The organism is Actinacidiphila sp. bgisy144 (genome assembly GCF_057708105.1).
The window spans coordinates 56,642-114,312 of record NZ_JBYIRM010000026.1 but is presented as its reverse complement, the minus strand read 5'-3'; the positions used below and the strand labels follow the sequence as shown (position 1 = coordinate 114,312).

Below are 57,671 nucleotides of genomic sequence, written 5' to 3'. Positions count from 1 at the left end.
TCACTGGGGAGTGTCACATGGACGAGGCCTCGGCCGCTGTGCGCCGGCTCGCGTCCCCTGCTGTCGGCGAGCTCGGCGAGGTGCTGGAGCTCCTGGAGATCGCGTGGGAGCGGGGCCGCCGCGACTACAGCACCGCGCCGCTGTCGGCCGCCCAGGCCCGGGTGCTGTACGTCGTCGAGCGCGAGCCCGGGATCAACCTCACCGGCCTCGGCCGGGCGCTGTCGGCCGCGGCTCCCTCCGTCACCCGGCTGTGCGACCGCCTCCAGGCGGCCGGGTTCCTGCGCCGGGCCGCGGGCGCGCAGGACCGCCGCGAGGTCGAGCTCGAGCTCACCGAGGCCGGCGCCGCCCACCTCCGGACGATCCGGCACCGCCGCGAGCAGGCCCTCGGCCGGGCGATGGGCCTGATGTCCCCCGAGGCCCGCCAGGCCCTCGTCACCGGCCTCACCGCCCTCAACGACGCCGTCAGCCCGCCGGCCCGCCCCTCCCCCCGCGCCCGCCGCGCCGTCTGACCCGACCATCCGACCCCGCCGTCAAGCCCCGCCGGCCGCGCCCGCACGCAGGCGCGCCTCCGGCCGGGTGGGCCGGGAGGCGCGCGGTGCTGCTGAGTGCTGCTGAGTGCTGCTGCGTGCTGCTGAGGGTCAGGCGTAGTAGCCGAAGAGGTCGGCGACCACGTCGACCGAGCCGGCGCTGGCGTGGAAGTCGACCTTGCCGTCGACCACCGGGACCGTCACGAGGTTGGCGATGGTCTGCCCGGCCGACCAGTTGAGGTTGGACGAGGTGGGCCGGGTCTGCCCGTCGGGCCACACCGTGAGGACGCCGCCCTTGGTCCCGTTGACGACGGTCACGTTGAGGACGACCGCCTTGGCGTTGGCCAGGGCGCCGCCGTCGGCGAGGCTGAGCGACAGCGACCCGGTGGAGGCGAGCTGCCCGGCGCTGGGCGCCCCGGTGCCGTTGCGGGTGTCGAGCAGCCGGACCGGCCCGGCCGGGTGGAAGAGGGCGCCGCCGGTATCGGCCCGGTAGTAGCCGAAGACGTCGGCCACGAAGTGGGTCGTACCGGAACTGGCGTTGTACAGGTCCACCGTGCCGTCCGCGCCGATCGGCACGACCACCAGGTTCGGTACGGACTTGCCCGCGATCCAGTTGAGGTTGGAGGAGTCGGGCCGGGTGGTGCCGCCCGGGTAGGCGATGAGGTGGCCGGAGGACGCCTCGGCGGTGGCCGTCACATTGAGGACGACGGCGGTGGCACCCGTGGCGGGCACCCCGCCCGCGCCGGCGACCTTGAGGGCCACCGTGCCGTTCGCCTTCACCGGCGTCGTCGTACCGACCCCGACCGCGGCGCGGGTGTCCAGCACCCGGGTCGGGCCCGCGGGGTAGTACGTGGCGCCGGACGACGCGGTGGAGAAGTACCCGAAGACGTCGGCGACGAAGTGCACGGTGCCGGACGAGGCGTTGACCAGGTCGACCTTGCCGTCGTCGCCCACCGGCACGATCACCAGGTTCGGGATGTTGCGCCCGGGCGTCCAGTTGAGGTTGGACGAGGTGGGCTGGGTGCCGCCGTCGGGGTACGCGATCAGGTGGCCGCCGGTGGTCTCGGCGGTGGCGGTGACGTTGAGCACGACGGAGGCGACGCCGGAGGACGGCACCGCGCCGCCCGCGCTGCCCGCGACCTGGAGGACGACCTTGGCGTTGGGCGCGACCGGGGTCGTGGTGGTCACGCCGATCTTGGCGCGGGTGTCCAGCACCCGCGCGGGGTTGACCGGGGTGAAGGTGCTCCCGACGGTCGGGGAGACGGCCTGGCACAGCGCGGCGATCGTGGTGCGCGCGTTCTGCGGCGTGCCCAGGCCGGTGGTCAGGTCGTATCCGGGGCCTGCGGTGTAGAGGCCGGCGGGCTGAAGGTTCTGGCCAGGGACGATGTTGGTGCCGTCGGTGATGTCGTGGAAGGCGCTCGACGGGAGCCGGTAGAGCGCGGGGTTGGCGAAGCCGATCGGCCCGTCGGCGGCGCAGCCGAGGTCGAGGTCGGCCTGCGCGGCCAGGGCCGCCCAGGTCGGGGAGGCGCCGCTGGTGCCGCCGATGATGTACCAGCCCGCGTCCGCCGGGTCCTTGGACGCCTCGCCCCAGTCGACGAGGTAGCCCTGGTCCGGGTCGGCCAGCGCGGCCACGTCCGGAACCTGCCGGCAGTCCTTGTCCACGCCGGCGGAGCAGGCGTCGAAGTACCCGGTCCCCCGCCGGTCGGCCTGGTAGCCGCTGGCGGCGTCCATGGCGAAGTACGACGAGACGCCGCCGCCGGTGGCGCCGCCCTCGCTGTTCCAGGCGCTCTGGGTGGCCTTGGAGCCGGTCATGGTGGTGCCGCCGACGCCCAGCACGTAGGGCTGTCCGGCGGGGTCGTCCACGGCGACGCGGCCGCCGTTCGGGTCGTCGTTGGTGCCGTCGCCGTTCCCGTCGTACCAGCAGTCGCCGGAACCGTCGTCGCCGGAGGCGGCCGTCACGGTCTGGCCCTGGGCGGCGGCCTCGGCGAAGATCTGGTTCTCGCCCTGGAGGAACGCGCTGGACTGGTCGGCGGTGCAGGCACCCCAACTGGTCGATATGACCTTGACCTTGTTGTCCGTGACCATCTTCTGGTACACGTCCAGCACGTCCTGGTCGCTCGCGGCCGCCGCGTCGGGGCCCTGGTAGACGACCAGGGACGCCTGCGGGACGAGGCCGATCAGGTCCTCGATGTCCAGGGCCGACTCCACGCCGACCTGCGAGCCGTACGCGTCGACGGTGTCGGCCGGCGCCGTCGGGCCGCCGTCCACCTTCACGGCGCTGACGGAGACCTTCGTGCCGTAGCAGGACTGGTAGGTCGCGATGTCCTTGGTGCCGTAGTTCTCCAGCTCGAAGATGCCGACGGACACGCCCGTGCCGACGTCCGGCTGGTCGGCCATGCCGTAGGCGGTGGCCAGCGAACGGGGGCTCCAGTACGCCTGGGTGTCGACGGCGCCGGCCGCGGTGAGGGCCGACTTCGCCGAGGAGCACAGGGCCGGCGTGCGGCCGGTCACGGCCGGGGCGACCGTACGGGCGCCGGTGCCGGCACTGGCGGTGGCGGTGGACGCGGCGGCCTTCCGCACCTGCGGCGACAGGTGCGGGGTGAGGTGCGCGAGCGTGTCCAGGCCGGTGACCCCGGCCACCGCGGGCGCCGCCTGGGCGGGCAGTTGCGGGGCGGCCGTGTTGACGACGCCCCTGCGGCCGTCGGCGGTACGGAAACCGGTGAAGCCGGTGTGCAGCGCCTTGGCCGCGGTGGCCAGGGTGGTGTGCACCGGCAGCGTCATGCCGTCGGCCGACAGCTTGCCCGCGGTCAGGCCCTGGGCGGCCAGGGCCGCGCGGACCTGCCGCACGGTCGCGGCGCTCGGGCCGAACCTCGGGCCGAACTCGCCGGTGGCCAGGTAGTGGTGGTACAGCGGCGAGCCCGGTGTGGACACGTCCGCGATGAACGTACGCAGCGCGGCCGGGTCCCGCGGGGCGAGCTCGACGCCCAGCTCGATCGCGGTGGCGCCGCTGGGCGCCGCCGTCCGCACGGCGCCCTTCGGCAGGTGCGGCGCCGTGCCGACCCGCTGCGGCGCAGCCGCACCGCCTCCCCCGCTGTCCGCGACGGCCGCGGGCGCGGACGCCCCGACCACCGCGAGTGCCGCCGCGGCCACGACCGGGCCGAGCACCCCCCGGCGCCGACTTACGCGCCTGGCTATCCCCATCAACGCTTCTCCTTCTTCTGCGCCTCGGCCGGCCACGCAGGCGCACTGACCACCACGCACACGGAAGTGCCCCCCGAACGGAACTCCACGCAAAGCCCCCCTTGCATGGCGGCTCGCCCACGGCGAGAGCCGACGTAGCTTTGTATCAGCTGTACGCGGCCTGTTCGTCGTTCAGACGTGCGAGTTTTACCCGCTCTTGGCCTTCTGTCGCCCGCGGGGGCCCGGCTTTGCAACTTCCGCCGGGTGGGGCGCCGTTCGCGCGGCGCCGTCGAGGCGGCGGAACCGGTTCGTTGCCGTGTGGGGGTGCCGTCACCGTCATGTCACAGGGGGCGGACAGCGGAAACCCGGGAGGGGCGGTGGGCGGTCTTGGCGGGTGTCAGTTGATCCACTGGACCGTTCGACCTTTGGGGAACCGCATGAACCGCCTGAACCGCCGCCACGTTGTCGCCGCCACCGTCCTGGGTACCGCCGCCGTGTTCCTCGCCTCGGCGTGCGGGCCGTCCGACGCGGCGTCGGACGCGGCGGGCACGGGCAAGCCGTCGGCGCCGGCCGGCAGCACCGCGTCCTCCTCGACGACGGGGGCGACGCAGCAGCCGGCGGCCTCCGCCACGACCGACGCCCCCGCCCAGCCGGTCGGCAAGGCCGGCGGCTCCACGGGCAGCACCTCCGGCGGCACCACCTCCGGCAGCAGCACCTCCGGCGGCACGGGCACCTCGCAGCGCCCGATCCGCACCCAGACCCTGCCGGACGGCAGCAAGGCCGCGATCTACCAGCTCGGCGACGAGCACTACCGCGCCGACGTCACCGCGAACGGCGAGCCGTTCGTGACGCTGGAGACGCACGGCCACGACGCGGGCATCGACGCGAACGACGAGTTCATCGTGCTGAGCCTGGACGGGCAGCTGCACGCCTGGATGGGCGGCGACAACCAGGGCCCGGGCACGTTCAAGGTGGCCGGCGACTGGACGGTCAAGGTGACGAAGGTCGGCGAGCTGCACTTCCGCGCGCAGGTCATCGGCAACGACGGCGCGGTCGACGCGACGATCGACGCCGACCAGCAGGACGTCGGCCTCGACGCCAACGGCGTCTACATCGTGCTCAGCGACGGCGGCGTGCTCAGCGCCCACGAATAAACTCCGCCGCCGCCCCGCAACGGAGTTGGGGTATTCCGCATTCCGCCGGAAGGGGGGAATCGCGGCGGCCGTTGCGGGGCGGGAATCAAACGGGGGCCGCCGGTGGTTCAAGGGCACGTGAAGAAGATTGGATTCCTCTCGTTCGGGCACTGGTCGCCGAACCCGCACTCCGGGACCCGGTCGGCCGCCGACTTCCTGCACCAGTCCATCGACCTGGCGGTCGCGGCCGAGGAACTGGGCGTGGACGGCGCCTACTTCCGGGTGCACCACTTCGCGCGGCAGGCGGGCAGCCCCTTCCCGCTGCTGTCCGCGATCGGCGCGCGCACCTCGACCATCGAGATCGGCACCGGCGTGATCGACATGCGGTACGAGAACCCGCTGTACATGGCGGAGACCGCGGGCGCGGCGGACCTAATCTCGGGCGGCCGGTTGCAGCTCGGCATCAGCCGCGGGTCACCGGAGCAGGTCATCGACGGGTGGCGGTACTTCGGCTTCGCGCCCGCGGAGGGCGAGACGGAGGCGGACATGGCCCGCCGCCACACGGAGACCTTCCTGAAGGTCATCGAGGGCGGCGGCTTCGCCCAGCCGAACCCGCGGCCGATGTTCCCCAACCCGCCGGGGCTGCTGCGCGTCGAGCCGCACTCCGAGGGCCTGCGGGACCGCGTCTGGTGGGGCTCGGGGTCGAACGCGACCGCGGAGTGGGCGGGCCGGCTGGGGATGAACCTCCAGAGCTCCACGCTGAAGGACGACGAGACGGGCGAGCCGCTGCACGTCCAGCAGCGCAAGCAGATCGAGGCGTACCGGGCGGCGTACCAGGCGGCCGGGCACAGCCGCGAGCCGCGGGTGTCGGTCAGCCGCAGCATCTTCGCGCTCACCGACGACCGGGACCGCGCGTACTTCGGGCAGGACCGCGAATCCCGCGACCAGGTCGGCATGATCGACGAGAACACCCGGGCGATCTTCGGGCGGTCGTACGCCGCGGAGCCCGAGGCGCTGGTGAAGCTGCTCGCCGAGGACGAGGCGATCCAGGCGGCGGACACGCTGCTGCTCACCGTCCCCAACCAGCTCGGCGTCGAGTACAACGCGCACGTGCTGGAGAGCATCCTGACCCACGTGGCGCCGGAGCTGGGCTGGCGCTGAGCCGGCCGGGCAGCCACCGGCGAGGCATCCGAGGACAGAAGGGCGGGCCGTTGCGGCCCGCCCTTCCGCATGCCGCCGCTCAGCAAATTCACAGGAGTGGCATAACCCGCCAAATCGCCCATAGCCCCGGCCGGGCGCACGCCCTTATGTCCGTTTCGACGCCATAAGGCAATTTAAGACCTTTTGCACGTCTAAGACATTATTAAGAATGGAACGCGCCCGCACTTTCCGCGCCCGCGTCCTCACGTCCCGTTCGTGCTTCGGCCGCTCTCACGTGATGCACAGCATAGGACGCACATCACCTACGAAGAAGCTTAGTGCATTCGCCGGCGGGCGGTGCCCGGGAAAAGCCGGGCGGACGACTCGCGGCTCACGCGGAAATCAATGCCGTCTACTAAGCGGCATAGCACTGAGGGCAATTGTGGACCCTTTTATCGGCTGCTAACAATGTGCTCGCCACAGCGCATCAATCGAATGAATTGCCGGTCGGAATGCAGAGGGGGGCCGACCACCGCCGACAAGCAATCGTGGAAGAGGTCCGCAGCCATGCCCAAGCACGCCCAGAACCGCTCGACGAAGCCGACCGACTCGCTGAGGAAGCGCCTGGTCTCCACCCGCGGCGCCGTCGTCGCCGGCACCTTCGCCGCCATCGCCTGCGCCGCGCTCGCCGGCACCGCCCAGGCCGCGGAGCCGTCCGCCGCGAAGAGCGCGCCGCAGACCGCGGACGCCACCCACTCCGGGCGCGCCGTACACAAGGTCGTCGACTACACCGTGAAGCGCGGTGACTGGCTGGCCGCGATCGCCCGTGCGCACCACACCCCGGGCGGCTGGCCCACCCTCGCGCACCTCAACAAGATCAGCAGCCCGTACGTCATCCAGCCCGGCCAGGTCCTGAAGGTCCCGACCGGCACCGGCTACACGGCGACGACCTCGTCCGGCTCGACCGCGTCCTCCAGCTCCACGAGCAGCAGCGCCGCGTCCAGCAGCACGTCGAGCAGCAGCTCCACCGCGTCCTCGACCACCGCGTCCGACGCCGCCTCGACCACCACCACCGCCACCACGACCTACCCGGACAACCTGAACGGGTGGATCAACGAGGCGCTGGCGATCATGAAGCAGAACGGCATCCCGGGCACCTACAACGGCATCTACCGCAACATCATGCGGGAGTCGTCCGGCAACCCGAACGCCATCAACAACTGGGACTCCAACGCCGCCGCGGGCACCCCGTCGAAGGGCCTGCTCCAGACCATCCAGCCGACGTTCGACGCCTACCACGTGGCCGGCACCTCGACGAACATCTACGACCCGGTCGCCAACATCGTCGCCGCGTGCAACTACGCGTACCACGTGTACGGCTCGATCGACAACGTCAACGGCCCCTACTAAGCCGCTGACCGGAGCCGTCCCCACCGCTCCTCCCGCCCCGGCCCGCCGCCCCTCACCGGGCGGCGGGCCGGGGCGTCCACGCGCCCGCGCTACCCTGCTGCCTTGACCCGCCGGACCCCGGCGGGCGGAGGGGGGACGTGTGATGGGTACGCAGCGGGCCGCGACGTTCCTGGCCGCCACCGCGCTCCTCGCCGGGGGCGCGCTCGCCGCGGGCGCCGCCCCGGCCGCCGCCGCGACCCCGCGGTTCGAGGGCACCGACACCATCCCCGTCGACGGGTGCGCCGTCGTGCAGGAGATCGAGCTCCAGGGCTCCCCCGCCCACGACTACATGCGCTGGGAGACCGTGGGCGACTCCACGGGCTGCTCCGTCTGGATACAGGACGACGCGGACGCGAGCGCCGACGTGATCGAGTCCCAGCAGATCGCCACCGCCGGCTACCACCACAGCGCCTGGTACTACGACGGGCCCGGCCACCTGATGGCGGTCTGCGTCCGCCTCGGCTCCACCTCCGCCTGCGGCCCGACGAACTAGCCGGGCCCCGACGCCCGGGCGCGGGCCCGGCCGCAGGCTCAGTGGCTGTGGACGCTCGGCGGCCAGGCCGGCGGGTGGGGGCGCCGGCGGGCGAGGGCGATGAGGTCCTCCACGGTGATCATCCCGACGACGTGCCGGTCCGCCATGACCAGGATCGGGCGGCCCGCGGTGGTGACCGCGTGGTCCAGGACGTCGGTGACCTGCTCGTCGGGCCCGGCCAGGGTGCAGGTGTCCAGGGGCGCGGCGATGTCGCGGACCTTGACCTCCTCGCGCCGGGCCGGCGGCACCGAGCGCAGCGCGGCAAGCGTGACCACGCCGCTGGAGCGGCCGTCGAAGTCGGTGACCGGCACCACGGGCTGGCCCGCGGCGCGCGGCACCGTCTCGGCGACGAAGCGGTCCACGGTCTGCCAGTCCTGGCCGGTGGCCGCCGGCCGCATCGCGTCGGACGCCCGCAGCCCGCGCACCGCCTCGAACAGCATGCTCCTGCGCACTTCGGAGAAGGCGGCCAGCAGCACGAACAGGCCGACCAGCGCGAGCCACAGCCCCGCGGTGCCGCCGGTCAGGAACTCCAGCCAGCCGCCCGCCACCATCAGCGCACCGGCCACCTGGCCGCAGCGCGCGGCGATCCGGGCGGCCTGCTCGCGGTCGCCGCGCAGCCGCCAGACCACGGCCTGGAGCACCCGGCCGCCGTCCAGCGGCGCGGCCGGGATCAGGTTGAACCCGGCGAGCAGGACGTTCGCCCAGCCGGTCCAGGCCAGCAGCGCGGCCGGCAGCGTCCAGTGCAGCACGCCGCCGGTCAGCGCCGCCGCGCCCAGGCCGACCGCGCCCAGCAGCAGGCTCGTCAGGGGGCCCGCCGCGGCGATGCGGCCGGCGTCGCGCGCCTTGCCGGCCGTCCCCATCCGGGTCACCCCGCCGAGCGCGAAGACCGTGACGTCCTCCACCTCGACCCCGGCCCGGCGGGCGACCAGCGCGTGCGCCGCCTCATGGGCGACCAGGCTCACCGTCAGCAGCAGCGCGCCGACCACGGCCAGCGCGTCGTAGATCCCGTGGGAGTGGCCGGGCGCCCAGGCCGGCAGCACACCGGAGGCGAGTTCGACGCTCAGGATGACGATCAGCAGCGGCGCGCTCCAGTGCACCCTAAGCGGCACACCCGCGACCCGGCCCAGCGGTGGCGATCCGTTCATCGCACCTCCCACACCCGTGCCCGGCAGGCGTACCCGCCACCGGGCGGGCTCCGCCTCACCCTCCAGTCTGCTCCCGTACGGGCGCGGCCGGGATACCGCTGCTACGACCCCTCGTCCGCGGCGGGCCGCGGGGTCTCCCGGGCGGCGGGCAGGAAGGTGAACACCCAGGTCCGGTACGCCCAGAAGCGGAACGCGGTGGCCAGCGCGATGCCCACGACCTTGCCGGTGCTGCTGCGCAGCGGGCTGCTCCAGCCGAGCCCGCGGGTCTCGCCGTAGAAGACACCGTTCTCGATGGCGGCGCCGACCACGCTGAAGGCGAGGAAGAGGGTGATCCGGCGCAGCCGGCGGCGCGGGTCGCAGTCGCGGTAGGTGAAGAAGCGCAGGCCCACGTAGTTGAACGCGATGGCGGCCAGCGTGGCGATCGCCCCGGCCTGCACCACCAGCAGGGAGGTGTAGTGCCGCAGCAGGTTGTACACGCCGAGGTTGACCAGGACGCCGGCCGCGCCCACCGCGCAGAACCGGACCGCCTCCCGGGCCAGCCCGCCGCGCGGCGCCCCAGCCGGTTCGGTGCGTGCCCCGCGGCCGAAGCCCGGCCGCTTCAGCCGCGCCACCGACCAGCCCGGCGTCACGGCCGCGGCGGTGGCGAGGAAGGCGACCCCGGCCAGCGGGTAGAGCGCGGCGACCAGTATCTGCGCCGCGTTCTCCCGGAGCTCGGGGCTGCCCGGGCCGTGCGGCAGCATCCACATGGCGGCGCAGCAGAACGCCACCACGCAGGCCGCCGCGCCCGCGTACCAGCCGGGCGTGCGCCGCTGGAGCGCCTCGTAGCAGACCAGGACCACCAGCGGCACGTCCCACACCCAGTGGTGGGTCCAGCTGATCGGGCTGACCAGGAGTGAGGTGACGCCGGCGGCCACCACGGCCCAGGCGGTGCCGCGGGGCAGGCGCGGACCCGCCGCCAGGGCCGCGACGGCGACGGCGGTGCCGAGGGCGGCGACCAGCACCGCGAGAACGAGCCAGACGGCAGTGGGGTGCGGGGTGTGCTGGGCGCGGGCGACGATGCCGCGGACGGACTGGTTGGCGACGTTCACCGCGGACCCGGACCGGCCGGGGGCGAAGGCGCAGTCGGTCCAGTAGCGCAGCGAGTCGTGCGGCAGCGCCGCGGCGGCCAGCAGCGTGGCGCTGCCGAAGGTGCCGGCGGCGGTGAGGAGGCGGCGCAGCCAGCAGGTGCCCTGCCCGCGGGTGGCGACGGCCGCCCCGGCGAGCACCACCAGGAACAGCAGCGGGGTGACCTTGATCGCCGCCGCCAGTCCGGTGCCGGCCCCGGCGAGGCGGTTTTCGGGGCGGCGGGTGAAATCCCACAGCACCAGGCAGACCAGCAGGATGTTGACCTGGCCGTAGCGGAGGGTGGACCAGACCGGTTCGCTCCACACCGCCCCCGCGGCCGTGCCCAGCACCGCGGCCGCACCCGGGCGGCGGCGCAGCACCAGCCGCAGCGACAGCGCGGCGAGCACCACCGTCAGCAGCAGGTTCCCCGCGGTGACGGCGGTGCGCATGGGGGCGACGCCGAGCCAGGTCAGCGGCACGAACAGCATCCCGGCGAAGGGCGGGTAGGTCATCGGCAGCATCGCGGGGGTGGCGCGCATCGCGTACAGGTCGCCGCCGGCCCGTACGGTCTGGCCCGCCGCGCGGTAGACCATGACGTCGATGAGCGAGACGTGTGCCGCGCGCTGGGCGACCCAGACGGCGGCGAACGACAGGGCGCACAGGGCGGCCGCCCACCTCACCCGCAGCGGAAGGACCATGAACGCGATGCCCGCCTCTCGACGCCTCCCGCCAGCCCGGCTGCTGACGCTCCCTCAGCATGGGATACGGAACCGGCCGCGCCGCGCGGACGCCCCCGCCGGCCGGTGCGCGACACACGGGCAGGCGCCGCCCGGACGGGTTGCGCGGCCGCGCCGGGCCCTCGGTGCGTGGGTGCTGGGACGCACCGTGCCGCTTCGGCGCCCAGCACAGGGGCGATGACCTGCTGGTTTCCTCCCGTCGGGGGCTGCGGCGGAGCACACTGGAATGGGCGGGGGGCGAGTGGAGAGGCGGTGACCGGTCGTGCGTTCCCGGTTCGCGCCCGACTGGCGGCTCACGGTCCGGATGGTGACCGTGCTCTTCCTGCTGGGCCTGGTGTTCGTGGCGTTCGTCGCGGTGCTCGTCGCCCTGCTGAAGTCCGTGGTGGTCGTGGTGGTGATCGCGGCCGGGGTGCTGGCGGCGCAGTACTGGTTCTCCGACCGGATCGCGCTGTTCGCGATGCACGCCCACGAGGTCACCCCGCAGGAGCAGCCGGAACTGCACGGCGCGGTCGACCGGCTGTGCGCGCTGGCCGACATGCCGAAGCCGCAGGTGGCGGTCTCCGAGATGGACCTGCCGAACGCCTTCGCCACCGGCCGCAACGCCGACCACGCCGTGGTGTGCGTGACCACCGGCCTGCTGCGGCGGCTGGAACCCGGTGAGCTGGACGGGGTGCTCGCACACGAGCTGTCGCACGTCGCGCACCGGGATGTCGCGGTGATCACCCTCGCGTCGTTCCTGGGTGTGCTCGCCGGGCTGATGGTGCGTTTCGCCTTCTACTCGGAGCTGTTCGGCCGGGGCCGGCGGGACCAGAACACCCTGCTGATGCTCACCTTGATCATGGCGGTGTCGGTGGTGGTGTACTCGCTGAGCTTCCTGCTGATCCGCGCGCTGTCGCGCTACCGCGAGCTGGCGGCCGACCGCAGCGCCGCCGAGCTGACCGGCCGCCCGTCGGACCTGGCGTCCGCGCTGGTCAAGGTGAGCGGCACCATCGCCCGTATCCCCAGCGAGGACCTGCGGACCGCGCGGGCGTTCAACGCGTTCTTCTTCACCCCCGCGCTGAAGGAGGGCTCGCCGCTGGCGGCCGTGTTCTCCACGCACCCCAGCCTGGAGCGCCGGCTCGCGGCCCTCGCGAAGCTGTCCACGGAGCTGGGCCTGCACGCCTGAGCGGCGGCCGTCCCACCCGGACCGCCGGGGCCGGGCCCGCGCAGTACGGTGGAAAAGCGGTGCCGACCGCGAGTCGGCGCGCAGGGAGGCCCACGGTGGCGCCGGTGCAGGCCGGAAGCGAGGTACTCGGACGATGGAAGCCGACCGTATCGACCGCATGGTCGACCGACTGCGTGCGCGGGACGTCATGGCCCATCGAACCGAGACCGGGGTGTACAGCTACGGCATTCGCGTCGTCCTCGGGGACGGCAGCGAGGCCCTGTGGACGCCGGGCGGACCCGCCGGGCTCGACGCCCAGGTGCTCCGCGACGGTGTGCTCATCGGCTCCATCCCGCACATCCCCGGGTCGGAGCGGTTCACCGACGAGGAGGCGGTCGAGGCGATCGCCACCGCCCGCTACCGCGAGGACGGGCTCTATCCGGCCGACCGCGAGGAGAGCGGGTCCGGCGGCCCGCAGCGTGCGGGCGGCCCTGAGCGGGACGCCCCGAACACGGCGCCGCCGGGCGGCGGGGGTCCCGGCGGGGGCCGCGCGCGGTCGGGTACGGCGCCCTCGCCCGCGGGCCCGCCGCGCCATCCGTGGCTGCGGCCCGGGCACGGCCGCCCCCGCTGAGGCGGCCGGTACGGCGGGGGGTGTCGTACGGCGCGGGGCCGGCGTACGGCGGGGGTGTCGTACGCCGGGTGCCTACAGCGCCGGGCCGCCGGCCGGGGTGTCCGCCGGGCCGGTACGGGTGATGGCGAGCAGCGCGGCGTCGTCGGCGAGGCGACCGCCGGTGTGGTGGAGCAGGTCGTCACGCAGGTGATCCAGCAGGTCTTCCGGGGACAGGGCGGGCGGGAAGGCCGCCACGCGCTCGGCGAGCGGGTAGAAGACGCCCTGCCCGGAGCGGGCCTCGATCAGCCCGTCGGTGTAGAGCAGGAGCGTGTCGCCGTCGCCGTACGGCAGCTCGTCGGCGTGCACGCCCGCCATCGGCAGCAGGCCGGCGCCCAGGGGCGGCACGGGCGCGGTGCACTCGGGCGTGCCGATCCGGCCGTCGGCGCCGATCACCAGCGGCGGCGGGTGGCCGCAGCTGGCCACGCGGACCGGGCCGCCGCTGTCGGGGAGCTCCAGCAGCAGCGCGGTGATGAAGTGCTCGCCCGGGTCCTCCCGGCTCTCCGCGACCTCCTCCATGTCGCGGATGACCCGCTCCTCCAGCGCCGCCACCAGCCCGGGCAGCGTGTCGCAGTACCGCGCCGTCTCCCGGAACGCGCCGAGCACCGCCGACGCCTCCCCGATCGCGGGCAGCCCCTTGCCGCGCACGTCCCCGATCATCACCCGGGTCAGGTCCGGGCGTCTGCGGGTGACGGCGAACAGGTCGCCGCCCATCTGCGCGTCGTCCTCGGCGGCGAGGTAGCGCCAGGCGATGCGCAGCGGCCCGACCTGCTCCGGCGGCGGCCGCAGCAGCACCCGCTGCGCGGTCTCGGCCACCAGCCGGACCCGGCTGAGCTGGCGGCTGCGGCCTTCGCGGACGTAGCTGAAGAAGACCAGCAGGATCGACAGCACGACCAGCGCGACCAGCTGCCACACCCGCGGCTGCGTGCCCGACTCGCCGGTCACCGCCGCGACGAGCAGCTGCCCGCCCACCGCGAAGAGCGCGATCAGCGCGGTGCGCCACGGCCCGGCGAACGACGCGGTCAGCGCGGGCGCGACCACCAGCAGCGGGCTGAGGAACACCTCCCGGGGCGAGACGGTGTCCGCGACGGTGATGACGACCACGAGGGCGAGCGGGATCACGATCGCCAGCGGCGGTGTCCGCTCCGTCAGGTCGTCCAGCCGCCGCAGGTCCATACGGCAGATTTTAGGTCCGAACAGCACATAAGGTACGCCCGAGCCGCTCTCCCTTCCCCGCGGGCGCCGCAGCCCGCCACTCCGTACGCGCCCTGCCGGGCCGCGGTCCCGTACGCGAAGCGGCCGACCGTCCGGAAGCCGGCGGGTGTCACCGGGGGGCGCCGCGTGCACATGCAGCCCGCCGTGCACACGTGTATTGACCACGAGCGTTGTTGACAGTGACAGGGGCGATCGTCGGGGCGCTGGCCGCGCCGTACTCCGCCAGGCGATTGGTGGTCCTGCCCGTGAGCCGCGAGACGTATTCCGCCCAGGTGATCCAGAAGGTGGCGTACCGCAGTCGTTCTCGGCGGACTTCATGAGCCGATGATTTGCGGCCGTGGCCGAGGGGTAGCGAGGCTCATCCGCCGGAGGTGAGGGCCTGCCAGCCGTTCTCAAGGAGATCGAAGGCGGCGGTGATCGCCTGGCGGGGGTCGTCGTGTTCGCGGGCCGCGCGGGGCGCTTCGAGGGCGAAGCAGGCCAGGGCGGTGCAACTGGGATCGTCGGCCGGCCGGCCGCTCTCCTCGGCGATGACCTGGGCCAGGGCGGCGGTGTGGCGCAGCCACATGCCCTGTGAGTAGTCACGCAGGGCCGGCGTGCTGTTCACGAGGTCGAGGTAGGCGGTGAAACGGGCGTCGCTGCCTGCCGTGGCCATGCGAGAGCGCAACGCGTGCTCGCGCAGTGCCGCGGGGATCGACTGACCCTTGGGGCGCTCGCGTACGGCTGCGAGCAGGTGCGCCTCCCGGTCCGCGTCTTCGTCGAAGACGAGGGCTTCCTTGACCGGGAAGTGCTTGAACAGCGTGGTGGTGGACACATCTGCGGCTTCGGCGATCTCACGGATGCCGACGTCGTCGTAGCCGCGCTCCAGGAACAGGCGCAGCGCGGCATCGGCGATGGCCTGGTGGGTGGCGGCCTTCTTGCGCTCGCGGCGCCCCACTGGTGCGGAGCCGTTCTCGGTGTTGCTCATGCTCAGACTCTACCCCGCCGGGTTGCCCGGTTATAAAAGTTGTGCGGTTGCACTTATTGAACCGTTGTGCTCTTCTGGAGTGGTCGCCGTGGGGCCACAGCCCCGCGGCCCTCTCTCTTGCGCTTCTCTTTCCGCTTTTCTTCTCCGAAAGGAGTGATCAGGCATGTCCACGTCCGATTCCCTTGCTACTTCCGCGCCCTCGGCCGTCCCCAAGAACGTGCGCTGGGTGCTGCTCGGCATCATGCTCGCGATGCTCCTGTCCATGCTCGACAACATGGTCGTGAGCACGGCGATGCCGACGATCGTCGGCGACCTGGGCGGCCTGGAGCACATCTCCTGGGTGGTCACCGCCTATACGCTGATCACCGCCATCACGACGCCGATCTGGGGCAAGTTCGGCGACCTGTTCGGCCGCAAGCCCATGTATCTGGCGTCGATCGCTGTGTTCCTCGTCGGATCCGCGCTGTGCGGGGCCGCCCAGTCGATGACCGAGCTGATCGCCTTCCGTGTCGTGCAGGGCATCGGCGCCGGCGGGATCGGCGCGGGCGCCTTCGCTCTGATCGGCGCGCTCGTGCCGCCCCGCGAGCGCGGCAAGTACCAGGGCATGACCGCCTCGGTGATGGCGATCGGCACCATCGGCGGCCCGCTCCTCGGCGGGTTCGTCACCGGCCACTTCGACTGGCGCTGGGCCTTCTACGTCAACCTGCCCCTCGGTCTGGTCGCCCTGGCGTGGCTGTGGCTGAAGCTGCATGTGCCCGCCCAGCGCATCAAGGCGAAGATCGACTGGGCGGGCATCGGGCTGCTGACCGGCTCCGTCACCGCGATCGTGCTGGCCGCGACCTGGGCGGGGACCACCTACGCCTGGGGCTCCTGGCAGATCCTCACCCTCGGCGCCGTGGCCGTGATCGGACTGGCCGCGTTCATCTCCGTGGAGAAGAGGACCGCTGAGCCGCTGCTGCCGCTGAGCGTGTTCACGAACCACCGCAACTTCCCGCTCGCGATGGTGCTGATCCTCGTCGCCGGTGTGGTCATGTTCGGCGCCGGCCTCTACCTGCCGCTGTTCCAGCAGACCGTGCAGGGCGCCTCCGCCACCAACTCGGGGCTGCTGATGCTGCCCATGATGATCCCCGTCGTGATCGTCTCGACCATCGCGGGCAAGGTCATGTCGGCCACCGGCAAGTACAAGATCTTCCCGGTCCTCGGCACCCTGTCCCTCACGGCCGGCCTCGGGCTCCTCGCCACCATGAGCACCGCCACCTCACCGCTGCTGACCGGCCTGTACATGGCACTCGTCGGCACCGGCCTGGGCTTCACCATGCAGATGTCGGGCACCATCGCGCAAAACAGCGTGTCCCTGCGCGACATGGGCGCCGCGATGAGCTCCGTCAACCTCTTCCGCACCCTGGGCGGCTCCCTCGGCGTCGCCGCCTTCGGCTCGCTGTTCACCCGCGCTGTCCAGCCCGCGCTGCCCGTCGGCGCCGAAACCGACCCGGGCACCCTGCACCACCTGCCCGCCGGCGCCAAGAACGCCTACCTCCAGGCGGTCACCACCGGCACCGGCCGCATCTTCCTGACCGCCGCAATCCTGTGCGCGCTCGCCTTCTTCGCCGCGCTCTGCGTCATCGAAGTCCCCCTAAAGAAGGCCGGACCGCCCGCCCCCTCGGCCGCCAAGGCCGAGAACACCCCCGCCTCCGCCGCCAACTGACTCGGCCTACGACAACACAGCACGCACGCAACACGATCGGAGCTCCACCATGAACAGCACCCCCACCCCGCGCATCGCCATCATCGGTGCAGGACCCGGCGGCCTGACCTGCGCCCGTATCCTGCAGCGACATGGCATCACCGCCACCGTCTACGACCACGAGAGCGGCCCCGACGCCCGCAATCAGGGCGGCACTCTCGACCTCCACGAGGACAACGGCCAGATCGCCCTGCGCGAAGCCGGACTGCTCGACGACTTCTTCCGCATCTCACGCCCCGAGGGACAGGAGATGCGCCAGCTGGACACCACTGGCACCATCGTCTTCCACCACCTTCCCCAAGAAGGCGAACGCTTCAAGCCGGAGATCGACCGAGGCGCCCTGCGCGACCTCCTGCTGAACTCACTCGAGCCCGGCACCGTGCGTTGGGGCCACACCCTGCGCTCCGTCCAAGGGCCCGAAACCGGCCCTCGCCAACTGCACTTCGCCGACGGCACCGTCATCGAGGCCGACCTCGTCGTCGGAGCCGACGGCGCCTGGTCCAAGGTCCGCCGCGCCGTCTCCGACGCCACCCCCGAGTACACGGGTGTCAGCTTCCTCGAAGCCTGGTTCCACGACGTCGACACCCGGCATCCCGAAATCGCCGAACTCGTCGGCCAGGGCAGCGCCGCAGCGGCCGACGGCGACCGCGGCCTGTTCGCCCAGCGCAACAGCGGCGACCACATCCGCGTCTACATCATCCAGCGCGTCGCCGCCGACTGGATCACCGCGGCCGACCTGACCGTCGAGGACACCGACGGCATCCGCGCCCTCCTGCTCGACCGCTACCGCAACTGGTCACCGGACCTGCGCCGCCTGCTCACCGACAACGACGGCCGCTACGTCGACCGCCCCATCAACGCCCTGCCGGTCCCGCACACCTGGGAACACAACCCCACCGTCACGCTCCTGGGCGATGCCGCCCACCTGATGCCCCCTCTCGGCGTCGGCGTCAACCTCGCGATGCTCGACGCCTGCGAACTCGCCCTCGCCATCGTGCGGCACGACCCCGTCGACGACGCCGTCCTCACCTACGAGAAGACCATGCTGCCCCGCTCCGCCCAAATGCAGCAGCTCCTCGACAACGGCGCAGAAGAACTGCTGTCCACCGAGCTACCTGACTTCGCCCAGCACGCAACGGCCACGGACTGAGGGGCAGCTCCTGTCCCATCCCAACGCGCGGTTGACCGTCCATGGCAGACGCCTTCTGGTCGATCGTGTCCGCGCAGGAAGGCCCGTCGCCCATGTAGCCGACGAAATGGGCATCTCCCGCACTACCGCCCACAAGTGGGTACGGCGCTGGCGAGCCGAAGGCGACACAGGTCTCTATGACCGTCCCAGTCGGCCCCTCACCACACCCCATCGCACCCCCACGGGCATCGAGAATCGCATCTGCGAGCTGCGCCGCGAACGAAAACTCGGCCCCGCACGCCTCGGCCCGATTCTGCGAATGCCTGCCTCGACAGTGCATCGCGTCCTGACCCGCCACGGTATGAACCGGCTGCGCTGGATGGACCGGCCCACCGGCCAGGTCATCCGCCGCTACGAACGCGAGCGTCCCGGCGAACTGGTCCACGTCGACATCAAGAAGCTCGGCAAGATCCCCGACGGCGGCGGGCATCGGATCATGTCCCGGCAGCAGGCCGACGCCAACCGGCAAGCCACGACCAGCGCGCGAAAAGGCGGCAGCCCCGTGATCGGCTACAGCTTCGTCCACACCGCCGTCGACGATCACTCCCGCCTCGCCTACAGCGAGGTCCGCACCGATGAACGCAAGGAGACCGCTGCGACGTTCTGGCAGCGAGCCAATGCCTTCTTCGCCGCCCACGGCATCACCGTCGAACGCGTCCTCACGGACAACGGCTCCTGCTACAGATCCCGCCTGTTCGGTCAGACCCTCAGCGCTGCCGGCATCGTCCACAAACGGACCCGACCATACCGTCCGCAGACGAACGGCGAGGTCGAGCGCCTGAACCGCACCCTGCTCGACGAATGGGCCTACGTGCGCCCGAAGCCAGCAATGCCGAACGTACCGATGCCTTGGCGGAATTCATCCACACCTACAACCATCACCGCGGCCACACCGCGCTCGGTGGCCAGCCCCCCATCAGTCGAGTCAACAACCCTGCGGGTCAATACAACTACGCCATCCGCGGCCCCTGCCCCGGAAGACGGCAAGCCGGCGCGCGGGGCGATCCGGCCACACTTCTGGAGGGTATGGCACCTTTTCCCCACCGGTGCCATCCTCGTCGTGAGGGACGGACCAGCGGGGAGGGGCGCTGGTGGAATTCCACATACTGGGACCGGTGGCGCTGTGGGTCGACGGCGAGCGCCAGGAACTCGGATCGGTGAAGGAGCGGACGCTGCTGGCCGCCCTCGCACTCGAGGCGGGGCGCCCGATCGCACTGGACGCACTGGTGGGCCGGCTGTGGGACGGAGCGCCGCCGGACCATGCCCGCGAGAACGCCCACACCTATGTCTCACGGCTGCGGGGGCGCCTACGGCGCGCGGCCGGCGGCCCCGACGCACCGCGCATCGTGACCCGTGCCCACACCTACGTCCTCGAAGCCGAACCCGACTCCGTGGACTGGCACCGCTACCAGCGGCTGGTGGCCGAAGCCGTCCGCCGCGAGGACCGGACCGCCGTGGAAGCCCTCGCGTCGGCCGACGCGCTCTGGCAGGGCGAGGCACTGGCCGGGCTGCCCGGCCAGTGGGCCGAGACGGCCCGGCGGATGATGTCCGAACGCCACCTGGCCGCCACCTTGTCCCGGCTCGGCGCGGAACTGCGGCTGGGCCGGTTCGCCGAGAGCGTCAGCGAGATCTCCGCACTCGTGGCGCAGTATCCGGGCGACGAGACGCTCCTGGGGCATCTCATGCTCGCCTACTACGGCAGCCGGCGGTTCACCGACGCGGTGCGCGTACACGAGCAGGCCCGCCGGTTGCTGATGGAGGAGTACGGCGCCCGGCCGGGGGCCGCGCTGGAACGCATCCACCTCGGCATCCTGAACCGAGCCCCGGCGGCAGACCTGGTCCGGGCGGCCACGACCGCTCCCGGGCCGGCGGTGGCCACCGCGCCGCAGCCCGACCCCGCACCTGCCCGCTCGCCTCGGAACCTCCCCCACCAGCCGCCGCTCATCGGCCGGGACACCGAACTGCGCGCCCTGACCGGGTCCGTCGACGCCGCCCGCGGAGGATCGGTCCTCGCGCTGGAGACCGTCAGCGGCATGGCGGGCGTCGGGAAGACCGCCATCGCGGTGCACACCGCCGCGGAACTCGCCGGCGCCTACCCAGCCGCGCAGCTCTACCTCGACCTGCGCGCGCACTCCCTGCTCCAGGAGCCGCTCAGCCCGGACGCGGCACTTGCCGTGCTGCTGCGGCTGATCGGCGCACCCGCGGAGGACATCCCCGTCGACGTGGAGGGGCGGGCCGACCTGTGGCGCACGATGCTGGCCGAGCGCCGTGCCGTCATCGTGCTCGACGACGTCCTCGACGCCGACCAGGTACGCCTGCTGCTGCCGAGCGACACGCCCTCTCTGGTCATCCTGACCAGTAGGCGGCACATCAGCGGGCTGCCCGGCGCACGCAACATCCTGCTCGACGTCCTCCCCGGGGACGACGCGGTCGCGCTGTTCCGGAGGTTCGCGGGTGAGGAGCGCACCCGGGACACGGTCGAAGTACGGCGGATCGTCCGCCTGTGCGGCTTCCTTCCGCTCGCCATCGAAGTCGTGGCCAACCGCTTCCAGGCTCGCAACGCGTGGACCCTCGCCACCCTCCGCGACCGGTTGCTGCGCAGCCCCGAGCGCCTGGCCGAGATGCGGGACGCCGACCACGAAGTGGCCCGAGCCTTCGACCTCTCCTACCGGACCCTGACCAGAGCGCAACGCAGAACCTTCCGGCAGCTGAGCCTGCTCCCCGGTCCCGACTTCACCGCCGAGACCGCCGCCGCTGCCCTGGGCCTTCCCCTGGGAACCGCGGAACGGCTGCTGGAAGACCTCCTGACATATCACCTCTTACGTGAGCCCGTACCCGAGCGCTATCAATTCCATGATCTTCTACGGCATTACGCCTTCGGCCTCACCAAGGCGGAGGATGACGATCATGTGCGCGCCCGGATCGTCGATCGGATGATCAGCTATTACGTTCAGGCCGTCGACGCTGCCGACCGGCTGGCATATCCCGACCGCCTGCGCGCGATCTCATGGCCCGTCACATACCGTTGCGAGCTGCCGAGTTGGGCTGACGCCGACGCCGCAAGGCGGTGGCTGGACACCGAACGCGAGAACGTCATGGCGGTAGAGGCATTCGCCCGGCGCCACGGAAGCCCCGAAAGCGCCGCCCGCCTCGCGTTCTGCGTCGCGGGATTCCTCGACTCCGAATGCCACTGGCAGGACGCCGTCGAGGTACTGGGGCACGCGGTGGCCCACTGGTCGCAGGACGGCCCCCGACCCGTCCTGTGCCGCGCGCTGCTCGGCCTCTCCAATGCCCTGGCGAGCACCGGCCAGTACGGGGAAGCAGCCGACGCGGCACGACCCGCGCTGGAGATCGCCCGCGCGGCCGGCGACCGCCCCGCCGAGGCGGAGGCCCTCCGGGCGGTCGGCGCCCTCCAGTGGCACCGCGGGGAACACGCGGCCGCACTCGAATGCTTCCAGAATTCCTACGACATATACGCCGACCTCGGCAGCCGCGGCGACCAGTCCCGCCTGGCAAACAATATTGGCGTGGCGAGCCTTTATCTGGGCGAAAACGAAAAGGCCATCGAGAATTTCCGGAGATCCCGCGCCCACTCGATCGAGATCGGCCAGAAGAAGGCGGCAGCCGTTGCTCTGAACAATCTCTCCGACGCTTTTCTGAGAATCGGAAGGATAGATCTCGCCCGGCAGGCCTCGGAGGAAGCAATTCCTTTACTGGACGCCTCGGGAAACCGCTACGACAGAGCGACGGCACGCAGTAGCCTCGCCGATATCCTCATCGAACTCGGGGAGACGGAAAAAGCGCTGGAGTTGTGCCGCTCGCTGTTGCCGGTCTTCCTTTCACTGGACGACCGGAAGAGCTATGCGGACGTCCTCGTCAGCATGGGCGAGGCGCATCGCAAGCGCGGCTCCTTCGGAGAGGCGACGACGTCCTTCACGGATGCCCTCCAGGTCGCACGGGACATCGGGGCGGCCCACCAGACGGCGCAGGCGCTCCGCGGCATCGGACGCACCGAGCTCGACGAAGAGCGGCTCGACAGCGCCCGGGCCCATCTCGAAGAGGCTGTCATGACCGCTACCAGAATTCACGACCTGGACGAGGTCGTGGAGTCGCAGGTGGTACTCGCTGATACACTGACGGCATCGGGGCATATGCCGAATGCATGCGAAGTTTTACGGCGAGCCCTTGCGGCCGCCCGAGCACAGAACCACCGGGCGGCGGACGCCATAGCGCAGCGGTTAGAGACCCTGGACGGCTCGGCGGACGCCTGAGCAACGTACCTTTATACTATTTCCGGCGCGCTCGCGCGAACTCGCGTGCGACCTCACCGGTGCCGTAATCTGCGGGACTCTGCCCCTGTCGATCATGGACCGGAGTCTCGCTTGAGTTCAATCCCCCTGATCAAGACTGCCGTCGCCTTGGGAGCAATCTTGCCCGGCCTCACATTGCTCGCCACCCCGGCGATGGCAGCAACCGCATCGCCGAGACCCGTCGGCGAGGCGATATCCGTCACCGCGTCGCCGGAACCCGCCGGCGCGGCGGTCATCGCCATCGCACTGCGAGGCGCCCCGCCCCCCGAAGGGGACATCGCGCCGGCGGCTGTATCCGCCGACTCGATGCCGTTCACGGCGGCGGTCGACCCGGCGAAATGCATTCTGCTCTCGGACAAGGGCAACACCGTCTCGATCACCGTCCCCGTCTGAACACCGCGCTTCCCGCCCCGGCCGCGGCTTCCCCGAAGGAAGCCGCGGCCGGATGTCGTTGCGGTCAGCCCGCTGCCCGGCGGGACGAGAGACACACTATGCCTTCTTCCGAGCCCTGGCAGAGCTTTTTGCGTTGCCTTCGCGAGCGGTCAAGAGATCTTGAGGACTCAGGACGGGTAGAGGCGGGAGAGGTTGGGGCGCGGCGCGGGGTGGCGGTGGAGGGCGGGACCCTGGGCGAAGCCGGTGAGGAGGTTGTCGGTGACTTTGGTGACGAACTCCCGGGTGCGCGCGTCCATGCCGTGGTCGCGGCCGTCGAGGCCGGTGCCCGCCATGAGGCCCTCGACCCAGCGCATGGTGCCGGTGGCGTAGACGCCGGCACCGCCGGGGGCGGTGTAGTACGCGGAGTCGGAGTGGCTGTGCCGCCCGTGGCAGACCAGCGGCGAGTGCGCGACGACCTCGATCGGCGCCGGGGTGGGGGCGCTGGGGGTGACGCGGTCGTACTCGACGCCGACGAGGTGGGCGAAGCTCTCGCCGCGGCGGACCCCGGTGCCGCGGAAGGCCCAGTGGTCGGGGTTCTGGACGACGAACGGGGCGTCAACCGGGAAGCCTTCGTACAGGACGCCGGTCAGGGACGACTCCGGGTCGGCGCCCGGTCCGGCGCGGAAGTCGGTGGTGGCCATCTTCGGGTGGTCGGCCAGGTACGGGTCGTCGTAGTAGTCGGTCTTGAAGCACACCACAGCCGGCGGGGCCCCGCCGGTGGCCGGTGCCAGCCGGACCCGGCGGAAGCAGGTGTTGGCGCCGAGGAAGAGGAGGTTGGTGCCCTTGTCGCGGGCGGCGGTGACGTGCCGGCGCTGCTCGGGCGTCCAGTATTCGTCGTGGCCGAGCGAGACCGCGGTGGTGGCGCCGGCCAGCACCGACGGGTCGCGGTGGACGTCCACCCCGGTGGTGTACGCGAGCGGGATGCCCGAGCGCTCGGCGAGGACCACGGCGGCCCGTTCGTAGACGAGGAACTTCTCGGCCCCGTTCTTGGCATAGGGCCGTTCGAAGGAGACCTCGTAGGAGCGGCGGGAGTAGGAGCCGTCCGAGCCGTAATAGAGGCAGCTGCCGCCCCAGTCGTTGTACGCCTGCCAGGTCGCCGGGGCGTGCATGAGCAGGGTGCGGCCGCGGGCGGCGGTCGAGCGGACCACCAGGGGGACGTACCGCTGGTGGCCGCTGTCGGCCTCCAGCCGCAGCAGGTAGGCGCCCGCGGGCCAGCCGGTGGTCGGGATCTCCATGGCGCGGTCCCAGCCGGCGCTGATCATGCGCGTGTCGAGGGTGGTGCTGCGCCGGTCCTGCCGTCCGCCGCGCGCGGTGTGCGAGGCCCACACCAGGGCCGCCTGCGCGCCGCCGTACCAGCCGACGCGGTAGGCGGAGACGCGGAAGGTGCGGGAGGGGGTCGACACGTGCAGCCCGACGGTCTCGCCCGGCAGCACACTGACCCGGTCCGCGTAGCCCTCGATCGCGTGCGGCGGGCCGGTCGGGCCGAGCCGCCAGTCCTTGGTGCCCTTGGGCGCGGCGTGCCCGGTCAGGCGGAAGGCGCCCGGGTCGGGGGTGGGGCGCGCGGAGGGGGTGGGGTGGGCGTGGTGCGTACCGGCGCCGCACCCGGCGGCGGTGACGGCAACCAGGCCCGACGCGGCCGCGCGCAGCACCTGGCGCCGACCGGGGGCCGGTCCCGTACGGGCGGCGTCACCGCGGGGGGCGTCGGTCGGGGCCGGTGGTGGGGAGGGGGCCGGCGGGGCGGATGCGGCGGGTTCGTCGGGGCGCCGCCGGGACGCCTGCTGCCCGCTGCCGTGCATGAGCCGCCGCCCTCTCCGTACGCGCCCGCCGCCCGCGGGCCCGCGCCCGCTCGCGGTCCCGATCCTGCGGCAGGTCCGGCCGGCGGGCACGGCGGACACGACCGGGACGGTGGCGGATGCCGCCGTTGGTCGCGCCCGGCGTCGACCGGGTGGCGCACCCTCCCGGCGAAGGGCGGTGGAGGGCGGCAGCGGAGGGCATCGCAGCGCAGACGGGTCCGTGGCACACGCCGCCCAGGGCCAAGGGAGGACGGCGCGTGCCACGGAGTCACAGGAACCGGGCGGGTCGTACGGTCCCGGGTGCTGCGGCGCCCCGCCCGTACGGTCCCGGGTGCGGCGCCCGGTAGGGTCCCGGGTCAGTCCGCCGCGGGCCGCACCGCGCGCAGCCCGACCACGGTCGCGCCCTCGGCCACGGCCCCTTCGGACGGGGCGGCTTCGGCCGGCTCGCCCTCGGACGTGTCGCCGTCCTCGGCCGGCTCCGCGGGCGGCGACACGTCACGCGGGATGAACAGCGCGCAGATCCCGCCCGCCACGACCACGCACACCCCGACCCACGTCGCCGGGTGCAGCCCGTGGACGAACTGCTGCGCGCCGAGGTAGCTGCCGCTGCGGGCGAAGACGGTGCCGAGCACCGCGACGCCGAGCGCGCCGCCGATCTCCCGGACGGTGCTGTTGGCGCCGGACGCCTGCCCCTGGTTCCGGGGCCCGGCCGAGGCGAGGACCACCGCGGCGGTGGGCGCGAAGACGAAGCCCATGCCGGCGCCGCCGATGACCATGCCGCCGACCAGGTGCGAGTAGGGGGTGTCCGCGGTGGCGGCGAGGTTGATCCATGCCAGGCCGATCGCCTGGAGGAACAGCCCGAGCGCCATCAGCCGCCCGCCGCCGACGCGGTCGGTGAGCAGGCCGGCGACCGGTGCGATCACCATCGGCATCAGCGTCCATGCCAGGGTCAGCAGGCCCGCGTGCAGCGGGGTGCGGTGCGGCGCGATCTGGAGGTACTGGGAGAGCATGAAGATCGAGCCGAAGACCCCGAAGTACATGCTCGCGGAGACGATGTTGGTCAGCACGAACGCCCGGGCCCGGTAGAGCCGGAGCGGGAGCAGCGGGTGCGCCGCCCGGCGCTGCCAGAACAGGAAGAGCAGCAGCAGGACCGCGCCGCCGACGAAGGCGCCGAGGATACGGCCGGAGGACCAGCCGTCCTGCTGGCCGTTGACGATCCCCCAGACCACCGCGACCAGCCCGGCGGTGGCCAGCACCATGCCGAGCAGGTCCAGGTGGGTGTCGGGGACCTTGCTCTCCCGCAGCACGAAGACCACCAGCGGGATGGCGACCACGCAGACGGGGACGTTGATCCAGAAGATCCACTGCCAGGCCAGGCCGTCGACGACCGCGCCGCCGACCACCGGGCCCATGGCGATGGCCAGCCCGCTGAACGCGGACCACAGGCCGAGTGCGAGGCTGCGCCGGCGGGCGGGCACCGCGGCGCCCAGCAGTGTCATCGACAGCGGCATCACGGCCGCGCCGCCGAAGCCCTCGACGACCCGCCAGAAGATCAGCTGGCCGCTGGTGTCCGACAGGCCGCAGCCGATCGAGGCGAGGGTGAAGATCGCGATGCCGCCGAGGAAGACCTTCCGGCGGCCGAAGCGGTCTCCGAGTGCGGCGCCGGTCAGCAGCAGGCAGGCGAAGCTCAGGACGTAGGCGTTGACGAACCACTGGAGGTCCTGGCTGGACGCGTGGAGCTTGACCGCGAGCGTGCGGAGCGCGGTGGAGACGACGAGGTTGTCGAGCGCGACCATGAACATGGGCACGCTGCACGCGGCGATCGTCAGCCAGAGCGGCAGGGTGCGGCCGCCGGCCCCGGGTTCCGCGGAGGGCGGTGCCACGCCCTCCTCTTTCATCGTGCTCATGACACTCCTTTGCAGGTGTCGGCGCCATGGCCGACCGGTGGTGGGCCCCGGCCCGGGGACGGGGGACCCCGGGCCGGGTGTTCGGGGCGGGCGGCGCAGGCCGGCCGGCGGCCGTCAGGTCAGGAGGCGGCGGCGCGGCGGCCGGCCTCGTCGGCCCGCGCCTGCTCGGCGAGGTGCTGCTTGGCGTCGTCCCAGGTGATCGGCAGCTGCCCGACCGGGACGGTCCAGAAGGTGAAGGTCGAGTCGCGGCAGGTGGGCCGCAGGCTCGTCATGATGTCCCGGTGCGGAGCGGTCTTGGCGAAGGCGTAGAGGGAGTCCCGGGTGTCCCAGGCGGAGAGCGTGAAGAAGGTGCGCTTCAGCGGCTGGGCGATCAGCGAGGCCCCGAGCGCGCCCCGGGCGGCCCGCACCTGGCGCCACGCCACCAGCGACTTCGCGAAGAAGCGGGGCACGTCCTTGGCGGACCGCACCTCGAACCGGGATGCCATGACGAACGCCTCGGTGTTCGGCGCGGCCGGATTCGGAATCGTCCAGGGAAGAGTGGGCACCGTAACCCCTGCCTTCATAATTAGTGAGTGGCAGTATCTATACTAGACAGTGCCAGTACCCAATTGCCAGTCGAGAGCAGGAACGTCTTGCGCATCTCCGAGCTGAGCCGCCGCAGCGGAGTCCCGAACGCGACCATCAAGTTCTATCTGCGCGAGGGCCTGCTGCCGCCGGGGCGGGCCACCGCGGCCACCCAGGCCGAGTACGGCGACCAGCACCTGCGGCGGCTGCGGCTGATCCGGGCGCTGATCGGGGTGCGCGGCCTGACCGTGCAGCAGACCAGGGACGTACTGGGCGCGGTCTCCGAGAACGAGGCCGACCTGCACCAGGTGCTCGGGTTGGTGCTGGGCGCCCGGCCGGTGGACAAGGAGAACGCCGAGCCGGTGCGCGGCCCGGCCGGGAAGGAGCCGAACCCGGCGGGGACGGGCCCGCACCCGGCCGAGACGGAGGCGGAGACGGAGACGGCCGAGACGAAGACGGAGACGGACCCGTCCGAGGCGGATGCCGACCCGTCCGAGGTGGACGAGCTGCTGGCGGAGATGGGCTGGGAGATCTCCCCCTACTCCCCCGCACAGGGCGTCGTCGCCGAGACGCTGGAGACGATGCGCTCCCTCGGCGCGGACTACAGCTGGCGCTCGCTGCTGCCCTACGCCCGGATCGCCGAGGAGACCGCGGTGCTCGACCTCGACCAGCTCGACGAGGAGGACGACCTGCTCGAACGGGCCGAGCGGGCCGTGCTGTTGACGATCCTGCTGGAGCCGGCCCTGCTGGCGCTGCGCCGACTCGCCCAGGAGAACGAGTCCGCGAAGCGGCACAGCCGGTGAGCGGCCCGCCCCCGCCGCCCGGACCGCGGGCCCCGGGCGGCGGTCCGGTGGACCGCCCACCGGGTCGCCCGCCGGGCCGCGGTCCGGCGGCACGTACGGGTACGGGCAGTAGCGGAACCAGAAGCAGAAGCACGGTCAGGATCAGGCGGCTTCGGCCGGAGCCTCGCCGTCCGGCCCGTCCGGGTGGGTGCCCGGGTGGGCCTCCGGATCGACCGCCGGGCGCACCCCCGCGCTCATGCACACCAGTTGCCACCAGCTGAGCGTGAGCAGCCGGTGCCGTTCCTCGTACGCCGTGTCGTCGATGGCGGTCATGTGCGCTGCCTGCCTTTCGCGTCAGTGGCCGGGGAGTTCGCGCAGGAGCTGGGCGGCGGCCTCCATGCCGGAGGAGAAGGCCGCCTCGTGCGAGCCGATCTGGTCCCAATGCAGCTGCTTGGAGTGGAAGTAGGACCCGCAGAGCTTCACCCGGGTGCCCTCGTTGACCTGGTAGATGTCCTTCTGGAGCTCCCGCACGCGGACGTCGATGATCGGGTGCGTGTACGGGAACTCGGCGATCACCCGCTGCGGGTCGATCGTGCCGGGGTAGTCCAGGGTGACGAAGTAGTCCTGCTCGGCGGTGAAGCCGTGCAGCTTGTTCATGTAGTAGGCGACGTAGGTGCCGGCGGTGCCGTTGACGGAGACCTTGCCGTAGTTCCACGCCTCCCAGCGCTCGCGGGTGCCGGGCATCACCGAGGCGTCGGTGTGCAGCACCACCCGGGACCGGTTGTAGTGGATCGGGCCGAGGACGGCCCGCTGCCGCTCGGTGGGGTTCTCCAGCAGCGCCAGCGACTCGTCGGCGTGGGCGGCCAGCACCGCGTAGTCGAAGGTCTCGCTGCCGCGGGCGGTGGTCACGGTGACCCCGTCGGCGTCCTGGCGCACCCCGGTGGCCGGCTCGGCGATCCGCAGCTCCGGGCCGATGGCGGCGATCGCCTTGCGGACGTAGGAGATCGAACCGCCGCCGACGGTGCGCCAGTCCACCCGCTGCCCGCCGAGCCCGCCCTCGTCGTGGCCGAGGAAGAACGCGATGACCGTGGCCGCCGGCATCTGCCAGATCAGCTCGGCCGGCACCGACCAGACCGCGGAGCACAGCAGGATCACGTACGAGTGGCGGAACTCCGCGCTGTAGCCGCCGCGGTCGAGGTACTCGCCCAGCGGGATGTCGGCGCGCCCCCGCACGAAGTCCTTGCGGCCCTCGGTGTGGAAGCGGCGGGCCTCGCGCCAGATGGTGAGGAACCGCGGGTGCGTCTGGCCGTAGTGCGCCCGCACCTCCTCCTCGCTCCAGGCCAGTTCGGTGGTGCCGTACTCCAGGCCGCTGTCGAGGTCGAAGAAGTTGAAGCCGCCCAGGTGCTGGACCGGCTCCACCCCCAACTCCTCGAAGAAACGGTAGATGTTGGGGTAGGCCGGGCGGTTGAAGACGACGAACGCGGTGTCGATGCCGAGGACCTTGCCGTTCTCCTCGACCTCCACGGTGTTGGCGTGGCCGCCGAGGCGGTTCTCCCGCTCGAAGAGCGTGATCCGGGCGCGGTCGCGCAGGTGGTAGGCGGCGGAGATCCCTGCGGCACCGGCACCGACGATCGCAACGCGTGGGGCGGGGTTCAGCGGCATGACGGTTTCCTTCACAGTCCGGCGGGGAGGTCGAGGAGATCGGTGCAGTGCGGGGCGTCTGGGCGCCCGTCGGCTGCGGCCACGGCCAGGACGTGGTCCGGGCCGGGGTGGAGCAGGTCGAAGCGCCAGCGGTCGCGCTCCCCCGGGGCCAGCTCGGGGTCGTCGACGGTGACACGGTCGTCGGGGGCTGCGGACGGGTACGGGTACGGGTACGGCTGCGGGCGGCGGGCGTACGGCTGCGGGTTCGCATACGGGCGCGGGTTCGCATACGGGCGCGGGCGCGGGCCGGTGAAGGTGAAGCCGGACAGCGGCCGGGTCAGGCCGGTGCCCAGCGCCTTGAGGTAGGCCTCCTTGAGCACCCACAGTTCGCTGAAGCGGGCCCGCCGCTCCGCCTCCGTCAGGGCGGCCAGTTCGGCCTGTTCGGGGGCGGCGAAGCGGCGGGCGAGGTGGGCGACCGCCTCCGGGGAGGCGGGGGCGCGCTCGACGTCCACCCCACAGGCGCCGCCCCGGGTGACCACGCACGCGATGAGGCCGTCGGTGTGGGCGAGGTTGAACCGTATGCCGTCCGCGGCCGGTTGGGGCTCGGGGCGGCCGAACGGCCCGTGGCGGAACCGCCACTGCTCGGGCGGCAGTCCGGTGGCGGCGCTGAGCGCGTGGCGCGAGAGCAGCCGCGCGCCCAGGTAGCGGCGCCGGGCGCCCTCGGTGGGCAGCCGGGCGTGCCGGGCCCGCTCGTCGGCGGTGAGCAGCCGCAGCCCGCCGGTCTCGGCGGCGAACCGCGGCACGGCGTGCTCGGGCAGCAGCCACAGCCGCGGTGCCGCCGGGTCGTCCGCCAACCGGGTTGCGGAGGACGGCTGTTCCGCGCGGTACGGGCGGGTCGGGTCGGTCGTGCGGTGCGTCACGGGGGCCTCCTCCTCACGTCGGTCGCCGCGGCAGGCGGCGTGCGTACGGGTCCTGGTGCGGCTCAGCTGCGGGCCGCGGACAGGTCGGCGGTGCGCTCGGCGAGCGGGAACTGCCAGTGCGAGAAGAGCCGGTTCTCGCGGTGCATCAGCCGCATCACCCGCATCACCTCGTCGGTGTCCGACGCGTCCGTGACCGCCTCGTGCGGCCGCAACCTCCTTCGTAGCCGCTCCAGTTGGAGCAGCAGCAGAGCGGCGTTGGGCAACGGGTCGTCGAGCGCGCCGTGCGAGTGCACGAAGGTGAGCACGCACGCGGCCGCGGCGTGCACCAGGCAGTACTCCTTGACCAGGTCGAACAGCTCCGCGGACTGCGCGTACTCCCGGCCGAGCGCGGCCCGCAGCGCGGCGGTGCGCTCGGCGATCGAGCCGGCGTGGCCGAGGAGTTCGGCGGCGGTGTCGGCCGCGCGCGCCAGCCGGTCCCGCTCCTCCTCCTTGGCCTGCTCGGCCAGGGCGCGCAGCCGCCGTACACCGTCCGGCGCGGCCAGCACCGCGTCGTCCATGCCGCGCGCGTGCAGCTCCTGCTCCCAGGGCCGGTAGGGCGGCATCGCGCGGTCGATGCCGTAGAGGACCGCGGCGCGTTCGGCGGCGGCCGCCCGGGTCTCCTCCCCCGCGCCCGTCGCCGAGGCGAGCAGCGCCTCCAGCTGGCTGCCGAGGTTGCGCAGGTTCACCACGGTGTTGCCGTCGGCGAAGTTCGCCACCAGCAGGTCGCGCAGCATCTTCTGGTAGACGCCGTAGTGCGGGTGGCCGCGCAGGAAGAAGCGGGCGCCGAGCACCACGCTCAGCTGCGACATGGTCTGCTCCAGGGCCGTGGGCACGAAGTACTTCGCCACCGACGACCAGACGCTGACCTGCTGCGGCACCACCTGGAGCGCGCGGACCGCGCCCAGGCTCACCGCGTCGCACACCATCAGGTCGGCGAAGACCTCGGCCAGCTGGCGGCGGCTGTAGGGGATGTCGCTGACCGCCTTGCCGAGGATGACCCGCCACTCGGTGAAGTCCAGGGTCAGCCGCAGCCCGGTGTCCACCGCGGACAGGGCGATGCTGCTGATCTGGGCGCGGGCGGTCTGGGTGGCCTTGATCGCGATCTCCAGGCCCTGGCCCTCGGCGCCGATCCGCGCGTCGTCGGGCACGAAGACCCCGTCCACCTCGATGCCGCTGATGTCCATCGCCCGCAGCCCGTGCAGCCGTTCGCGCGGCAGCTCCACCACCGAGCCGACCGGCGTGCTCCGCTTCTCCAGTACGAAGATCGAGAAGCCGCCGGGGCCGCCGCGCGCGCCGGTGCGGGCGAACACGCACATGCCGTCGGAGCGGGTGGCGTTGCCGATCAGCCACTTGCCGCCGGTCAGCAGGTAGCCGCCGGGCACCTTCTCGGCGGTCATCTCGTTGGCGAGCAGGTCGCTGCCGTGTCCGCGTTCGGACAGGCCCCACGACAGCCGCAGCCCGCGCTTGACGTCGTCCACGACGCGCTGCTTCTGCTCCTGGCTGCCGCCGATCCACACCGGCATGAAGCTGAGGTTGGTGATGATCAGCGCGGTGGCGGTGGTCGGGTCGCGGCGGGCGATCAGCCGGACGAGGTTGAACTCGGCCTCCACGTCGCCCGCGCGGCCGCCCTGTTCGCCGGGCAGGGCGTACTCCGGCACGCCCCAGCCGCGCAGGTCGCCGACGAACTCGTGCGGGTACTCCTCGCGTTCGTCCAGTTCCATGATCCGGGTGAAGGGCATCCGGGCGGCGGGGTCGTGCGGGTCGCCGAGGTGCGCTTCGAGCCGTGCCGCCAGGGCGGTCAGGTCGGCCTTGGGCATCAGGACTCCTCGCGGTGGGCGGCCAGGCGTACGGGCAGGGCGGTGAAGAGCCGGTCGCCGTCGCGCAGGGCGGCCACGGCGTCGAGTGCGGGCAGCAGCGCGGCGGCGCGGCGGCGGGGGTCGGCGCCGTCGGCGCGGGCGAGCAGGTAGGCCAGCGCGGCGCCGAGCCAGCCGGTGGCGCCGGGCGCGGTGCCGTACAGCGCGGTGTGCCGGTTGGCCGACCACAGGTGGAGGCAGGCCGCGGCGGCGTGCAGCCAGGCGTAGCGCTCGGCGAGGTCGACCAGCGCGTTGGGGTCGGCGCCGGGGCGCCGGGCCTGGCCGGCGAGGGCGCGGAGTTCGTCCACCGCTCCGGCCAACTGCTCGGCGAGCGCCGCGACTTCGCGGTCCTCGGGGCCGTCGCCGAGCGCGTCGGTGAGCACCTGCGCCGCTTGCGGCAGCGCGGCGAGCACCGGGTCCAGGCCGCGGGTGAACAGGTCGAGCCGGGCGGGCTCGTACGGGGGCAGGCCCGCGTCGAGCGCGAAGACCGCGCGCACCGCGTCCGGCTCCGCCGCCCCCCGCTCCTTGATGAGGGTGGGCAACTGGCCCGCGTACGAGCGGAGGTTGGCGAGCGCGCTGGCGTCGATCACCCGGACCACCGCCGAGTCGCGCTGGAGCTTCTGGAAGAGCCCGTCGCGCAGCACCGACCGGGTGGCGAGCACCGACCCGCAGCGGCGGATCAGGTCGTCGGCGGCCTCGGCCACCACGTGCTTGGCGGCCAGCCCCCACACGCTGAACGCCTCCGGCACCACGTGCACCCCGCGCGCCGCCGCCAGCGCGACCGCGTCCGCGGCGAGCAGCGCGGCCGAGGCGACGGCCAGTTCACGGCGGGAGTGCGGCGCCCGGTCGAGCGTGGTGCGGCCGACCCGGCGGGCGGCGGCGAAGTCCAGGCTCAGCCGCAGCGCGGTGTCGGCGCAGCCCAGGCTGCCGGCCATGCTCATCAGCCGCACCGCCTGCTGGGCCTTGACCGCCATCTCCAGCGCCTCGCCCCGCTTTCCGACCAGGGCCTCGCCGGGTACGGGCAGGCCGTGGAAGCGCAGGTAGGCGAAGTCGATGCCGCGCATGCCGCCGGTACGGGGGGCGGGGTCCCGGGCCAGCTGCCCGGCCGGGGCGCCGGCCAGGTAGAGCAGCACCGCGGTGAAGGCGCCCGGGCCGCGCTCCCCGGTGCGGGCGACCACGTAGACCGCCTCGCAGCGCAGCCCGAGGCCGACCATCCACTTCTCGCCGTACAGCAGGCCGTCCGGGGTGAGCCGGACCTCGTTGGCGAGCAGGTCGCTGCCGTGGCCGGCCTCGGTCATCGCGAAGGCGACGGCGCCGCCGCGGCGCAGGATCTGCGCGGCCCGGTCCTGCTGCGCGGCGCTGCCGTGCAGTTGCAGGCAGGTCGCGGCGATGATGCTGAACATGGTGCCGGGCATCACGTTGACGTCCCGGCGGGCCGCGGCCCGTACCAGGGTCAGGCTGCGGTCGAAGGACTCGAAGGTGCCGCCCCAGGCGCGCGGCAGGTAGTTGAGGTGGAAGCCGGCCGAGCGCAGCGCGTCGCACAGCGCGTCGGGGAAGGCGTCGTGCTCGTCGCGGTCCACGGCGGCCGCGAAACCGTACGGGTTGGCCGGGTCGGCGGGGTCGCCGAGGAGGAGTTCGAGCGCCTCGGGGGTCAGGGGCCTGGTCGCCACCGTCGTCATCGGGTGCCTGCCGGGGAGGAGCCGAGGACGGGGGCGTCCAGCGGGACCGGGCGGTAGTCGGCGGCGGACGGCGGGATGCTCACCCCGGCGGTGCGCAGGTGCGCCAGCCGGGTGTGGAAGGCGGCGCCACGCATCAGGTGGTGGGCGACGTCGGTGACCCGCCGGTTGCCGGGGGTCTTCAGATAGCTGCCGGTGGTCCAGTCGTTGAAGCTGCCCATGGCCGGGCCGGTCCAGATCTGGTAGTCCGTCACGCGGTCCGGCTCGCCGGTGACCGCCCAGCGCGAGGCCATGCCGAGGTACCAGCGGAAGACCAGCGCCATCTTGCGCTTGGGGCTGCCCGCGGCGCGGGTGAGCTGCTCGGGGTCGCGCCGCTCGAAGTAGCCGACGCAGTCGTTCCAGACGTCCTCCAGCGGGCGGCGGAAGACCTGCTGCTCCAGCTTGGCGCGCTCGGCGGCAGGCAGGTCCTCCAGGCCGTCGTGCGCCTGGTAGAGCTGGTAGAGGCGGCGGGCCCGCATCGGGAAGAGCGTGCCCTTCTTCAGCACCTGGAGTTCGACGCCCATCTCGAACATGTCGGCGGCCGGCGCCATCTCGCAGTCGGCGATGTCCGCCTCGGCGAGCATCGCCTTGGCCGCCGGGGACGCCCCGGACTCCAGGCACGACTGGTTGACCGAGCCGGTCACCACATAGGCGGCGCCCATCGCGAAGGCCGCGGCGACCGCGGCCGGGGTGCCGATGCCGCCCGCCGCGCCGACCCGCACCGGCGCCGCGTAGCGGTGCTCGTGCTGGACCGCGTCGCGCAGCCGCACGATCGTCGGGAGCAGGGCGGGCAGCGGGCGGCGGTCGGTGTGGCCGCCGGAGTCGGCCTCCACGGTGATGTCGTCGGCGAGCGGCACATGGTGGGCGAGGGCGGCCTGCTCCGGTGTGGCCAGGCCCTGTTCCACCAGGGTGCTGACCAGCGCGGCCGGCGCCGGGCGCATGAACCGCTCGGCGGTCTCCGGCCGGGACACCTTGGCGATCAGCCGGTTCTCCGCGACGACCCGGCCGCCCTCGCCGCGGCGCAGCCCGGCCAGCCGGTAGCGCACCACGTGCGGGGTCAGGCCCATGAACGCCGACGCCTCGACGCAGCGCACCTGGTGCCGCAGGAACAGCTCCACCGCCTCCCGCTCCAGCCGGTCCTCGCTGGGGCTGTGGATGAGGTTGACGGCGTACGGCAGGCCGGGGATCTCGGCGGCGAACCGGGTCAGCGCCCGGGCGATGGCCTCCGGGAGCAGTCCGGCGGCGCCGAAGGAGGCGAGGAAGCCCTCCCGGGCCAGCGCGACGACCATGTCGGCGGAGGCGATGCCGCCAGCCATCGCCCCGGCCAGGTACGGCTGCCGGACGCCGTGCGCGGTCAGGAACGCGGCCGAGCCGAGCCGGTGCGGCGGCAGCGGCGGGACGGAGGCGAGCAGCGGCAGCCCGGCGCCGCCGGCGCTCGCCGCGCCGCCGGAGACCGCGCCGATGCCGTCGGCGGTGAGGACGATGCTGCACTGCTCGTCGAGGTCGGCCAGGGCCTGGTAGATCCCGGCCGAGTCGGTGCTCGGGTGCCGCTCGCCGTGCCAGCGGAGCGGGATGTCTCGGTGGTCCATGGGGGTGCGGTGCTCCATGGGGGGTCGGTTCTCCATCGGGGAGGCTCCAGGGGCTGTGCGGGCGGGTCCGGTCGGGGGCGGGGCGGGGCCGGTACGGCGATCGGTCCGGTGGGACGGTCAGGCGCCGGGGCGGACCTCGATGGCCACGTCGGCGAGTTCGTAGATCCGCAGGCCCGGCTTCCACAGGTCCGCGTCCGCGATCACCAGCAGCCGGTCCGCCTCGCGGCGCACCTCCTTGATGTGCGCGTCGAACTGCATCTCGCCGTCGTCGCGCAGGATCTGGCCGCGGTACTTCCAGGACGTCTCCACGCCCTCGGCCATCGCGAAGCGCGGCCGCTCGATGCCCTCGGCGAGGCCGGTCTCGATGACGAACAGCCGCAGCGCCTGGAGCACCGCCTCCACGCCGAGCGAGCCGGGCATCACCGGGTCGCGGTGGAAGTGGCAGTCGAAGTACCACTCGTCGGGCCGCACCTGGCGGTAGCCGTGCACGTAGCCGGCGCCGTGGCGGCCGCCGTCGGCGACCAGCTCGACCCGGTCCACCAGCGCGAAGTTGCCGCCGGGCAGGTGGAGTTCGCCGCCGGCGGGGTCGGTGAAGGCGGGTGCGCCGTCGGGCAGGGCGATCCGGCGGACCCGCTCCTCGGGGACCTGCTCCTGCTCGATCCACGGCGGCACGAAGCGGCCGTTGTCCAGGCCGGCCTGGTTGGCCAGCGCGGCGGCGCTGAAGTAGCCGAAGAGCGACTCGCCGGTGTAGAACACCTCGCCGTCGGCGGACAGTTCGTAGCTGAAGTTCTGGAGCACCGCGCCGGACACCGCGCTGGTCATCAGCAGCGTGGAGGTGTGCCGGATGGTCCGGCCGCGCAGGTCGATGTCCTTGACGAGGGTGGCGCGGCCGTCCAGGTTGCGGATCGCGTACTGCTCCTGCGGCTTGCCGAGGGTGGCGCCGAGGTAGTAGCCGAGGAAGATCGCCGCCTGGAGCGAGGACTCCATGTAGACGAAGTTCGGCATGTACGGCGAGGAGTTCTGCCGGTAGTACCAGGCGTCGGCGGGCGAGTCGTACTCGCAGACCATCACCGAGCCGGGGCTCAGGTCGCCGCGGGTGCCCTCCAGCGACATCACCCGGTCGACGAACTGGAAGGCCCCGTTGGGGATGTACGGCGCCCGGCTGGTGCGGTAGATGTCGAACTCCGGGCCCATCGCGACGCCGAGGTCGCCCTTGGCGGCGTGCGCGAGGTGCATCTCGTTGATCATCGCCGGCTCGCCGGCGCGGTTGGTGCGGCCGAGGAACGCCGGGAAGCCGCCGACCTCCGGGCGGTAGGGGGTGCCCTCCTTCTCGCGGACCTGGAGGCCGAGGTTGCGCATCCGGATCACCGGCTTGTCGCCGAGGTACACCAGGATGTCGGCGACCACCGAGGCGCGCGGCAGCAGCGTCAGCTCCATCACCTCGACCTCGTAGCGGATCTCGCGGTGCTCGGGGGTGATCTGGCCGCGCACCTGCACGTCGATCCGCAGGTCGGTCATGGTCTGGAAGCGGGCGTCGGGCAGGGTGAGGTGCATGCCCTGGTGCAGCAGGTAGATCTGGAGCAGTTGGACGGCGCCCTCGGCCACCAGCGAGCCGGCCAGCACCGGGTCGTCCGGGAAGTGGCAGGCGAAGTACCAGGCGTCCGGCTGGAGTTGCTTGGTCGCCACCAGCTTGCCCAGGCCGCGCGGGCCGCCGGTGCGGTCGACGCGTACGTCGTCGACCATCCGGAGCCGCTCGTCGGGCAGCCGCAGCGCCGGGTTGACGCCCGGGGCCTGGGCGTGGTGCGGGCCGAAGACGTCGCCGGGGCGGCCCTGGGCGAGCAACTCCAGGTCGGCGGCGGTCAGATGGTTCTTCTCGGTGTACGCCAGCGGCTTGAAGTAGCCCGGGGTCAGGGCCGCGCGGGCGGCCTTCTCCTTCTCGGTGATCACCACGCCGAGCGGGGTCTGGAGCTCCTGGCGGCTGAAGAACCCGGCGCAGGCGTCCTTGAGTTCGAGGATCAGCTCGCCGTCGGCGTAGCAGGAGTAGCTGAAGAAGAAGATGGTGGTGTCGCCCTGGTGGACGAAGCGGTCGATGGAGATGTCGTAGCGCAGCGTCTGGCCGGTGCGGGGCAGCCCGCCGCGGAAGATCAGCGAGCTGTCGAGCAGGCGGTAGACGCGCTCGCCCTTGTTCCGGAAGTCGATGCCGAGGTAGCTGACGAGCAGCAGGTCGCACTGCCCGGCCTCGACGGTGACGGCCGGCGGCACCCCGCCGTCCACCGCGTACCAGGCGTCCTGCGGCACGTCGTACTCGGTGGTGATGGTGGCGGGTTCGAAGACGCCCGTAGTGCCCTTCAGGGCGGTGACGCGGGTGACGAAGTGGTACGGCTGCGCGGGCAGCCGCACGCGCTTGGCGTACGTGTCGACGACCGCGAACTCCGGGCCGAAGACCTTGGCGACGGAGCCGGTGGCGAACTCCAGGAGGTCCGCTTCGTCCCAGATCACGCCCGTGCGGGCGGGTGCGGGTTCAGGGGTGGGCGCGGGCGCGGGCCCGCCGGCGGCGGGGAGGGAGGGGCGGACCGGGGCCGGGTCCACCGCCTGCGGTGCGGAGTGCGGAGGCAGCGCGGGGCGGGCCGGGGCAGCCGGGTCGAGCAGCGCCTCGGCGCGGTCCAACGTCGCGGACTGGAGCACCCGTTGGGTCTCCATGACCACCGTGTGGGTGGCGAGCATCTGCGCGCGCAGCTCGCGGATCAGGCCTGCGGCGGGCGTCGGCGCGGAATCGGCGGCGGTCGGCACCGGCGCCGGAGCGTGTGCCGGGGGCGCCTCCACGGCGGGGGCGTACGGCGCCGGCTCGGCCGGTCCCGCGGGCGCCCACGGCAGGAAGCTGATCGGTTCGCCGTCGAAGGCGATGACCTCCGGGTCGGCGAGGGTCGGGTCGGCAGGCATCAGCGCGGGCTCCTCCGGAGGTTCGGACAGGACGGGAACAGTGGGCGGCAGCGCCCCGGCAGCAGATTCGGCGGGCGCGGTCGGCGCCCCAGCGGTTCCGGCCGCCGCGGAAGGCCCCGCCGTATCGGCGGGCGCGGCTGTCTCGGCTCCCGACACGCCAGGCGCACCCGGCACCCCGGAGGTGCGCCGGGCCGCAGCGGCAACGCCCGGCAACGGACCGGCCTGACCAGCCGCCTCGGCAGGCACAGCCGGTGCGCCGGTCACGCCGGAGGTTGCATCGGCAGGTCCTGCCGACCCACCGACCACGCCGGAAGCCGTGTCCGCTCCCAACGCACCCGACGCCCCGGCAACGCCCGGCAGCGCCCCGGCCGATCCGGCCGCCGCGCCAGACGCGGCCGACACTGCGGGGCCGGCCGGTGCGCCGATCACGCCAGAGGCGGTGCCGGCTGCCGACGCGCCAGGCGCACCCGACGCCCCGGCAACGTGCCGCGCCGCAGCGGCAGTACCCGGCAACGGACCGGCCGATCCGGCCGTGGCGGCCGCGGCGGCCGGCAGCGAAGCGGCGGGGCCCGTCGGTGCGCCGGCGGCTTGCCGCGCCGGTGGCGGGGCAGCGGCGGGCACCGGCACCGCGGTGAGACCCCGGGCCGGTGCGGCAGGCGCGGCCTCCAGGGTCGCCGCGGCGGCGTGGGCGACGCGGGCGGGGATCGGGGGGCCGCCGCCGACCCGGAAGCGGGCGGCGGCCGCGCGGCGTTCGGCGCCGCGGGAGGGGCCGGGGGCCGGGCCGAGCAGTGCCGTCAGGTCGACCGGGAGGCCGTGGCCGACCAGCCGCGCGACCATCTGCGCGAGGGACTTCGCGGCGGGCACCCCGCGCCGGTCGATGGACGCGGCGACGTGGGGCGCGTCGCCGAGCGTGTCGCGCACCCAGCGCGAGCAGGTCGCGCTGGGGCCGACCTCGAGGAAGTAGCGGAAGCCGCGGTCGTAGGCGGTGCGCACCAGCCGCGGGAAGTCGATCGTCGAGCGCAGGGTGTGGGCGATCCGCCGCGAGATCCGGGTGCGGTCGAGATCGGCGATCGCCGCGTAGTCGTAGGCGCTGAACAGCTCCAGGTCGCCGATGGAGCCGGTGGGGTAGTCGTTGAGCCCGGCGAGGCCGTCGAGTTCGGCGTCCACCACCGGGTTGTGCATGACCACGTTGACCGGGGAGCGTGCCGCGGGGCAGCCCAACTCGGCGATGAGCGCGGCGCACTGGGCCGGTGCGCCGGCGATCACCAGCTCGCCGGGGGTGTTGACGTGGGTGAGGTGCACCCGGTCGTAGCGGGCGAGTGCCTCGCGTACCGGCGGCTCGGCGGACAGCAGCACATGGGTGGACCAGACGTCCTTGTCCGGGGTGCTGCCGGGCAGTTGCCACGCCTCGCGGACGGTGCGGCGCGGGCCGCAGAGCCGGTCGCGGAAGATCGGGGTGCCGCTGATCAGGTCGTCGCGGCGGCCGGCCGGCTGCCAGCCGCCGGTGGCGAAGAGCATGCTGGATTCGCCGAGGCTGTAGCCGAACCCGCCGTGGGCGGTGACGCCCAGCACGTCGCGGACCAGCTCGGTGTAGAGGATGGCGAAGCTGGTGCCGGTGGCGAGCATGAACGGGATGTCCTCGCCGAGCCGGGTCTCCAGTTCCATCAGGTCGCGGCGTTGCGGGGCGGCCTGGGTGCGCGGGTAGAGCTGTTCGGCGCGGAGGAGCCGGGCGGGTTCGTCGGCCTGCTCCTCGAACCGGTCGAGCAGCCCGGGGAAGGCGCGGAAGAGGTCGCGGCCGAGGCCGGGGTAGGTGTTGAAGGCGCCCGGGTAGACCAGTGCGACCTTTCCGTCCGGGCCGATCGGCCGGGGGGTGCAGAAGGACCCGGCGGGGGTCGCCCACTCGTCCCCGCGGGCGAGCGTGCCGGGCAGGTCGCCTGCGGCGAGGCGGAGTTGGGCGAGCAGTTCGGCGGTGTCCCGGCCGACGAGCACCGCCCGCAGTCGCCTGTCGGGCAGTTCGGCCGCGGCGGCGCGCGCCAGTTCGTACGGCTCCGCGCCGCCGGCCAGCAGGTCGCGGTGGTGCGCGACGGCGGCGACCAGCGCGTCCGGGGTGGCGGCGCCGAGCGGCAGCAGCAGCGGGCCGCCGGCGCGCTGCCAGTCGGTGGCGGTGACGGCGCCGCGGGTGGCGTCCGCGGACAGTACGAGGTGGCCGTGGGTGCCGCCGGCGCCGATCAGGTCGATGGCGGCGTGGCGGCGGGCGCCCTTGGCGGGGCGCAGCCAGGGCCGGGAGTCGGCGGGGACGTGGAGCGCGGAGGCGGCGAAGTCGGCGGCCAGGTCGTCGGCGGGGCGCTGCCAGCCGCTGGTGCCGGGCAGGTAGCCGTGGTGCAGGCACAGCGCGGTGCGGATCAGCGCGGCCATCGTGGCGGCGCACCCGGCGTCGCCGATCTGCGCCTTGGCGCTGCCGAGCGCGACGCTGCCGGAGCCCGCGGGGTAGACCCGGGCCAGCGCGGCGAGTTCGGCCCGGTCCTGGGCGGCGGTGCCGCCCGCGTGGGCCTCGACGTAGCCGATGTCGCCGGGGGTGATCCCGGCCGCGGCCAGGGCGGCGGTGGCCGCGGCGGCGAGCGGTGCGGAGTCGGCCTCGGGCAGCACGCCGTCGACCGGCGCCGCGTGGCGTACGGCGACGGCGTCCAGGCGGGCGTAGACCGTGCCGGTGCCCTCGCCGGGCCGGGTGACGACGACGGCGCCCGCGCCCTCGCCGATCCGGCGGCCGCGGGCACCCTCGCCGAAGGTCAGTCCGGCGGTCCGGACGGCGTCGGGGCGCAGCAGCAGGTTCTCCGCGGAGCCGGCCAGGTCGACCGCGCCGACCAGCACCGCCTCGATGCCGGGGTCGAGCAGCAGCAGCCGGGCGATCTCCAGTGCCTCCGCGGTGCCGGAGCCGTCGGCGGAGACGGTGAACGACGGGCCGGTGAGGTTCCACAGCGACGAGATCCGGCTGGCCATCACGTTGCCGATGTAGCTGAGGACTTCGTTGGCGACGATCGGGTCGACCACCGCGTCCCGGCCGGCCGCGGTGAGCGCGGCCCGCTGCTCGTCGGTCAGTTCGACGCCGGCGCGTGCGAACTGCTCGCGCAGGAAGCCGCCGAGGCTGTAGCGGGTGAGCCGGGCGTGGGTGTAGGGCTCGATCTCCATGGCCACCACGACGGCGATCCGCCGCGGGTGCGGGGCGCGGCGGCCGGCGGGGACCTCGCGGCTGAACCCGGCGTCGTGCAGGGCCTCGTCGGCGACCTTGGTGGCCAGCGCGTGCTGGAGGTTGTACGTGCGCAGGTCGGCCGGGGGGATCTTGTGGTCCATCGGGTCGATGCCGACGCCGTCCACGAACGCGCCGTGCGGCAGGTCCTGCGGGCCGATGCCGGCGATCTGCTCCAGCGAGCCGCCGACGGTCTGCTCCAGGCCGCGCCAGCGCCGCTCGGGCAGCGGGACCAGCGCGTCGGCGCCGGTGTGCACGGCGCGTTCGAAGGCGTCCACGCTGTCGAACGCGCCGAAGTGGGCGCCGAGTCCGACCACGTCGAGCGCGGGCAGCGCCACAGGGTCGTGGTCGCCGGCCGCACCGGGCCCGTCGGCCGCGACCGGCTCGGAGAGCAGCACGTGGGCGTTGGTGCCGCCGAAGCCGAACGCGGAGACGGCCGCCCGGCGCGGGCCGTCGCCCCGCGGCCAGGGGCGGCCGCTCCTGACCAGCACGCCGTCGCCGACCGCGCCGTCCTTGGAGGTGACCGGCCGTTCGACGCCGATGGTCGGCGGGATGTGCCCGCCGGCCATGGCGAGGATCACCTTGAGCATGCTGCTCAGCCCGGCGACGGTCAGCAGGTGGCCGATGTTGCCCTTGACCGAGCCGATCAGCGGCACCTTGCCGTGCGCGCCGAAGAACGCGGCCACCGACTCGGCCTCGGTGGCGTCGCCGATCGGGGTGCCGGTGGCGTGGCACTCCAGGTAGTCGATGGCGGCCGGGTCGACTCCCGAACCGCGGTAGGCCAGTTCGTACGCGTCGAGTTGGCCCTCGCCCCGCGGGACCAGCAGGTGCCGGCCGGCGCCGTCGTTGGACAGGCCGATGCCGTCGACGACGGCGTAGATCCGGTCGCCGTCGCGCAGCGCGTCGGCGAGCCGCCGCACCGCGACCATCCCGGCGCCCTGGCCGGTGAGGATGCCGCCGGACCGGTCGTCGAAGGGCTGGCTGAAGCCGTCGGACGGGTAGGCGCGCAGGTCGGAGAAGGACAGGTGGATGAGGGTCGGGTCGGGGGCGCAGACCCCGCCGGCCAGCACCAGGTCGGCCTGGCCGGCCGCCAGGTGGTCGCAGGCGAGCTTCAGCGCGTACAGCGCGGAGGAGCAGGCCGCGTCCAGCGCGTAGCGGGGCCCGCCCAGGCCGAGCGCGGTCGCGGCCAGCCCGGCCGGGGAGCCGCTGACCCGCAGGTCCGCCGCGTTCAGTCCGGCCGGGTCGACCAGGGCGCGCCGCCCCAGCCCTGCGAGTTCGGGCCGCCCGCTGGCGCGCAGGCCCTCCAGCACCGCTTCCTGGGCCAGCGGCACGCTGACCCGGGCGGAGGAGGGCGTGGGGAAGGAGTAGGCGCCGAGGATCAGCCCGGTGCGCTCGAGCGTCGCGGACCGGTCGGCGTGGCCGCTGTCGCGCAGCGCCTCGCGGGCGACGTGCAGCGACCAGTGGAAGAGCCGGTCGAGGCCGGAGAGGTGGCCGGGGTCGAGGAGGTAGCCGGTGGGGTCGAATTCGAAGCCGCTGACGAAGCCGCCCCGACGGCAGTAGATGCCGTGCTGCGGGTCGGCGTCCCCGGCCGCGGGAGCGGGCCCGAAGACCGGTTCGCCCCCGTCCGTGCGGCTGTCCGTACCGGAGTCGAGGTTCTGCCAGAACTGCTCGGGGGTCTCCGCTCCCGGCAGCAGGCAGGAGAGGCCGACGATGGCGTACGTGCTCATCGGAGCTGGGTGTCCCTTCTGGGGTCGGTCGGTCCGGCCGGCAGGCGTGATCGGGGCGCCGGCCGGACCGACCGGGTCAGGCACGTCCGTCAAGGACGCGGGCGGTCAGCTGGTGGCGAACTTGGCCGCGAGCTGCGGGGCGGAGACCACCGAGACCGCGTCGAAGCGGGTCAGCACCAGCCCGTCGGGGGCGCAGGCGGTGACGGTGAGCGAGGCCGCGGTGCCGTGGCCGGCGCCGTCCGCGGCGGGCTCCACCACGACCAGGAACGGTGCGCCGTCCGGCAGCGGGTGGTGCAGGTCGACCCGGCCGATGCCCAGCGGCAGCGCGGCGCTGCCCTGGAAGAGCCGCACCCACACCAGGCCCGCCTGGAGCAGCAGGTCGGCGGTGCCGGGCGCGTACCGGCTACCGCCGAACGCGCCGCCGGCCGGGCGGTGTTCGGGCAGGGCGCACTCCAGCACCAGCCGGTCCCGCGCCTCGGCCAGCACCCGGCGCACCCCGCGCAGGGACGGGCCGTGGAAGAGGGTGCCGTCGGCGTAGAACCCGGCGGCGTCCTGCCCGCCGCCCAGCGCCGGCAGCCCGGCGAGCGCGGCCTCGGCCGGCTGGGTGCCGGTGTCGACCACGGCCGCGTAGTGCGGCCGCAGGGCGCCGTCGGCGCCGGTCGAGCGGATCGCCGCCCGTACCGCGCCGCCCGCGGGGCTCAGCACCAGTCGTACGGTCCCGGGCTCGCCGCCGTCGAAGACGATGCCCTTGTGCACCGCGAAGTCCCGTACCTGGCCGACCGGTACGCCCCCGGCCCGCTCCACCGCGCCGATCGCCCAGCCGAGCGCGACGGCGGCCGGCAGCACCGGGTCGGCGCCGATGACGTGGTCGGTGACGATCGGGTCGGCCGCCAGGCCCGTCAGGGTGCGCTCGACGGTGACCTCGGCGCCGAGCACCACCGCCTCGCGCGCGGACAGCGGGGTGGTCGGGCCGAGCACGGTGACCACGTCGTCGGCGCGCTCGGCGGCGAACTGCTCGGCGAACATCCGCGCCCCGGTGCCGACCGGGATGAGGGTGATGCCGCGCTGCTCGAAGACCGCCTTGATCTCCGGGGAGACCATGCCGCTGTCCCAGGCGCCCCAGTTGAGGGAGGTGACCCGGGCCCGCGGGTGGCGCTGCTTGAAGGCGGACGCCCAGGTGTTCAGCACTTCGTTGGCCATCGCGTAGTCGGACTGGCCGCGGTTGCCGAAGAAGCCGGCGACGGAGGAGAAGAGCACCACGTGGCGCAGCGCGTCCTCGGGCAGCGCGGCGACCACCGAGCGCAGCCCGGCGAGCTTCGGCGCGAGGACCCGCTCGATCTCGGACGCCTTCTTGTGCGCGATCAGCTGGTCGGCGAGCACGCCCGCGCCGTGCACCAGGCCGGTGACCCGCTGCCGGTAGGGGGCGAGCGCGGCGGCGGTGGCGGCCGGGTCGGTGATGTCCACGGCGAGGTACTCGGCCTCGCTGCCGGCCGCGCGCACCTGCGCCAGCGTGTCCTGGATCTCGCGGACCGCGACCACGGTGCGGAAGAGCTGCTCGACCCGCTTCGGGGTGGGCTTCTCGCCCGCCGCCTTCAACTCGGCGGCGGCCGCGGCCTTCAGGCCGCCCTCCGGTACGCCGCCCGCCCAAGTCGGCTCCTCGCCGAGCGGGGTGCGGCCGAGCAGCAGCAGCCCCGGGCGGTGGCGGCGGACCAGTTCGGCGACGCAGGAGGCGGTGATGCCGCGGCCGCCGCCGGTGACCACGAGCAGGTCGCCGGCGCCGAGCGGCGCGCTCGCCGTACCGGTGCCGGTCAGCGGCTGGTCGGCGAGGGTCAGGCCGACCCGCCGGGTGCCGTCGCGTCCCACCTGGACCGGTTCGGCCCCGGCCGCGTGCACCTCTTCCAGGACGGCGGAGGCGGCCGCCGCCGGGTCGAGCGCGGGGGCGAGGTCGACCGAGCGGCAGAACAGCTCGGGGGCCTCCACCGCGAGCGTCTTGACCAGGCCGGCGACGCCGCCGCCGGGTATCGCCTCCTCGGCCACCCCGTGCAGCCCGAACGCGCCGTCGAGCCGGGTGACGGCCACGTAGGCGGCCCGGCCGAACGCGGCGGCCTCGGTGAGCGGTTCGACGACGTGCTTGGCGACCAGCAGGGAGTGCGCGAGCCGCCTGACGCCGTCGGCCCAGTCGCCGGCGGGGACGGTGAGGTCGAGGACGAGGCTGATCCGGTCGGCGAGGGCCTCCTCGATCCGCGCGGCCAGCTCGGTCACGCCCCAGCTCGCCAGGGCGTGGTCCCGGACGCCCGCCGCGCGCTCCGGCACGCCCGGCAGCCGCAGGACGTGCACCTTCCAGCCCTCGGCGGCCAGCCGCTCGGCGAGCACCGGGGTGAGGTCGCCGCCGTGGTCGACGAGCAGCGCGCCGCCGCCTTGCGGGTAGGCGGCCACGAGCCGGTCCGGGTCGGGCAGCGTGGCCAGGGCCGCCTGGGCCCGGCCGATCCGGCCCCGCGGCTCGGACGGCGCCGGTGCCGGTGTCGGCGCGGCAGCGTCAGGAGCGGCGGCAGGGGCGGGCGCGGGCGGGCCGCTCGCGGCGGGGGCAGGGTCGGAGGCGGGGGCGGAGGAGGCGCCGCCGGTGACGAACCGCACGATGTCGCCCAACGACCGCAGCTCGGCGAGCGCTTCGGGACCCGCGGACGACTCGAACGCGAACCGTTCCTGCATCACGCCCATGATCTCGACCCGCTTGATCGAGTCGATGCCGAGATCCGCCTCGACATCCATATCCAGCTCAAGCATCTCCGCCGGATAACCCGTCTTCTCCGCCACCACACCCAACAACGCCGACTCCACCGCACCCGCGTCCGGCCCAGCAGCCACCGGCGCCGCGACGACCGGAGCAGGCACCGCCATGAACCCCACGATGTCCCGCAACGTCCGCAACTCCCCCAACACCTCAGGACCAGCCGCCGCATCCACCCCGAACCGCTCCTGCAACACCCCCATGATCTCCACCCGCTTGATCGAATCGATCCCCAGATCCGCCTCCACATCCATATCCAGCTCAAGCATCTCCGCCGGATAACCCGTCTTCTCCGCCACCACACCCAGCAGCGCGGTCTCGACGGCGCCGGAGTCCGGTCCGGCGGCCACCGGCGCCGCGACGACCGGGGCGGGCGCGGGGGCCGGGGCCGGGACCTCGACCGGGGCCGGTGCGGCGATCGCGGGCGCGGCCACCGGAGCAGGGGCGAGGACGGGTGCCGGGCGCGCCGGTTCGACGTACGCGGCCGGCGCGGGCAGCGCGGGGGCCGGGGCGGCGGGTGCGGCGGGGGCCGGGGCGGCGGCGGGGGCCGTGCCCAGCTCCAGCCCGGCGAGGTCGCGCAGGATCTCGTTGGCCCGCAGGTGGGTGCGGCCGATGGCGAGGCCGTGCTCCTTGACCGCGGTGACCCCGGCGATCACCTGGTTCACCCGGCCCTGCTCGTCGGCGCGCTCCAGCAGCCGGGCGAGGCGCTCGGCGCTCTGCAACTGGCCGTTCAGGTAGTCGTCGTGCAGTTCGAGGTGGTCGGCCATCAGGTCGGCCAGGCGGTCGTTGTCCACGGCAGCTGTCTCCAGGACGGCGGGGTCAGGGGCAGGGGGCGCGGCCGGTACGGGGACGGCCGCGGCAGGCACGGGCAGCGCGGGTGCCGGAGCCGGTACGGGCGCGGGCCTCGGGGTGTCGGCCGGTGCGATGGCCGCGGCAGGCACGGGCACAGAAGCCGGCACCGGCACCGGTACGGGCACCCGGTAGCCGTTGTCGATCGCGTCCCGGTAGGCCGCCTTGCGCTGCGGCGAGACGTAGTTGATGCCGTTGAGCGGGATCGTCATGCCCGGCGCCGGCTCGCTGCGCCGCGCCTCGGCGACGTAGCGGTCCGCGGTGGCCAGCGGTAGGCCCAGGACGGCGAGTTGGGCCACCGCCTGCTTCAGGGTCAGCTCCGCGTCCCGCTTGGCGCCGCCGTCCAGGGCGACCGCGGTGTGCTCGCGGTCGCCGAGCACCCGTCCGACGAGCCGGGTGAGCACCGAGGCGGGGCCGAACTCCACGAACACCCGGAACCCGGCGCCGTACAGCTCCTCCACGCGGGCGGCGAAGTCCACCGGGTGGACCAACTGCTCGGTGAGGACACGGCGGTTGGCGGCGAGGTCGGCGCCGTAGACCGCGCCGCGGGTGTTGGGCAGCACCCAGCCGCTCGGCTCGCGTATCTCGGCGGCCGCCACGTGCGCGCCGAACTCGGCGACGGCGTGGGCGACATGGGGGGTGTGGAAGGCGGCGGACACCGGCAGCCGGGAGGCCCGCAGCCCGGCCTGCCCGGCCGCCGCGACCAGGTGCTCGATCTGGTCGGTGGCGCCGCCGACCACGATCTGGTCGGGTGCGTTGCGGTTGCAGACGGACAACCCGGGCCGGTCGGCGAGGAGTTCGGCGACCTTCTCCTCGGGTGCGGTGACCGCCGCCATCGCCCCGGCGTCGAAGCCGGGGTCGGCCGGGGGCGCCATGGCGGCGCCGCGGGCCCGGGCGAGCGCGAAGTAGGTGTCGCTGTCGAGCGCGCCGGCCGCCCACAGCGCGGTCAGCTCGCCGAAGCTGTGGCCGAGGAACCCCTCGGCGGTGAAGCCGAGTTCGGCCAGGTAGCGGTACTGCCCGACGGACAGCGCGCCGATCGCGGGCTGGGCGTGCGCGGTCTCGCGCAGCGCGGCCTCCTGCGCGATGCGGGCGCCTGCGTCGAAGGAGGGCGGCGGGAAGGCGATCCGGGACAGCGGCCGGGCGTCGGCGAACTGCCGGTTGGCCTCGTCGAAGGCGGCGCGAAGCGGCGGCAGCGCCAGCACGGCGGTCCTGCCGGGGTTGACGTACTGGCTGCCCTGTCCGGCGAAGAGCGCGGCGACCTTGGTGTCCTGGGCGGCGCGGCGGCGGAAGTAGACGCCCTTGGGGTGGGTCCAGGCGTCGGCGTCGGGGCGGGCGCGCAGTTCGCCGAGGGCCGTCTCGCGCAGGGCGGCGAGTTCCTCCCCGGTCCGGGCGACGAGGGCGAGGCGGGCGTGGCCGGCGGGCGCCGGGCCGCCCTGGGCGGCGGCGCCGCTCGCCAGGGCCGCGGTGAGCGCGGCGGTGTCGGGCGCGTGCCACAGGTGGACGGCGGCGACCGGGAACATCACCTCCAGGTCGTTGCCGTCGCCGTGCTCCTCCATGACGAAGTGGAAGTTGGTGCCGCCGAAGCCGAACGAGGAGATCGCCGCGCGGCGCCGGCCGAGCTTCGGGTCGCGAATCCAGGGCCGCAGTTCGGTGTTGACGTAGAAGGGGCCGCTGTCGAAGTCGATCGCCGGGTTGGGCTCGTCCACGTTGATGGTGGGCGGCAGCACCTTGTGGTGCAGCGAGAGCGCCAGCTTGATCATGCCCGCGGCGCCGGCGGCGGCCTTGGTGTGGCCGATCTGGGACTTCACGCTGCCGACGGCGGCGTACGCGCGCTCCTCGGTGGCCTCGCCGACGACGGCGGCGAGGGCGCTCAGTTCGGTGGCGTCGCCGACCGCGGTGCCGGTGCCGTGGGCCTCGAACAGCTCGATGCTCGCCGGTGAGCAGTCCGCGTCGTGGTAGGCGCGGCGCAGGGCGACCATCTGGCCTTCCTTGCGGGGCGCGTAGATGGACTTGAAGCGGCCGTCGCTGGAGGTGCCCAGGCCGCGCAGCACCGCGTAGACGCGGTTGCCGTCGCGCTCGGCGTCGGAGAGCCGGCGCAGGGCGAGCATGCCGATGCCCTCGCCGATCAGGGTGCCGTCGGCGTTCTTGTCGAACGGGCGGATGCGGCCGCCCTTGGACAGCGCCGGGGTCTTGCTGAAGCACATGTACATGAAGATGGTGTTCTCGGCGTCGCAGCCGCCGACCAGCATGGTGTCGGCGCGGCCTTCGAGCAGTTCGCTGACGGCGGCCTTGACCGCGCCGAGCGAGCTGGCGCAGGCGGCGTCGATCGTCATGTTGGTGCCGCCGAGGTCGAGCCGGTTGGCGATCCGGCCGGCGACGACGTTGCCGAGCATGCCGGGGAAGGAGTTCTCCTCCCACGGGGCGTACGCCAGGCGGAACTTGGCGGCGATCTCGTCGGCGTCCCGCTCGGACAGGCCGCAGCTGCGGACCACTTCCTTGAGCACGGGCGTCTGGAGCCGCGCGGTGAGCGGCTGGGTGAGCTGGTTGGCGCCGGTGATGCCGAGGATGACGCCGGTGCGGGCGGCGTCGTACCAGGGCTGGTCGGCCCCGGCGTCCTTGAGCAGGTCGCGGGCGACCACCAGGCTCAGCAGCTGGAGGACATCGGTGACCTCCAGGGTGTTCGGGGGCAGCCCGAACTCCATGGGGTTGAAGGGGACGTCGGGGATGAAGCCGCCGCGCCGGGCGTAGGTCTTGTCGGGCGCGGTCGGGTCCGGGTCGTAGAAGGCGTCGACGTCCCAGTGGGTGGCGGGCACGTCGTCGATGCAGTCGGCGGCCGAGGCGACGTTCGCCCAGAACGCGGTCAGGTCGCGGGACTTCGGGTAGAGCGCGGAGAGGCCGACGATGGCGATGGGGTCACGGGCGAGCCGGCGGTCGAGCGCGGATTCCTGCGAAGGGTTCACGGCGAGTCTCTCTGGGATCTGGGCGAACGGGATCTTCCGTGGCGACGTCCGCGCGGCGCTGGGCGGGCCGGTGGGTCGTCCGGTGGGACCGGCGGCGCGTCCGGTGGAGCCGGGGCGTCCGGTGGGGACCGGCGGGTCGTCCGCCGGTGCCGGGCGGGCCGCCCGGCGGGGTCCGCGGGTCAGCGGGGCGGCCGGAGCACTTCCGCGATGGCCGCCGCGGCGTCGGGGCGGGTCAGCATCGTGTAGTGGTCGCCCGGGGTGGGCGGGCGCAGGTCCAGGCCGCGGGGGGCCAGCTCCTGCCAGCCGAGCGCGTCGTCGCCCAGGATGAGGCTGTTCGTGGCCTTGACCAGGGCCAGCGGCACCGACGAGGGCACCGGCCGGTGGGTGGCGGTCAGCCGGTTGTTGCGCAGCAGGCCGTCGACATAGGTGTCGTAGAGCTTGCGCAGGCCCGGCAGCGGGGTGCTCGCCGCCAGGGCGCCGCAGCCGACCGCCGCGTCCAGGACGCGCAGCAGCCCGGTGTCGGTGTCGAGTCCGGCGGTGCCGCCGGGGCCGAGGGCGACCTCGCGGTTCCGCTTGGCGCCGAGGTACATCGCGAACCAGCGCAGCAGCATGGGCGGGTCGAGCGCGTCGTCGGCCTGCTGGTAGGCGTCGGTGGGCGCGATGCTGTCCAGGAGCACCAGCCGCTCGGGGCGTTCGGCGGGCTCCAGGGTCTCGGTCATCGCCTGCGCGAGCACACCGCCGAACGACCAGCCGGTGAACGTGGTCCGCCCCGCGCCGGACCGGGCGGCCCGGTCGGCGCGCAGCTCGGCGGTGAGCTGGGCGGTAAGGGCGGCCACGGTCAGGTCGCTGCGGCCGCCGGACAGCGCCGCCTCGAAGTACTCCGGGACGCCGGCCAGGTCCAGTACGGCGAACCCGGTGCCGTCCGGCAGCGCGTCCGCGACACCGCGCCACACCTCGGAGGGCAGGGCGCCGGGGTGGACGGCGTACACGGTGTGCCCCCCGGGCGGGGTGGGCCGGTGCCGGCGGACGATCGGCGGCGCCTGCGGGCGGGGGGCGGGGCCGCGGGCGGCGCCGGCGGCTCTAGGCCGAGGCACGCTGCGCGACCTCCTCGGCGAGGTGGGCCGCCAGGTCCTTGATGGTGGGGTGGTACCACAGCGCCGTGGTCTGGAGCTCGAAGCCGAGCCAGTTCTCCATCTCGCCGGCGAGGATCAGCGCCTCGGTACTGTCCAGGTCGAGTTCGTCGAAGTACTGCTCCGGCGGAACCGCGGCCGGCTCCACACCCAGGCGGTGGGCGATCTTCTCGATCAGCCACTCCTGGGCTTCCTGGGTCGTGATGTTCCCCATGCCATTCCCTTCCCGACGACTTGGGTTTCCCGGCGGTCCGCACGTGTGGTCCGGCGGCCTTTTCCCACGGCCGAATTCGGGGTGCGTCCGCGGTTCGGGACAGTAGGCGGGAGGTCTTCGCCCGGGCAACCGGCGGCGGTCCGGAAAACGCCCCGCGGGGCGCCCGCAGCGTTTCGTTCGGTGTGCATGGAAACCAACTGCCCGGGCTGAGCTGGGGAAATACGATACGGCGCGGAGCGTGCGGTTCCGCTGTCAGCATCGCGCCCGCGTGTCAGCGAATCCGTCAGCGGATGTCAGCGGCAGTCGGCGCCCGGCCGGCGCGGAACTCCTGGGGCCGTGCACGCCGATCCCGGCACGGGCCGACCGCATATGACACGCGGGGGGACGTCATTCCCTCCGGCGGCGGACAGCGGTTTACCGCGGCGCCGGCACAGCTGTGGCGGAACGCCGGTGACGGGATTCCGGTTGCGGAATGCCGTTCGCGGGAGGCCCGTTGCGGAAGGAGGGCGCCGCGTCGCGTGGGGCGGGGGTGAACGGGCGGGCCGGCCGCCCGCCGTGGGAGGTCGCCTACGGGCCCGCCACCGCGCGGCCGGGGTGCCCGCCCGGGCCGTTGGCGCCCGCGCCGCCGTCCGCGTCGGTGCGGGACGGCGAGCGGCGCGGGCGGGGCTGCGCCTGCCGGACCGTGGTGCTGCGCACCCACTCCCGGATCGACGCGTTCGGCCGCGCGGCCAGTTGGGCGGCGGAGCGGCGCAGCGCCAGCGGGCGGCGGCCGCACACCTCCGCGAGCGCGGCCGTGGCCTCGGGCTCGGCGGCCGTACGGGAGGCGCCCAGGAAGGCGTCGAGCAGTTCGCGTGCCTCCGCCGCCGACAGCACGTCCAGCTCCAGCGGCTTGGCGCCGTTGCGCACCACCAGGTCGGGCAGCGGATGGCGGCTGGTGACGAGCACCAGGTTGCCGGGGGTGCCCGGCAGCAGCGGGCGGACCTGCGCGGAGGTGCCCGCGTCGTCCAGCAGCACCAGGACGTACCGCCCGGCGAGCAGGGTGCGGAACAGCGCGGAGCACTCGGCGAGGTCGGTGGGTATCCGGTCCCTGGCGACCCCGAGGGAGCGCAGGAAGCCGCCCAGCACGCTCAGCGGCTCCAGGGCGGCGCCCGGCGTGCCCTCGCCGCCGCGCAGGTCGGCGTAGAGCTGGCCGTCGGGGAACCACGCGTGCGCCTCGTGCGCCCAGTGCACGGCCAGCGCGGTCTTGCCCTGCTCGGGCGGGCCGGAGATGGCCGCGATCGCCACCGACGCCTGGTCCTCGCGGTGGTGGGCCAGCAGCCGGTCGAGCGCGGCCAGCTCCGCGCGGCGGCCGACGAACGGCCGCACCACCGGGGGGATCTGCGCGGGCGAGGCGGTGGTGCCGGGCAGCGCGGCGGCCGGCACCGGGACCCCGCGGTCGGGGCCGCCGCGGGGTACGGCCGGGCGGGCGGCGCCGGTGGGGCGGGCCGGGCCGGTGGGGCGGGCCGGGGCCGCCGGTGCGGCGGGGCGGGCGGAACCGGCCGGTGCGGCGGGGGCCTCGTCACCGGGCTGCGCGAGGATGCTGCGGCGCACCTCCCAGATCTCCTCGCTCGGCTCCACCCCCAGCTCCTCGTGGAACCGCGCGCGCAGCTCGCCGAAGAGCCGCAGCGCCGCCGCCTTCTGGCCGGACCCGGCGAGCGCGAGCATCAGCCGCCCCTGCACCCCTTCGTGCAGCGGCTCCTCGTACGCGGCCGCCATCAGCTGCTTCACCACGACGGCGTGCCGCTTCTGGCACAGCGCCAGGTCGGCGAACTCGATGACCATGTCGAAGCGGTGCTGGCCGATGGCGACCACCACCGGGTGCTGGCGCAGCGCGGGCACGTCCTCCAGCACCGGGCCGCGCCAGTGCTGGAAGGCGAGCCCGAACAGTTCCAGGGCCAGCGCCGGTTCACGCTCGCGCGCGGCCACGGCCTGGGCGGTGTACTCCTCGAAGCGCAGCAGGTCCAGCCCGCCGGGTTCGGCCGAGAGGGCGTAGCCGCCGCGCACCGTGGTGACCCGGCGCTGGTCGCCGCGCCCGCCCGGGCCGCCCTCGAGGGTACGGCGCAGCCGGGCCATGTAGGTGTGCAGCAGCCCCAGCGAGGAGGGCGGTGCCTCGCCGCTCCACAGCACCTCGGTCATCTCCGCCTGACTGACCACGCGGTGCGGCTGGATGGCCAGCAGGCCGAGCAGCGTGCGCTGTTTCAGCGGGAGTTCCACCGGTCTGCCGCGGTAGGAGACGGCCAGCGGCCCGAGGACGCGGATGTCGTGTGCGCTCGCGCCGGCGGCCGCGGCCGGGCCCGCGCCGCCGGCCCGCCAGGGGGCCGCGGCCAGGTCCATGCCGACGGCCTCCGCCAGCCGGTCCAGCGAGTGGCGCCGGGGCTGGGCCACGGTGCCGGACTCGATGTAGCGCAGTGCGCGTACGCTCATGCCGGCCCGCCGGGCGACCTCGTTCTGCGTCAGTCCCGAGGCTAACCGGGCCTCGCGCAGAACCGCGCCCCACAAAGCCCCACTCATACCCAGAAGCCTCCCCGTGGAAACGGGCCGATCCGCTTCCGAATTACTGGTCATGACGCGTGGTTCCGCTCGATCATATCGAGGTGTTCCATCACGTCATCAGGGCGCCGATACCCGCGATCTTGGTTTTGGAACCGGCGATGTGACGCACCGTATCCGGCACGATACGTGGCTGTGACAGGTGGGGCCAGAGTGCTTGGCGGGCTTTCCGCCCTCCGCCCCCGCTCACCCAAGGTGACCCCGGGGAAAGATCGGTGCACGGCCCGCGCACGACCGGCGCACGCCCCGAAATCCCTTACCAGACAGGCGACTTGGCGATCCGAACGCGCCACGGTGGGGCGCGGCGGGAGCCGTCGCGGGAGCCGTGGCGGCGGCCCGTCCGGTGGCACGGCGGTGACGCCGGCGGGGCGGGCCGGCGGCGGCCGACTGCCGGTCCGGCGGCTGGAATTTCCTCTTCTTCTTGCCGACCGCTCCGGTGCCGCCCGCCGTATCGCGAGGCCAGGCCGCCAAAACGGCCGGGGAAGCGCGCGCCAGAACGGGTACAGGTACGCTCCCAGCGTTTCGCTTACCGTTCCTGTGACCTCATCAGCGGAAAACGTGCGCCCGCCGGCGAAATTCAGCAGATGGAAATGACCGGTTCACATCGTTGTGACACCAGGTATTCGCGGGCCCGGGGCATGGGGTACAGACCACCAGATCTGCGTCTTTCAGCGGGGAGTTGCGGGAGAATGCCGGTGGACACCGGGCACGACTGGCCGATGGCCGCGCGGGACAGGGAGCTGACTGCCGTCACGGCCGCCGTCGACCACGGCGGCGGGGTCCTGCTGGACGGGGACCCGGGCATGGGCAAGACCAGGCTGCTGGAGGCGGCGCTGGAGCGGGCCGCCGCGGCGGGCCGCAGCGTCGTCGCGGTCGGCGGGGCGTGGCGCGGCGGGCAGGAGGACGGTGCGCCGGTCGAGACCTTCGCCACCCTCGCCGACTGCCTGGACCGGCTCGGCCCGCTGCCGCGGCAGGCGGCGGCGCCGCGGCGCCCGCTGGTCGGGCTGGACGACGCCCACCTCGTGGACGAGGCGTCCGCGGCACACCTCTACCGGCTGGCTGCCGCGGGGCAGTTGGCGGTGGCGGCCGCCGTCCGCCGCGGCGCGCCCGCGCCGGCCCCGATCGACCAGCTGTGGGTGGCCCGGCTGGTGGAGCGGATCGAGCTGGCCCCGTTCGACCGGCGGGCGGTGGCGCGCGCGCTGCACGAGCGGCTGGCCGGGCACCTCGAGGCCGCGACGCTGGAGCGGCTGTGGGCCGACACCGGCGGAAACCCCTTGATCCTGCGGGAGTTGGTGGAGCACTCGCTCGCCGACGGGTCGCTGCGGCAGGTGGACGGGATGTGGCGGTGGCGGGGCCTGGCCGAGCCGCCGACCCGGCGGCTGGCCGCGGTGGTGCACCTGGGGCTGCGGGATCTGGCCCCGGACGAGCAGGAGCTGGTGAACATGCTCGCCCTCGCCGAGCCCCTGGAGGCGGACATCGCCGCCCACTTCGACCTCTCGCGGGCCGCGGAGTCGCTGAACCTGCGCGGGGTGGTGGCGGTGGAGCGGGCCGGGCACCGGCTGCGGCTGCGGCTGGCGCTGCCGCTGAGCCGGGTGGTGGTGGCCGCGCGGATGTCCGACCTGACCGCGCGGCGGCTGCGCCGCCAGATCGCCGCATGGATCGAGAGCACCGGCGCGCGCCGGGCGGACGACCAACTGCGGCTGATCACCCTGCGGTTGGACGCCGGGCTGGTCCCCGAACCGCAGCAGCTGCTCGGCTCGGCGCACACCGCCTTCCGGCAGCAGGACTTCGCGCTCGCCGAGCGCCTGTGCCGGCTCGCGCTGGACAGCGCCGGCGGCCGGACGCCGTACGAACCGGCCCCGTACGAACCGGCGCCGTACGGACCCGCGGGGCGCGAGGGGCCGGGGTACGAAACGGGCGGGGGCGGCGGCGCGTTCGAGGGCCGCGACGGTGACGACGGGTTCGACGGGCCGGGCGCCGCGGCGCGCGGGGGCGGGCCGGACCGGACCGGGCGGGAGGCGGACGGGCAGGAGCGGGGCGAGCCGGAGTGGGACGGGCGGGCCGCGCGTGCTTCCGCCGTGTTGCCGGCTTTCGCACGCCGTGTTTCAACGCGCGTAGCGCCCACCGGAACCTGTCCCCCGGATGCGCCCGCCGACGTCCCGGCCACACTCCTGCTCGGCCGCATCATGGCCGGTCAGGGCCGTCACGCCGAGGCGGAACGGGTGTTCGCCGCCGCGCTGGACGGCGACTGCCCGGCGCCGGACTGCGACTTCCTCGCCGCGGTGCGCGCCCGCGCGGCCAACCTCGCCGAGGGGCTGCGCCGGCTGGCGGACGCCGCGGACGTCCTGGACCGGACGACCGCCGCGGTCGGCGCGGAGCGGGCGCTGCCGCTCCAGGGCTACCGCGCGGTCATCGCGATCCTGGCCGGCCGGCTGCGGCACGCCGTCGAGATCGGCGACCAGGTGCTGCCGGCCGAGCCGGCCGCCTCCCGCGTCACCCAGGAACTGCTGCCCGCGGTCGCCTTCGCCCGGATCGAACTCGGCGACCCGGCCGCCGCGTCGGAGCAACTGGCCGCCTGCCGCGGCCAGGTGGACGCATGGGCGGACGACGCCCGGCTGCGCTACTTCGTGCTGCTGGCCCACTGCTGCTTCCTCAGCGGCGACCTCGGCGGTTACGGCGCCGCGCTGGAAGCGGTCCGGCGGCACAGCGGCGGCGACGAGCAGCAGCGCCGGCTGCACGTCGCGCTGCTGCGGGCCCGGCTCCACCGCGACTTCGGCCGGACCGGCGAGGCGGTCGTGCTGCTGCGGGAGGCGAGCGCGGTGCACGGCCACGGCGACGGCGACTGGCTGGCCACGCCCGCCTGGACGCTGGCCCGGCTCGCCGGCGCTCTCGCCCAGTCCGGGCAGCACAGCGACGCGCTGCGCACCCTCGTGGAGGCGCGGCTCGTGCAGAGCGAGGCCGCCGCGCACCCGGTGGCCGCCGACGACATCGCGCTGGAGCGCGCGCTCGTGCTCGCCTGCACCGGCGACCGGTCCGGGGCGGCCGGCCAGGCACTCGCCGTGGCCAAGCGGGCCGTCGCCGGGCAGCGGCCGGCCGCCGCGGTGGCAGCGCTGCACCTGGCGGCGCGGCTGTCCGACAGCGTGTCCGTGGCCGGCCAGGCAGAACGCCTCGCCGCCTGCACCACCTCCGAGTTGGCACGGTTGCAGGCCGACCACATCAGGGCCCTGGCGGCCGGCGACGGCGACGCCCTGACGGCCGTGTCCGTACGCTTCCGGGTCCGCGGGGCACTGCCGCTCGCGGCGGAGGCGGCCGCGCAGGCCGCCCGCGCCTACCGGGCGGCCGGACGCCGCCGCAAGAGCCGCGAGGCGCGCGCCGCGGCGCACGGCATCCTCGCCGACCACGGCGGCAGCCTGCCGCCGTGGATGGCGACCGAGCAGCCCCCCGTCCACGCTGCGGCCGCCCTCACCGCCAGGGAACGGGAAGTGGCCGCGCTCGCCGCGACCGGCCTGTCCAACCGCGACATCGCCGGCCGCCTCGTGGTGTCCGTACGCACCGTGGAGAACCACCTGCACCGCGTCTACCACAAGCTCGGCGTCACCGCCCGCGCCGAACTGGCCCGCGTCCTGGGCCACTCCCCCGCCCCGGTCCCGATCCACGACCCGCGCCCCGCCACCCCTGCGCCCCACCCGCACCCCGCCACCGAACCCCACTGCCCCGAATGCGCCCGCCTGGGCGACTGGGCCGCCTCCTGACCCGGCGGCCGGAAGAGGGGGGTGGCGGGGGCACGTTAACGTGGCGGCCACTCAGGAGGAGCA

32 protein-coding genes and 1 pseudogene are annotated in these 57,671 nt (G+C 73.9%); 14 read left to right on the top strand and 19 right to left on the bottom strand.

The window, feature by feature from the left end:
- The first annotated feature begins 17 nt into the window (after nucleotides 1-17).
- The gene (locus AC3EVP_RS26710; protein WP_335975122.1) at nucleotides 18-509 is read left to right on the top strand and encodes a MarR family winged helix-turn-helix transcriptional regulator; all 492 of its coding nucleotides are present in this window, start codon (nucleotides 18-20) and stop codon (nucleotides 507-509) included.
- 129 nt (nucleotides 510-638) lie between these two features.
- Here AC3EVP_RS26710 and AC3EVP_RS26705 read toward each other — a convergent pair whose 3' ends face one another.
- The gene (locus AC3EVP_RS26705; RefSeq protein WP_435134002.1) at nucleotides 639-3,677 is read right to left on the bottom strand and encodes a S53 family peptidase; all 3,039 of its coding nucleotides are present in this window, start codon (nucleotides 3,675-3,677) and stop codon (nucleotides 639-641) included.
- Nucleotides 3,678-4,144: 467 nt separating this feature from the next.
- Between AC3EVP_RS26705 and AC3EVP_RS26700 the strand changes: the two genes are divergently transcribed.
- The 4 genes from AC3EVP_RS26700 (at nucleotide 4,145) to AC3EVP_RS26685 (ending at nucleotide 7,922) form a co-directional block, all read left to right on the top strand.
- The gene (locus AC3EVP_RS26700; protein ID WP_435133999.1) at nucleotides 4,145-4,861 is read left to right on the top strand and encodes a hypothetical protein; all 717 of its coding nucleotides are present in this window, start codon (nucleotides 4,145-4,147) and stop codon (nucleotides 4,859-4,861) included.
- Nucleotides 4,862-4,978: 117 nt separating this feature from the next.
- A complete protein-coding gene (locus tag AC3EVP_RS26695) occupies nucleotides 4,979-6,001 on the top strand; it encodes an LLM class flavin-dependent oxidoreductase (RefSeq protein ID WP_435133996.1) in 1,023 nt (340 codons plus the stop codon).
- Nucleotides 6,002-6,547: 546 nt separating this feature from the next.
- Complete coding sequence (locus AC3EVP_RS26690; RefSeq protein ID WP_435133993.1) at nucleotides 6,548-7,390, top strand: LysM peptidoglycan-binding domain-containing protein; 843 nt, start codon at nucleotides 6,548-6,550, stop codon at nucleotides 7,388-7,390.
- 142 nt (nucleotides 7,391-7,532) lie between these two features.
- Nucleotides 7,533-7,922: a hypothetical protein gene (locus AC3EVP_RS26685; RefSeq protein ID WP_335975142.1), complete on the top strand. Its 390-nt coding sequence runs from the start codon at nucleotides 7,533-7,535 to the stop codon at nucleotides 7,920-7,922.
- A 38-nt stretch (nucleotides 7,923-7,960) separates the two neighbouring features.
- Here the strand turns inward: AC3EVP_RS26685 and AC3EVP_RS26680 are convergent, their stop codons facing one another.
- Nucleotides 7,961-9,106: a site-2 protease family protein gene (locus tag AC3EVP_RS26680; protein WP_435133990.1), complete on the bottom strand. Its 1,146-nt coding sequence runs from the start codon at nucleotides 9,104-9,106 to the stop codon at nucleotides 7,961-7,963.
- 101 nt (nucleotides 9,107-9,207) lie between these two features.
- Nucleotides 9,208-10,908: a glycosyltransferase 87 family protein gene (locus AC3EVP_RS26675; protein WP_435133987.1), complete on the bottom strand. Its 1,701-nt coding sequence runs from the start codon at nucleotides 10,906-10,908 to the stop codon at nucleotides 9,208-9,210.
- 301 nt (nucleotides 10,909-11,209) lie between these two features.
- Between AC3EVP_RS26675 and htpX the strand changes: the two genes are divergently transcribed.
- Both htpX and AC3EVP_RS26665 read left to right on the top strand, forming a co-directional pair.
- The gene (gene htpX / locus AC3EVP_RS26670) at nucleotides 11,210-12,112 is read left to right on the top strand and encodes a zinc metalloprotease HtpX (protein ID WP_435133984.1); all 903 of its coding nucleotides are present in this window, start codon (nucleotides 11,210-11,212) and stop codon (nucleotides 12,110-12,112) included.
- Nucleotides 12,113-12,245: 133 nt separating this feature from the next.
- Nucleotides 12,246-12,722, top strand: a complete 477-nt coding sequence (locus AC3EVP_RS26665; RefSeq protein ID WP_435133982.1) for a hypothetical protein — start codon at nucleotides 12,246-12,248, stop codon at nucleotides 12,720-12,722.
- A 72-nt stretch (nucleotides 12,723-12,794) separates the two neighbouring features.
- Here AC3EVP_RS26665 and AC3EVP_RS26660 read toward each other — a convergent pair whose 3' ends face one another.
- Together AC3EVP_RS26660 and AC3EVP_RS26655 are read right to left on the bottom strand one after the other, a co-directional pair.
- On the bottom strand, nucleotides 12,795-13,934 hold the full coding sequence (locus AC3EVP_RS26660) for a PP2C family protein-serine/threonine phosphatase (RefSeq protein WP_435133979.1): 1,140 nt from the start codon (nucleotides 13,932-13,934) through the stop codon (nucleotides 12,795-12,797).
- 397 nt (nucleotides 13,935-14,331) lie between these two features.
- Nucleotides 14,332-14,937, bottom strand: a complete 606-nt coding sequence (locus AC3EVP_RS26655) for a TetR/AcrR family transcriptional regulator (protein ID WP_435133977.1) — start codon at nucleotides 14,935-14,937, stop codon at nucleotides 14,332-14,334.
- Between the two features lie 163 nt (nucleotides 14,938-15,100).
- Between AC3EVP_RS26655 and AC3EVP_RS26650 the strand changes: the two genes are divergently transcribed.
- The 5 genes and pseudogenes from AC3EVP_RS26650 to AC3EVP_RS26630 all read left to right on the top strand — a co-directional run bounded on the left by AC3EVP_RS26650 (nucleotide 15,101) and on the right by AC3EVP_RS26630 (nucleotide 22,573).
- On the top strand, nucleotides 15,101-16,642 hold the full coding sequence (locus AC3EVP_RS26650; RefSeq protein ID WP_435133974.1) for an MDR family MFS transporter: 1,542 nt from the start codon (nucleotides 15,101-15,103) through the stop codon (nucleotides 16,640-16,642).
- Between the two features lie 49 nt (nucleotides 16,643-16,691).
- Nucleotides 16,692-17,831 carry an FAD-dependent oxidoreductase gene (locus AC3EVP_RS26645; protein ID WP_435133971.1) on the top strand — a complete coding sequence of 380 codons (1,140 nt, stop codon included), beginning with the start codon at nucleotides 16,692-16,694 and terminating at the stop codon, nucleotides 17,829-17,831.
- A gap of 10 nt (nucleotides 17,832-17,841) precedes the next feature.
- Nucleotides 17,842-18,821: pseudogene (locus tag AC3EVP_RS26640) on the top strand (IS481 family transposase); the annotation flags it as partial.
- Between the two features lie 164 nt (nucleotides 18,822-18,985).
- Nucleotides 18,986-22,141, top strand: a complete 3,156-nt coding sequence (locus AC3EVP_RS26635; RefSeq protein WP_488179828.1) for an AfsR/SARP family transcriptional regulator — start codon at nucleotides 18,986-18,988, stop codon at nucleotides 22,139-22,141.
- Between the two features lie 111 nt (nucleotides 22,142-22,252).
- Nucleotides 22,253-22,573, top strand: a complete 321-nt coding sequence (locus AC3EVP_RS26630) for a hypothetical protein (RefSeq protein ID WP_435133965.1) — start codon at nucleotides 22,253-22,255, stop codon at nucleotides 22,571-22,573.
- Between the two features lie 167 nt (nucleotides 22,574-22,740).
- Here the strand turns inward: AC3EVP_RS26630 and AC3EVP_RS26625 are convergent, their stop codons facing one another.
- The 3 genes from AC3EVP_RS26625 to AC3EVP_RS26615 all read right to left on the bottom strand — a co-directional run bounded on the left by AC3EVP_RS26625 (nucleotide 22,741) and on the right by AC3EVP_RS26615 (nucleotide 26,857).
- On the bottom strand, nucleotides 22,741-24,408 hold the full coding sequence (locus AC3EVP_RS26625; RefSeq protein WP_435133963.1) for a N,N-dimethylformamidase beta subunit family domain-containing protein: 1,668 nt from the start codon (nucleotides 24,406-24,408) through the stop codon (nucleotides 22,741-22,743).
- A 353-nt stretch (nucleotides 24,409-24,761) separates the two neighbouring features.
- Nucleotides 24,762-26,312: a DHA2 family efflux MFS transporter permease subunit gene (locus AC3EVP_RS26620; protein WP_435133960.1), complete on the bottom strand. Its 1,551-nt coding sequence runs from the start codon at nucleotides 26,310-26,312 to the stop codon at nucleotides 24,762-24,764.
- A gap of 119 nt (nucleotides 26,313-26,431) precedes the next feature.
- Nucleotides 26,432-26,857, bottom strand: coding sequence for a DUF3291 domain-containing protein (locus AC3EVP_RS26615; protein ID WP_435133957.1), 426 nt, complete (start codon nucleotides 26,855-26,857; stop codon nucleotides 26,432-26,434).
- A gap of 87 nt (nucleotides 26,858-26,944) precedes the next feature.
- Here AC3EVP_RS26615 and AC3EVP_RS26610 point away from each other — a divergent pair, with 87 nt between their 5' ends.
- On the top strand, nucleotides 26,945-27,679 hold the full coding sequence (locus AC3EVP_RS26610; protein ID WP_435133954.1) for a MerR family transcriptional regulator: 735 nt from the start codon (nucleotides 26,945-26,947) through the stop codon (nucleotides 27,677-27,679).
- Between the two features lie 141 nt (nucleotides 27,680-27,820).
- On the opposite strand, the gene AC3EVP_RS26605 is transcribed toward AC3EVP_RS26610, so the two are convergent.
- From AC3EVP_RS26605 to AC3EVP_RS26555, 11 genes are all read right to left on the bottom strand, one after another.
- Nucleotides 27,821-27,991 carry a hypothetical protein gene (locus tag AC3EVP_RS26605; RefSeq protein ID WP_435133951.1) on the bottom strand — a complete coding sequence of 57 codons (171 nt, stop codon included), beginning with the start codon at nucleotides 27,989-27,991 and terminating at the stop codon, nucleotides 27,821-27,823.
- 21 nt (nucleotides 27,992-28,012) lie between these two features.
- Nucleotides 28,013-29,320 (bottom strand): NAD(P)/FAD-dependent oxidoreductase, encoded by a 1,308-nt coding sequence (locus AC3EVP_RS26600; RefSeq protein WP_435133948.1) that lies wholly within the window; start codon nucleotides 29,318-29,320, stop codon nucleotides 28,013-28,015.
- A gap of 11 nt (nucleotides 29,321-29,331) precedes the next feature.
- The gene (locus AC3EVP_RS26595) at nucleotides 29,332-30,219 is read right to left on the bottom strand and encodes a 4'-phosphopantetheinyl transferase family protein (RefSeq protein ID WP_435133945.1); all 888 of its coding nucleotides are present in this window, start codon (nucleotides 30,217-30,219) and stop codon (nucleotides 29,332-29,334) included.
- Between the two features lie 62 nt (nucleotides 30,220-30,281).
- Complete coding sequence (locus tag AC3EVP_RS26590; protein WP_435133943.1) at nucleotides 30,282-32,075, bottom strand: acyl-CoA dehydrogenase family protein; 1,794 nt, start codon at nucleotides 32,073-32,075, stop codon at nucleotides 30,282-30,284.
- On the bottom strand, nucleotides 32,075-33,781 hold the full coding sequence (locus tag AC3EVP_RS26585; RefSeq protein ID WP_435133940.1) for an acyl-CoA dehydrogenase family protein: 1,707 nt from the start codon (nucleotides 33,779-33,781) through the stop codon (nucleotides 32,075-32,077). The genes AC3EVP_RS26590 and AC3EVP_RS26585 overlap by 1 nt, the downstream gene beginning before the upstream one ends.
- A gap of 5 nt (nucleotides 33,782-33,786) precedes the next feature.
- Nucleotides 33,787-35,415 carry a PfaD family polyunsaturated fatty acid/polyketide biosynthesis protein gene (locus AC3EVP_RS26580; RefSeq protein WP_435134021.1) on the bottom strand — a complete coding sequence of 543 codons (1,629 nt, stop codon included), beginning with the start codon at nucleotides 35,413-35,415 and terminating at the stop codon, nucleotides 33,787-33,789.
- A gap of 117 nt (nucleotides 35,416-35,532) precedes the next feature.
- Entirely contained in the window at nucleotides 35,533-43,326 is a 7,794-nt protein-coding gene (locus tag AC3EVP_RS26575) for a beta-ketoacyl synthase N-terminal-like domain-containing protein (RefSeq protein WP_435133937.1), read from the bottom strand.
- Between the two features lie 105 nt (nucleotides 43,327-43,431).
- A complete protein-coding gene (locus AC3EVP_RS26570; RefSeq protein WP_435133934.1) occupies nucleotides 43,432-49,923 on the bottom strand; it encodes an SDR family NAD(P)-dependent oxidoreductase in 6,492 nt (2,163 codons plus the stop codon).
- A 179-nt stretch (nucleotides 49,924-50,102) separates the two neighbouring features.
- Nucleotides 50,103-51,017: a thioesterase domain-containing protein gene (locus AC3EVP_RS26565; protein WP_335976953.1), complete on the bottom strand. Its 915-nt coding sequence runs from the start codon at nucleotides 51,015-51,017 to the stop codon at nucleotides 50,103-50,105.
- Complete coding sequence (locus AC3EVP_RS26560; RefSeq protein ID WP_335976955.1) at nucleotides 51,004-51,267, bottom strand: acyl carrier protein; 264 nt, start codon at nucleotides 51,265-51,267, stop codon at nucleotides 51,004-51,006. The genes AC3EVP_RS26565 and AC3EVP_RS26560 overlap by 14 nt, the downstream gene beginning before the upstream one ends.
- 567 nt (nucleotides 51,268-51,834) lie before the next feature.
- Entirely contained in the window at nucleotides 51,835-53,817 is a 1,983-nt protein-coding gene (locus AC3EVP_RS26555; protein ID WP_435134018.1) for a BTAD domain-containing putative transcriptional regulator, read from the bottom strand.
- Nucleotides 53,818-54,545: 728 nt separating this feature from the next.
- On the opposite strand from AC3EVP_RS26555, the gene AC3EVP_RS26550 reads away from it, so the two are divergent.
- Entirely contained in the window at nucleotides 54,546-57,608 is a 3,063-nt protein-coding gene (locus AC3EVP_RS26550) for a helix-turn-helix transcriptional regulator (RefSeq protein WP_435133930.1), read from the top strand.
- The last annotated feature ends 63 nt before the right edge of the window (nucleotides 57,609-57,671 follow it).

Excerpts from the sequence above, each read along its gene's own strand:
- AC3EVP_RS26680 (WP_435133990.1), bottom strand. The coding sequence starts at position 9,106 with ATGAACGGATCGCCACCGCTGGGCCGGGTCGCGGGTGTGCCGCTTAGG.
- AC3EVP_RS26550 (WP_435133930.1), top strand. The coding sequence starts at position 54,546 with ATGCCGGTGGACACCGGGCACGACTGGCCGATGGCCGCGCGGGACAGG.
- AC3EVP_RS26690 (WP_435133993.1), top strand. The coding sequence starts at position 6,548 with ATGCCCAAGCACGCCCAGAACCGCTCGACGAAGCCGACCGACTCGCTG.
- AC3EVP_RS26620 (WP_435133960.1), bottom strand. The coding sequence starts at position 26,312 with ATGAGCACGATGAAAGAGGAGGGCGTGGCACCGCCCTCCGCGGAACCC.
- AC3EVP_RS26580 (WP_435134021.1), bottom strand. The coding sequence starts at position 35,415 with ATGGACCACCGAGACATCCCGCTCCGCTGGCACGGCGAGCGGCACCCG.
- AC3EVP_RS26665 (WP_435133982.1), top strand. The coding sequence starts at position 12,246 with ATGGAAGCCGACCGTATCGACCGCATGGTCGACCGACTGCGTGCGCGG.
- AC3EVP_RS26625 (WP_435133963.1), bottom strand. The coding sequence starts at position 24,408 with ATGCACGGCAGCGGGCAGCAGGCGTCCCGGCGGCGCCCCGACGAACCC.
- AC3EVP_RS26645 (WP_435133971.1), top strand. The coding sequence starts at position 16,692 with ATGAACAGCACCCCCACCCCGCGCATCGCCATCATCGGTGCAGGACCC.
- AC3EVP_RS26660 (WP_435133979.1), bottom strand. The coding sequence starts at position 13,934 with ATGGACCTGCGGCGGCTGGACGACCTGACGGAGCGGACACCGCCGCTG.
- AC3EVP_RS26710 (WP_335975122.1), top strand. The coding sequence starts at position 18 with ATGGACGAGGCCTCGGCCGCTGTGCGCCGGCTCGCGTCCCCTGCTGTC.
- AC3EVP_RS26650 (WP_435133974.1), top strand. The coding sequence starts at position 15,101 with ATGTCCACGTCCGATTCCCTTGCTACTTCCGCGCCCTCGGCCGTCCCC.
- AC3EVP_RS26655 (WP_435133977.1), bottom strand. The coding sequence starts at position 14,937 with ATGAGCAACACCGAGAACGGCTCCGCACCAGTGGGGCGCCGCGAGCGC.
- AC3EVP_RS26555 (WP_435134018.1), bottom strand. The coding sequence starts at position 53,817 with ATGAGTGGGGCTTTGTGGGGCGCGGTTCTGCGCGAGGCCCGGTTAGCC.
- AC3EVP_RS26600 (WP_435133948.1), bottom strand. The coding sequence starts at position 29,320 with ATGCCGCTGAACCCCGCCCCACGCGTTGCGATCGTCGGTGCCGGTGCC.
- AC3EVP_RS26685 (WP_335975142.1), top strand. The coding sequence starts at position 7,533 with ATGGGTACGCAGCGGGCCGCGACGTTCCTGGCCGCCACCGCGCTCCTC.
- AC3EVP_RS26560 (WP_335976955.1), bottom strand. The coding sequence starts at position 51,267 with ATGGGGAACATCACGACCCAGGAAGCCCAGGAGTGGCTGATCGAGAAG.
- AC3EVP_RS26700 (WP_435133999.1), top strand. The coding sequence starts at position 4,145 with ATGAACCGCCTGAACCGCCGCCACGTTGTCGCCGCCACCGTCCTGGGT.
- AC3EVP_RS26590 (WP_435133943.1), bottom strand. The coding sequence starts at position 32,075 with ATGCCCAAGGCCGACCTGACCGCCCTGGCGGCACGGCTCGAAGCGCAC.
- AC3EVP_RS26575 (WP_435133937.1), bottom strand. The coding sequence starts at position 43,326 with ATGAGCACGTACGCCATCGTCGGCCTCTCCTGCCTGCTGCCGGGAGCG.
- AC3EVP_RS26675 (WP_435133987.1), bottom strand. The coding sequence starts at position 10,908 with ATGGTCCTTCCGCTGCGGGTGAGGTGGGCGGCCGCCCTGTGCGCCCTG.
- AC3EVP_RS26605 (WP_435133951.1), bottom strand. The coding sequence starts at position 27,991 with ATGACCGCCATCGACGACACGGCGTACGAGGAACGGCACCGGCTGCTC.